Source organism: Paraburkholderia sp. BR14320, assembly GCF_040948665.1.
GTDB lineage: Bacteria > Pseudomonadota > Gammaproteobacteria > Burkholderiales > Burkholderiaceae > Paraburkholderia > Paraburkholderia youngii.
The window spans coordinates 56,697-112,653 of the sequence record NZ_JBFPKG010000009.1 but is presented as its reverse complement, the minus strand read 5'-3'; the positions used below and the strand labels follow the sequence as shown (position 1 = coordinate 112,653).

At 63.8% G+C, this 55,957-nt stretch carries 55 protein-coding genes and 2 pseudogenes (1 of these 57 running past the window's edge); 19 read left to right on the top strand and 38 right to left on the bottom strand.

The genetic code is table 11. The features are described from left to right. Positions 1 to 221: 221 nt before the first annotated feature. A complete protein-coding gene (locus AB3X89_RS11950) occupies positions 222 to 2,516 on the bottom strand; it encodes an ATP-binding protein (RefSeq protein WP_368583453.1) in 2,295 nt (764 codons plus the stop codon). A gap of 605 nt (positions 2,517 to 3,121) precedes the next feature. Here AB3X89_RS11950 and AB3X89_RS11945 point away from each other — a divergent pair. From AB3X89_RS11945 to AB3X89_RS11915, 7 genes are all read left to right on the top strand, one after another. Next, positions 3,122 to 3,487: a response regulator gene (locus AB3X89_RS11945; RefSeq protein ID WP_368583452.1), complete on the top strand. Its 366-nt coding sequence runs from the start codon at positions 3,122 to 3,124 to the stop codon at positions 3,485 to 3,487. Next, a complete protein-coding gene (locus tag AB3X89_RS11940) occupies positions 3,480 to 4,103 on the top strand; it encodes a chemotaxis protein CheC (RefSeq protein WP_368583451.1) in 624 nt (207 codons plus the stop codon). Before AB3X89_RS11945 ends, AB3X89_RS11940 begins: the two co-directional genes overlap by 8 nt. Beyond that, a complete protein-coding gene (locus AB3X89_RS11935; protein WP_368583450.1) occupies positions 4,100 to 5,050 on the top strand; it encodes a diguanylate cyclase in 951 nt (316 codons plus the stop codon). Before AB3X89_RS11940 ends, AB3X89_RS11935 begins: the two co-directional genes overlap by 4 nt. 233 nt (positions 5,051 to 5,283) lie before the next feature. Beyond that, complete coding sequence (hpnD, locus tag AB3X89_RS11930) at positions 5,284 to 6,132, top strand: presqualene diphosphate synthase HpnD (protein ID WP_368583449.1); 849 nt, start codon at positions 5,284 to 5,286, stop codon at positions 6,130 to 6,132. A 4-nt stretch (positions 6,133 to 6,136) separates the two neighbouring features. Beyond that, complete coding sequence (hpnE, locus tag AB3X89_RS11925; RefSeq protein ID WP_368583448.1) at positions 6,137 to 7,405, top strand: hydroxysqualene dehydroxylase HpnE; 1,269 nt, start codon at positions 6,137 to 6,139, stop codon at positions 7,403 to 7,405. Continuing rightward, positions 7,402 to 9,486 (top strand): squalene--hopene cyclase, encoded by a 2,085-nt coding sequence (gene shc / locus AB3X89_RS11920; RefSeq protein WP_368583447.1) that lies wholly within the window; start codon positions 7,402 to 7,404, stop codon positions 9,484 to 9,486. Before hpnE ends, shc begins: the two co-directional genes overlap by 4 nt. 3 nt (positions 9,487 to 9,489) lie before the next feature. Beyond that, positions 9,490 to 10,248 (top strand): phosphorylase, encoded by a 759-nt coding sequence (locus AB3X89_RS11915; RefSeq protein WP_368583446.1) that lies wholly within the window; start codon positions 9,490 to 9,492, stop codon positions 10,246 to 10,248. 23 nt (positions 10,249 to 10,271) lie between these two features. Here AB3X89_RS11915 and AB3X89_RS11910 read toward each other — a convergent pair whose 3' ends face one another. The 3 genes and pseudogenes from AB3X89_RS11910 to AB3X89_RS11900 form a co-directional block, all read right to left on the bottom strand. Continuing rightward, positions 10,272 to 10,493 carry a hypothetical protein gene (locus tag AB3X89_RS11910; RefSeq protein ID WP_368583445.1) on the bottom strand — a complete coding sequence of 74 codons (222 nt, stop codon included), beginning with the start codon at positions 10,491 to 10,493 and terminating at the stop codon, positions 10,272 to 10,274. A 104-nt stretch (positions 10,494 to 10,597) separates the two neighbouring features. Beyond that, positions 10,598 to 10,753, bottom strand: a pseudogene (locus tag AB3X89_RS11905) (acyl carrier protein); the annotation flags it as partial. Then, positions 10,750 to 11,051, bottom strand: a pseudogene (locus tag AB3X89_RS11900) (hypothetical protein). The pseudogenes AB3X89_RS11905 and AB3X89_RS11900, both read right to left, overlap by 4 nt. A 445-nt stretch (positions 11,052 to 11,496) precedes the next feature. Between AB3X89_RS11900 and AB3X89_RS11895 the strand changes: the two are divergent. Both AB3X89_RS11895 and AB3X89_RS11890 read left to right on the top strand, forming a co-directional pair. Beyond that, positions 11,497 to 11,796 (top strand): DUF3828 domain-containing protein, encoded by a 300-nt coding sequence (locus tag AB3X89_RS11895; protein WP_368583444.1) that lies wholly within the window; start codon positions 11,497 to 11,499, stop codon positions 11,794 to 11,796. A gap of 220 nt (positions 11,797 to 12,016) precedes the next feature. Then, the gene (locus AB3X89_RS11890) at positions 12,017 to 12,502 is read left to right on the top strand and encodes an acyl-CoA thioesterase (protein WP_368583443.1); all 486 of its coding nucleotides are present in this window, start codon (positions 12,017 to 12,019) and stop codon (positions 12,500 to 12,502) included. A 95-nt stretch (positions 12,503 to 12,597) separates the two neighbouring features. On the opposite strand, the gene AB3X89_RS11885 is transcribed toward AB3X89_RS11890, so the two are convergent. Next, positions 12,598 to 13,617: a VacJ family lipoprotein gene (locus tag AB3X89_RS11885; RefSeq protein ID WP_368583442.1), complete on the bottom strand. Its 1,020-nt coding sequence runs from the start codon at positions 13,615 to 13,617 to the stop codon at positions 12,598 to 12,600. Between the two features lie 2 nt (positions 13,618 to 13,619). After that, the gene (locus AB3X89_RS11880; RefSeq protein WP_368583441.1) at positions 13,620 to 16,235 is read right to left on the bottom strand and encodes an MMPL family transporter; all 2,616 of its coding nucleotides are present in this window, start codon (positions 16,233 to 16,235) and stop codon (positions 13,620 to 13,622) included. 210 nt (positions 16,236 to 16,445) lie between these two features. On the opposite strand from AB3X89_RS11880, the gene AB3X89_RS11875 reads away from it, so the two are divergent. Beyond that, complete coding sequence (locus AB3X89_RS11875) at positions 16,446 to 17,048, top strand: phospholipid-binding protein MlaC (RefSeq protein ID WP_176120875.1); 603 nt, start codon at positions 16,446 to 16,448, stop codon at positions 17,046 to 17,048. A 115-nt stretch (positions 17,049 to 17,163) separates the two neighbouring features. On the opposite strand, the gene hpnH is transcribed toward AB3X89_RS11875, so the two are convergent. Beyond that, the gene (gene hpnH, locus AB3X89_RS11870; RefSeq protein ID WP_013092815.1) at positions 17,164 to 18,318 is read right to left on the bottom strand and encodes an adenosyl-hopene transferase HpnH; all 1,155 of its coding nucleotides are present in this window, start codon (positions 18,316 to 18,318) and stop codon (positions 17,164 to 17,166) included. 10 nt (positions 18,319 to 18,328) lie between these two features. Beyond that, a complete protein-coding gene (gene ispH, locus AB3X89_RS11865; RefSeq protein ID WP_368583440.1) occupies positions 18,329 to 19,273 on the bottom strand; it encodes a 4-hydroxy-3-methylbut-2-enyl diphosphate reductase in 945 nt (314 codons plus the stop codon). 376 nt (positions 19,274 to 19,649) lie between these two features. Between ispH and hpnC the strand changes: the two genes are divergently transcribed. Next, on the top strand, positions 19,650 to 20,516 hold the full coding sequence (hpnC, locus tag AB3X89_RS11860) for a squalene synthase HpnC (RefSeq protein WP_368583439.1): 867 nt from the start codon (positions 19,650 to 19,652) through the stop codon (positions 20,514 to 20,516). Then, positions 20,516 to 21,688, top strand: a complete 1,173-nt coding sequence (locus AB3X89_RS11855) for a glycosyltransferase (protein ID WP_368583438.1) — start codon at positions 20,516 to 20,518, stop codon at positions 21,686 to 21,688. Before hpnC ends, AB3X89_RS11855 begins: the two co-directional genes overlap by 1 nt. Positions 21,689 to 21,781: 93 nt before the next feature. Here the strand turns inward: AB3X89_RS11855 and AB3X89_RS11850 are convergent, their stop codons facing one another. Beyond that, positions 21,782 to 22,336: a hypothetical protein gene (locus AB3X89_RS11850; RefSeq protein ID WP_368583437.1), complete on the bottom strand. Its 555-nt coding sequence runs from the start codon at positions 22,334 to 22,336 to the stop codon at positions 21,782 to 21,784. Positions 22,337 to 22,435: 99 nt separating this feature from the next. Beyond that, positions 22,436 to 23,446 (bottom strand): hopanoid-associated sugar epimerase, encoded by a 1,011-nt coding sequence (hpnA, locus tag AB3X89_RS11845; RefSeq protein ID WP_184057734.1) that lies wholly within the window; start codon positions 23,444 to 23,446, stop codon positions 22,436 to 22,438. 138 nt (positions 23,447 to 23,584) lie between these two features. On the opposite strand from hpnA, the gene AB3X89_RS11840 reads away from it, so the two are divergent. Beyond that, on the top strand, positions 23,585 to 23,878 hold the full coding sequence (locus AB3X89_RS11840; protein ID WP_368583436.1) for an acylphosphatase: 294 nt from the start codon (positions 23,585 to 23,587) through the stop codon (positions 23,876 to 23,878). A 106-nt stretch (positions 23,879 to 23,984) separates the two neighbouring features. Here AB3X89_RS11840 and egtD read toward each other — a convergent pair whose 3' ends face one another. Then, on the bottom strand, positions 23,985 to 24,968 hold the full coding sequence (egtD, locus tag AB3X89_RS11835; protein WP_368583435.1) for an L-histidine N(alpha)-methyltransferase: 984 nt from the start codon (positions 24,966 to 24,968) through the stop codon (positions 23,985 to 23,987). A 558-nt stretch (positions 24,969 to 25,526) separates the two neighbouring features. Here egtD and rarD point away from each other — a divergent pair. Further along, the gene (gene rarD / locus AB3X89_RS11830; protein ID WP_368583434.1) at positions 25,527 to 26,423 is read left to right on the top strand and encodes an EamA family transporter RarD; all 897 of its coding nucleotides are present in this window, start codon (positions 25,527 to 25,529) and stop codon (positions 26,421 to 26,423) included. 14 nt (positions 26,424 to 26,437) lie between these two features. On the opposite strand, the gene AB3X89_RS11825 is transcribed toward rarD, so the two are convergent. The 18 genes from AB3X89_RS11825 to AB3X89_RS11740 form a co-directional block, all read right to left on the bottom strand. Further along, complete coding sequence (locus tag AB3X89_RS11825; protein ID WP_368583433.1) at positions 26,438 to 26,977, bottom strand: DUF962 domain-containing protein; 540 nt, start codon at positions 26,975 to 26,977, stop codon at positions 26,438 to 26,440. A gap of 129 nt (positions 26,978 to 27,106) precedes the next feature. Further along, on the bottom strand, positions 27,107 to 27,424 hold the full coding sequence (locus AB3X89_RS11820) for a hypothetical protein (RefSeq protein ID WP_368583432.1): 318 nt from the start codon (positions 27,422 to 27,424) through the stop codon (positions 27,107 to 27,109). A gap of 241 nt (positions 27,425 to 27,665) precedes the next feature. Next, on the bottom strand, positions 27,666 to 28,052 hold the full coding sequence (locus AB3X89_RS11815) for a hypothetical protein (RefSeq protein WP_368583431.1): 387 nt from the start codon (positions 28,050 to 28,052) through the stop codon (positions 27,666 to 27,668). Positions 28,053 to 28,200: 148 nt separating this feature from the next. Further along, positions 28,201 to 30,195, bottom strand: a complete 1,995-nt coding sequence (locus AB3X89_RS11810) for a putative bifunctional diguanylate cyclase/phosphodiesterase (RefSeq protein WP_368583430.1) — start codon at positions 30,193 to 30,195, stop codon at positions 28,201 to 28,203. 137 nt (positions 30,196 to 30,332) lie between these two features. Then, a complete protein-coding gene (locus tag AB3X89_RS11805; protein WP_368583429.1) occupies positions 30,333 to 31,058 on the bottom strand; it encodes a GGDEF domain-containing protein in 726 nt (241 codons plus the stop codon). 1 nt (position 31,059) lies between these two features. Next, on the bottom strand, positions 31,060 to 31,455 hold the full coding sequence (locus AB3X89_RS11800) for a DUF1987 domain-containing protein (RefSeq protein ID WP_368583428.1): 396 nt from the start codon (positions 31,453 to 31,455) through the stop codon (positions 31,060 to 31,062). Positions 31,456 to 31,474: 19 nt separating this feature from the next. Beyond that, positions 31,475 to 32,038 (bottom strand): SiaB family protein kinase, encoded by a 564-nt coding sequence (locus AB3X89_RS11795; RefSeq protein WP_368583427.1) that lies wholly within the window; start codon positions 32,036 to 32,038, stop codon positions 31,475 to 31,477. Positions 32,039 to 32,050: 12 nt separating this feature from the next. After that, positions 32,051 to 33,166, bottom strand: a complete 1,116-nt coding sequence (locus AB3X89_RS11790) for a SpoIIE family protein phosphatase (RefSeq protein ID WP_368583426.1) — start codon at positions 33,164 to 33,166, stop codon at positions 32,051 to 32,053. A 309-nt stretch (positions 33,167 to 33,475) separates the two neighbouring features. After that, a complete protein-coding gene (locus tag AB3X89_RS11785; protein WP_368583425.1) occupies positions 33,476 to 33,736 on the bottom strand; it encodes a hypothetical protein in 261 nt (86 codons plus the stop codon). Then, the gene (locus AB3X89_RS11780) at positions 33,729 to 34,478 is read right to left on the bottom strand and encodes a DNA/RNA non-specific endonuclease (protein WP_368583424.1); all 750 of its coding nucleotides are present in this window, start codon (positions 34,476 to 34,478) and stop codon (positions 33,729 to 33,731) included. Before AB3X89_RS11780 ends, AB3X89_RS11785 begins: the two co-directional genes overlap by 8 nt. Before the next feature lie 320 nt (positions 34,479 to 34,798). Next, a complete protein-coding gene (locus AB3X89_RS11775) occupies positions 34,799 to 35,158 on the bottom strand; it encodes a DUF3564 domain-containing protein (protein ID WP_013092796.1) in 360 nt (119 codons plus the stop codon). Positions 35,159 to 35,374: 216 nt separating this feature from the next. Then, on the bottom strand, positions 35,375 to 37,087 hold the full coding sequence (locus tag AB3X89_RS11770) for an acid phosphatase (protein WP_368583423.1): 1,713 nt from the start codon (positions 37,085 to 37,087) through the stop codon (positions 35,375 to 35,377). A gap of 101 nt (positions 37,088 to 37,188) precedes the next feature. Further along, positions 37,189 to 37,485, bottom strand: coding sequence for a hypothetical protein (locus tag AB3X89_RS11765; protein WP_368583422.1), 297 nt, complete (start codon positions 37,483 to 37,485; stop codon positions 37,189 to 37,191). Positions 37,486 to 37,641: 156 nt separating this feature from the next. Then, positions 37,642 to 38,103, bottom strand: a complete 462-nt coding sequence (locus AB3X89_RS11760; protein WP_368583421.1) for an N-acetyltransferase family protein — start codon at positions 38,101 to 38,103, stop codon at positions 37,642 to 37,644. A gap of 142 nt (positions 38,104 to 38,245) precedes the next feature. Further along, positions 38,246 to 38,449, bottom strand: a complete 204-nt coding sequence (locus AB3X89_RS11755; RefSeq protein WP_368583420.1) for a DUF3562 domain-containing protein — start codon at positions 38,447 to 38,449, stop codon at positions 38,246 to 38,248. Between the two features lie 237 nt (positions 38,450 to 38,686). Next, positions 38,687 to 39,985, bottom strand: coding sequence for a TAXI family TRAP transporter solute-binding subunit (locus AB3X89_RS11750; protein ID WP_368583419.1), 1,299 nt, complete (start codon positions 39,983 to 39,985; stop codon positions 38,687 to 38,689). A 501-nt stretch (positions 39,986 to 40,486) separates the two neighbouring features. Then, entirely contained in the window at positions 40,487 to 41,002 is a 516-nt protein-coding gene (locus tag AB3X89_RS11745; protein ID WP_368583517.1) for a BPSL0067 family protein, read from the bottom strand. 136 nt (positions 41,003 to 41,138) lie between these two features. Continuing rightward, positions 41,139 to 42,065: a LysR substrate-binding domain-containing protein gene (locus AB3X89_RS11740; RefSeq protein WP_368583418.1), complete on the bottom strand. Its 927-nt coding sequence runs from the start codon at positions 42,063 to 42,065 to the stop codon at positions 41,139 to 41,141. Positions 42,066 to 42,189: 124 nt separating this feature from the next. Here AB3X89_RS11740 and AB3X89_RS11735 point away from each other — a divergent pair, with 124 nt between their 5' ends. Continuing rightward, on the top strand, positions 42,190 to 43,284 hold the full coding sequence (locus tag AB3X89_RS11735) for a tartrate dehydrogenase (protein ID WP_368583417.1): 1,095 nt from the start codon (positions 42,190 to 42,192) through the stop codon (positions 43,282 to 43,284). Positions 43,285 to 43,462: 178 nt separating this feature from the next. Beyond that, positions 43,463 to 44,773 (top strand): MFS transporter, encoded by a 1,311-nt coding sequence (locus AB3X89_RS11730; protein ID WP_368583416.1) that lies wholly within the window; start codon positions 43,463 to 43,465, stop codon positions 44,771 to 44,773. Between the two features lie 80 nt (positions 44,774 to 44,853). On the opposite strand, the gene AB3X89_RS11725 is transcribed toward AB3X89_RS11730, so the two are convergent. Then, a complete protein-coding gene (locus tag AB3X89_RS11725; protein ID WP_368583516.1) occupies positions 44,854 to 45,444 on the bottom strand; it encodes a hypothetical protein in 591 nt (196 codons plus the stop codon). Between the two features lie 462 nt (positions 45,445 to 45,906). Between AB3X89_RS11725 and AB3X89_RS11720 the strand changes: the two genes are divergently transcribed. Then, on the top strand, positions 45,907 to 46,650 hold the full coding sequence (locus tag AB3X89_RS11720; protein WP_368583415.1) for a hypothetical protein: 744 nt from the start codon (positions 45,907 to 45,909) through the stop codon (positions 46,648 to 46,650). A gap of 97 nt (positions 46,651 to 46,747) precedes the next feature. On the opposite strand, the gene AB3X89_RS11715 is transcribed toward AB3X89_RS11720, so the two are convergent. The 3 genes from AB3X89_RS11715 to AB3X89_RS11705 all read right to left on the bottom strand — a co-directional run bounded on the left by AB3X89_RS11715 (position 46,748) and on the right by AB3X89_RS11705 (position 50,199). Continuing rightward, positions 46,748 to 47,083, bottom strand: a complete 336-nt coding sequence (locus AB3X89_RS11715) for a DUF4148 domain-containing protein (protein WP_368583414.1) — start codon at positions 47,081 to 47,083, stop codon at positions 46,748 to 46,750. A gap of 217 nt (positions 47,084 to 47,300) precedes the next feature. Next, positions 47,301 to 48,836 (bottom strand): M81 family metallopeptidase, encoded by a 1,536-nt coding sequence (locus AB3X89_RS11710; RefSeq protein ID WP_368583413.1) that lies wholly within the window; start codon positions 48,834 to 48,836, stop codon positions 47,301 to 47,303. Between the two features lie 73 nt (positions 48,837 to 48,909). After that, positions 48,910 to 50,199 (bottom strand): MFS transporter, encoded by a 1,290-nt coding sequence (locus AB3X89_RS11705; protein ID WP_368583412.1) that lies wholly within the window; start codon positions 50,197 to 50,199, stop codon positions 48,910 to 48,912. A gap of 184 nt (positions 50,200 to 50,383) precedes the next feature. Here AB3X89_RS11705 and AB3X89_RS11700 point away from each other — a divergent pair, with 184 nt between their 5' ends. Next, positions 50,384 to 51,316, top strand: a complete 933-nt coding sequence (locus AB3X89_RS11700; RefSeq protein WP_368583411.1) for a LysR family transcriptional regulator — start codon at positions 50,384 to 50,386, stop codon at positions 51,314 to 51,316. Position 51,317: 1 nt separating this feature from the next. On the opposite strand, the gene AB3X89_RS11695 is transcribed toward AB3X89_RS11700, so the two are convergent. From AB3X89_RS11695 to AB3X89_RS11685, 3 genes are all read right to left on the bottom strand, one after another. Next, complete coding sequence (locus tag AB3X89_RS11695; RefSeq protein WP_368583410.1) at positions 51,318 to 51,908, bottom strand: hypothetical protein; 591 nt, start codon at positions 51,906 to 51,908, stop codon at positions 51,318 to 51,320. Between the two features lie 27 nt (positions 51,909 to 51,935). Beyond that, positions 51,936 to 52,340 (bottom strand): DUF3224 domain-containing protein, encoded by a 405-nt coding sequence (locus AB3X89_RS11690; RefSeq protein ID WP_368583409.1) that lies wholly within the window; start codon positions 52,338 to 52,340, stop codon positions 51,936 to 51,938. A gap of 93 nt (positions 52,341 to 52,433) precedes the next feature. Continuing rightward, a complete protein-coding gene (locus tag AB3X89_RS11685; RefSeq protein WP_368583408.1) occupies positions 52,434 to 53,384 on the bottom strand; it encodes a LysR family transcriptional regulator in 951 nt (316 codons plus the stop codon). A gap of 82 nt (positions 53,385 to 53,466) precedes the next feature. Between AB3X89_RS11685 and AB3X89_RS11680 the strand changes: the two genes are divergently transcribed. Further along, entirely contained in the window at positions 53,467 to 54,186 is a 720-nt protein-coding gene (locus AB3X89_RS11680; RefSeq protein WP_368583407.1) for an SDR family oxidoreductase, read from the top strand. 32 nt (positions 54,187 to 54,218) lie between these two features. Here the strand turns inward: AB3X89_RS11680 and AB3X89_RS11675 are convergent, their stop codons facing one another. Together AB3X89_RS11675 and AB3X89_RS11670 are read right to left on the bottom strand one after the other, a co-directional pair. Then, complete coding sequence (locus AB3X89_RS11675; protein WP_368583406.1) at positions 54,219 to 55,619, bottom strand: DHA2 family efflux MFS transporter permease subunit; 1,401 nt, start codon at positions 55,617 to 55,619, stop codon at positions 54,219 to 54,221. A gap of 55 nt (positions 55,620 to 55,674) precedes the next feature. Continuing rightward, positions 55,675 to 55,957, bottom strand: the final stretch of a protein-coding gene (locus AB3X89_RS11670) for a multidrug effflux MFS transporter (RefSeq protein WP_368583405.1). The gene runs 980 nt beyond the window's last position; the window shows 283 of its 1,263 coding nt (coding positions 981–1,263); its start codon lies off the right edge, out of view; it ends in the stop codon at positions 55,675 to 55,677.

The following is a 55,957-nucleotide window of genomic DNA, read 5'->3' as shown; positions in this document are numbered from 1 at the left end:
TGTTGTGCTGGAACGGGCGGCACCCGAGGCGCCGTCCCCTTGCCGTCTTCGGGCACGCAACGATCATGCCCCCGCACCGACGCGCGACGGCGCTGCGTCCCGTGCACGGCCGCGATGCCCGCCGCGCTACGCATCGCGCGGACTCGCGACGAACGAGGCGCTGCGTGTGAGCGCCGCGCTTTTTACAAGTTCTGGTAAATGACGCCGGGACGTCGCGGACGTCAGGTATCGGCCGGATCCGTGGCGGTATCGGCGCTCGTCTGCACGGCGTTGCGCTGGATCGTTTCGAGCAGCTGTTCGAGCAGTCCGATATCGAACGGTTTGGACAGCACTTGCACGTTCACGTGCCGCGCGCGGTCGAGCTCTTCCGCGTAGCCGGTGACGAGAATCACCGGCAGCGGCGGGTCGAATCCGAGCACCGCTTCGGCCAGGTCGATGCCGTTCATCTTGCCCGGCATGTGAATGTCCGACAGCAGCAGATCGAACGGCAGCGGCTCGCCGGTGTCCGCACGCTTCGCGCGGGCATCGTCGAGCACGCGCAGCGCCGTGTCGGCGTTGAACACGCAGCTCACCTGGTGGCCCATCATCTGCAGCAGCGCCTCGGTGCCGGCGGCGACTTCTTCGTTGTCCTCGACCAGCAGCACGCGCAGACCGTGCGGCGCGTCGCTCGCGGGCGCGAGCGCTTCGGCGGGTCCAGCCGTCTGCGGCTCGCTCGACGCGCGCGGCAGATAGAGCCGCACCGCGGTCCCCGCGCCGATCGCGCTGTCGATTGCCGCGAGCCCGCCTGAGCCCTCGCAGAACGCAAACACCTGCGGCAACCCGAGCCCCGTGCCCATGCCTTTGGACTTGGTCGTGTAAAGCGGCTCGAACGCGTGCGCGAGCACCTCGGGCGCCATGCCGGCGCCGGTGTCCTCGAGCGACAGCTGCACGAACTCGCCGGTCAGCGGAAAGCCGTCCTCGCGGCGGAACACGACGTTGCTCGCGCGCGCGGTGAAGCGCCCGCCGTTGGGCATCGCATCGCGCGCATTGACGGCGACGTTGATCAGCGCGAGCTCGAGCTCGGCGACGTCCACACGCACCGGCCAGGTATCGACGCCGCTATCGATCACGAGCGACACCTTCGCGCCGAGCGACGCGCGCAGCAGCTCGCGGCAAGACGGCAGCCAGCGTTCGAGCGACAGCGTCTCGGTGCGCAGCGGCTGCTTGCGCGCGACGCCGAGCAGCTGCCGCGTCAGCGACTGCCCGCTCTTCAACGCGCGCTCCATCGCCGACAGTTCGCGCTCCAGTCCGCCGACGCCGCGCCGTCGCACGATCTGCACGTTGGCCGACAGGATCATCAGCAGGTTGTTGAAGTCGTGCGCGACGCTGCCGACCAGCGTGCCAAGCGCTTCCATCTTGCGCGACTGGCGGTACGCGGATTCGATCGAGCGGCGCATCGATGCCTCGGCCTGCCAGCGCTGCCACGCTTCCTCTTCGGCGCCGAGGCGGCGCAGCGACAGCCAGATCACGCACCACAGCACTATCGACGGTGTGAACATCGACAGGATCAGCACGCTCAGGTGCCTGTACCAGGCGGCCCAGATCGCCGACGTGCGATAGCCGCACAGCACGTAGACCGGATACGAGCCGACGTGCCGGAACGCGACGATCAGGTTGCCGTCGGCGAAGCTCGAGTGCATCCGCACGACGCCGGAGCGCTGCCCGCGCGAGACCGCTTCGGCGAACGGCGAATCCGATGCGAGCGCGGTCGGCTCGCGCGGGCCGCGTGGGTAATGCGCGAGGACCGCGCCGTCGGTGCGCACGAGACTCATGATGATCGGCGTGTCGTCGCTGTTGCCGAGCAGCTCGCGATAGAACGCATCGAAATAGCTGGGCCGCAGCGCGATCGACACGACGCCCGCGAACGAGCCGTTGGGTGCCTGACGCTCGACGCCCATGTTGAACACCTGCTCGCCGCTCACGTGTCCCGTCGTCACTTTCGACACATGTTCGAGCGCATTGCCGCCGCGGATGCCGACGAAATCGGCGCGCTGTTCGATCGAGCTCGCAGGCGACGGATAGACGCGGCTGCTCGCCAGCAGCGCGCCCTGTGCGCCGTAGATCGACACTGAGGCCACCTGCGGATAGCCGCCGCCCATCGTGCGCAACTTGTCGTGAATCGTGTGTTCGCGCGCGCGGATGCCGTCGTCGTCGAGGCCCTCGGTCAGATCGACGATGCGCGAGTTCAGCGTCTCGTTCATGTCGAACACCTTCAACGCGTGTTCTTCGGCGACCCGCACCGTGCGCAGCGCCAGCTCGGTCGCGTCGGCCTCGCGCGAGCGCAGATCGCTGAAAGCCATCGCGGCGACGTAGACGAACGGCAGCACGATCGCCACGACCAGCAGCGCGATCAGGGTGATGCGACGTACCTGGAAGTTCTGTTCCGGCACGGCGGGAAACGACGCGTCGTCCTGCTCGCGGGCAGGACGACCCGAAAGGCGGCCCGCTCGCACGGAGTCGACCTGGTCTGATGTCATTGTCGTTGACGCGAAAAGTCGTTCGAATGTGGCAGCCCCGTATCGGGCCATTGCCGGCACCATGCCGCCTTCAGAACAAGCATAGACGCAGCGCGGAAAAACTCGCCGCAAAGCGTCGGGGACGAGCGTCCACCGGACCGGCCGTTCTTTAAGAGCGGCTTTAAAACAGCGACGAATCGGGAAGCGCAAACGTACACAAAAGGATAAAGCTAAAAGAATGCTGGCTCGGACGATAAAACTATTTCTCAAATTAGCCTAGCGTGGAAACAGAACGTTACGGTCAGCGATTTCGGCGAGTTGCTTTTGCGCGGCTTTGCTTCGACAATCCTCGCCACGATAAAAGGCCGTTGCCACCTCTGTGCGCCGGATCGTCGAGGTCCGCCAAAACGCGTCCTGCCGCATTCGCACCCCTCTCGCCATAGGCAATTGCAATTCGACAGGCGCCACTGTACCTGGTCGCGCATCGGTCGGCATCACGCGAAGGCGTGCCGTCCTCCGCTGTCGGGACGAACAAAACGCAAACGACCAGGCGCGGAAAGCGCGCATACGAACGAGCCGATTCCTTTATTCGACCCGCCTAAAAAACCGCCCGACCCGCCGTTGCCATGCTGCCCATTGTGATCGCCGACGATTCGCTGCTCGCCCGCAAGTTGCTCACGAAGGCTCTGCCGCCCGACTGGGCCGTCGACGTGTCCTACGCGACGAACGGGCACGAGGCGCTCGCGCTGTATCGCGACGGCAAGGCCTCGGTGATGTTCCTCGATCTGACGATGCCGGACATGACCGGCTACCAGGTTCTCGAAGCGTTGCAGCACGAGGACCTCAACACCTTCGTGATCGTCGTATCCGCCGACGTGCAGCCGCTCGCCCAGGAGCGCGTGCGCGAGCTCGGCGCGATCGCGTTCATCGCCAAGCCGGTGACGCCGGAGGCGGTCCTGCCCATCCTCAAGGAGTACGGCTTGTATGTCTGAGCCCGCCTTCACCGAAGACCAGCGCGACGCGCTCCAGGAAATCGCCAACCTTGCGATGGGCCGGGCCGCGACGCGGCTCGCGGGACTGCTCGATTCGTTTATCGAGCTGTCGGTGCCGCGCGTGAAGATGGTCGCGGTGAGCGATGCTGCGCGCACGCTGCGCGAGATGACCCACATCGACGACACGGTCAGCGCGGTGCGTCAGGGCTTTCGCTCGGACATCAAGGGCGAGGTGCTGGTGATCTGTCGCAGCGACAGCATCGCGCAGCTGTGTTCGCTGGTCAGCGACCCGTACGCGCGTTCCAGCTACGAGACGATCGGCGAGCGCGAACTGATGCTCGACGTCGCGAACCTGCTGTCGGGTGCTTGCGTGTCGTCGATACTCGACCAGCTTGGCCGCACGCCGGTGTTTTCCGCGCCGGGCGTGCTCGGCGACACGCTGACGCTCGACGAAGTGTTCCAGCCCGGCGTGCTGCAATGGCAGGTGGCGCTGCTCGTCGAAGTGAACTTCGCGCTCGAACATCATAGTTTTCGCGCGCATCTGGTGATGCTGATGGCCGAAGACTCAATCCGTCACATGAACGAAGCGCTCGATGCGCTGCTGTCCAGTCTATGAATGTCCCAGTGGAATCGTTGAGCGACCTCGTAGTCGAGCGGGTCGGTTTTGGCATCTTCGTGCTCGATCGCGAACTGAACGTGCTGATGTGGAATCGCTTCATGCAGGACCATAGCGGCCTGCCGGCGGAGCAGGTGGTCGGCCGCTCGATCTACCAGAACTTTCCGGAGCTGCCGCGCGTGTGGCTGTCGCGCAAGATCGAGAGCGTGTTTCAGCTCGGCAGCTTCGCGTTCAGCTCGTGGGAGCAGCGCCCGTACCTGTTCAAGTTCGATCACGACCGGCCGATCACCGGCGGGGTCGACTTCATGCAGCAGGACTGCACGTTCATGCCGCTGATGCGCGATCGCGAAGTGGTGGCCGTGTGCGTGACGATCTCCGACGTGACGCATGTGAGCATCGTGCAGCGCGAACGCGAGGAGGCGGTTGCGAAGCTGCAGGAGTATGCGAATCGCGACGGGCTGACCGGCATCGCGAACCGGCGTTTTTTCGAAGCGCGGCTGCGCGACGAGTTCACGCGCTGGCAGCGCTATGGCGGCGACATGTCGATGCTGCTGTTCGATCTCGATCATTTCAAGCAGATCAACGACCAGTTCGGTCACGGCGTCGGCGATACGGTGCTGCGCGTGATGGCGCAGCGTGTCGCGGGTGTGGTGCGCGTGCAGGATACCTTCGGGCGCTTCGGCGGCGAGGAGTTCGCGCTGCTGCTGCCGTGCACACCGCTCGACGATGCGATGCTGGTGGCGGAGAAGATCCGTCGCGTGATCGAGGAAACGCCGGTCGAGCTGATCGGCACCAGCGTGCCGGTCACCGCGAGCCTCGGCGGCGCGTCGGCGCGCGAGGGCGTACCCGCGTACGACGTGCTGATCAACGAGGCCGACGCGGCGCTCTACAGAGCAAAGCGCCAGGGCCGCAACTGCGCGGTCGCGTTCCGGCTCGCGGGGGCGTGATTCGCTAGCGGGGGCGGCGCGGTTCCAGCCGGCCGCGCCCGGCGGCCTTTCTTTCCGTCCCCCATTGGCCGCCAAATCTGCGGTCACCGGCAAAGATTGCTATACTTTTCGCCGTTTCCGGCCGCCCAGCCGGATGTTTCGCGCGTGTCCGCGCGCGCGGGCACACTGCCCTGCGGGTCGGCATAAAAACCTCTTTGAACGCCTTTCAGCGGGCGCCTCCAGCGGAGATCGTCTTGGCTGTTTCCAATCTCGTCGTGGACGATACTGAAATCGACGCGGCTGCCGCCACGTCCGGCAGCTCGTTTTATCTCGCGATGCGCATCTTGCCGGCGGCGCAGCGCGATGCGATGTATCAGGTCTACGCGTTCTGCCGCGCCGTCGACGACATCGCCGACAGCAACCTGCCGCCCGCCGAGCGCGCGGCCGGGCTCGAGCAATGGCGCGCCGACATCGACGCCTGCTACGCCGGCCAGCCGCGCGCGTCGCTGCGCGCGCTGACGCGGCACATTCACATGTTTCATCTGCAACGCGAGGATTTTCACGCGATGATCGACGGCATGGCGATGGACGCCGCCGCCGACATCTGCGCGCCCGACGACGCCACGCTCGACCTGTATTGCGACCGCGTCGCGAGCGCGGCCGGCCGTCTGTCGGTGAGGATATTCGGGATGCGGGAGGAGCCGGGCCGGCAGCTCGCGCACCATCTCGGCCGCGCGCTGCAGCTCACCAATATCCTGCGCGATATCGACGAAGACGCCGACATCAACCGCTGCTATCTGCCGCGCGAACTGCTCGCGCGCGAAGGCATCGCTGCCACGAACCCGCGGCAGATCGCCGACGATCCGTCGCTGCCGCGCGTCTGCGCGACGCTCGCCGAGCGCGCGAAGCAGCACTTCGCCGAATCCGATGCGATCATGGATCGCGAGCCGCGCGCTCAGGTGCGTGCGCCGCGCATCATGTCGGGCGTCTATCGCGTGCTGCTCGAGCGTACGCTGGAGCGCGGCTTCGACGTTCCGCGCACGAAGGTCAGCAAGCCGAAGCTGCGCCTGCTGTGGATCGTCGCGCGTTACGCGCTTTTCTGAGCTGATGCCGAAGCTCGTCCACGTGGTCGGCGCGGGCGTGGCCGGGCTCGCCGCCGCTGTGCAGTTGCAGCGGCGCGGCGCGCGGGTCGTGCTGCATGAAGCGCAGGATTACGCGGGCGGCCGCTGCCGTTCGTACTACGACACGCAGCTCGGTGCGACGCTCGACAGCGGCAATCACATCGTGCTGTCGGCCAATGCCGCGACGCTGAACTACGTGCGCGCGATCGGCGCCGCCGACGAACTGGTCGGCCCCGCGCAGCCCGAGTATCCGTTCGTCGATCTGGCCACGCGGTCGCGCTGGAGCGTGCGTCTGTCGCCGGGGCGTTTGCCGTGGTGGATTTTCGACGCGCATGCGCGCGTGCCGAACACGGTGCCGACCGACTACCTGTCGCTCGTGCCGCTGCTGTTCGCGAAGCCGGGCCGCAGCGTCGCGCAGACGATGCGCTGTGACGGTCCGCTGTGGGACCGGCTGCTGCGGCCGCTGCTGCATGTGCTGCTGAATCTGGAGCCGCGCGACGCGTCGGCCGAACTGACCGGCGCGCTCGTGCGCGACACGCTGCTCGCGGGCGGGCTCGCGTGCCGGCCGCTCGTCGCGCGTAACGGTCTTGGCAGTGCGTTCGTCGATCCGGCGCTGCGGCTCCTGCAACATGGCGGCGCGACGATCCGGCTCGGTTCGCGTCTGCGCGACATCGTGTTTGCGGCCGACCCGGCGCGTGTACAGGCGCTGCATTTCGCCGATGAGAGCATCACGCTCGGCGCGAACGAGGCGGTGATTCTGGCGCTGCCGCCCGAAGCCGCGGCTGCGCTGGTGCCGGGGCTACGTGTGCCGACGCGTTTCGCGGCCGCACTGAACGTGCATTTCGCGCTCGAGCCGCCGTTCAATCTGCCGCAGATCACGGCGCTGCTGAACGGAACGGCCGAATGGCTGTTTGCGTTCGACGACCGCCTGTCGGTGACGCTCAACGGTGACGAGCGGCTCATCGACATGCCGCACGACGCGCTCGCGGCGACCGTTTGGGCGGAGGTTGCAGCGGCGGTGAACCTGCCGCTCGCGCCGCTACCGCGCTGGCAGGTCGTGATCGAACCGCGCGCGATGTTCGCCGCGCTGCCCGCGCAGGAGACGCTGCGACCGGGCACGCGCACTCGCTGGAACAATTTGCTGCTCGCAGGCGACTGGACGTCCACCGGCCTGCCCGCGATGCTGGAAGGTGCGATCCGCTCCGGCCAGAAGGCCGCGGATACGCTGCTGAATCAACCGATGGAACGCAGATGAACGACTTATCTCAAACGCAGCCGCTCGACGCGGTGCTGCCCGAAGCCGCCGACGCGGCGCCGAACCTGGCCGAAGCTGCCGTGGTTGCCAACGCGCCCGCCGTGGCGGACGCATTGGCAACCGCAACGCCGTCGCCGATGCAAACTGGCGGCGCGAGCCCGCTCGACGTGTCGATCACGCGCGCAACCGATGCGATCCTGGCCGCGCAGCAGCCGGACGGCCATTGGGTCTACGAACTCGAAGCCGACGCGACGATTCCGGCCGAATACGTGCTGCTGGTTCACTACCTCGGCGAGACGCCGAACCTCGAACTCGAACAGAAGATCGCGCGCTATCTGCGCCGCATCCAGTTGCCGAATGGCGGCTGGCCGCTCTTCACCGATGGCGCGCTCGACATCAGCGCGAGCGTGAAGGCGTACTTTGCGCTGAAGATGATCGGCGACCCGGTCGACGCCGAGCACATGGTGCGCGCGCGCGACGCGATCCTTGCGCACGGCGGCGCGGAACACGCGAATGTGTTCACGCGAATTCTGCTTGCCCTCTTTGGCGTGGTGTCGTGGCGCGCGGTGCCGATGATGCCGGTCGAGATCATGCTGCTGCCGATGTGGTTCCCGTTCCATCTGTCGAAGGTGTCGTACTGGGCGCGCACGGTGATCGTGCCGCTGCTCGTGCTCAATGCGAAGCGGCCGCTCGCTCGCAACCCGCGCAAGGTGCGCATCGACGAGCTGTTCCGCGGCGCGCCGGTGAACACCGCTATGAACGAGCGCGCGCCGCATCAGCACGCGGGCTGGTTCGGCTTTTTCCGCTGTGTCGATACGGTGCTGCGCGCGGTCGACGGCCTGCTGCCGAAGGCGAGCCGCGAACGCGCGATCCGCGCGGCGGTCGCGTTCGTCGACGAACGGCTGAACGGCGAAGACGGCCTCGGCGCGATTTTTCCGGCGATGGCCAACTCGGTGATGATGTACGACGTGCTCGGCTATCCGGCCGATCATCCGAACCGCGCGATCGCTCGCAAGTCGCTGGACAAGCTGCTCGTCATCAAGGACGACGAAGCGTATTGCCAGCCGTGTCTGTCGCCGGTGTGGGATACGTCGCTCGCTGCACACGCTTTGCTCGAAACCGGCGAGGCACGTGCCGAACAGGCGGCCGAACGCGGGCTTGCGTGGCTGCGTCCGCTGCAGATTCTCGACGTGCGCGGCGACTGGATTTCGCGCCGCCCGAACGTGCGGCCGGGCGGCTGGGCGTTCCAGTACAACAACGCGCATTACCCGGACGTCGACGATACCGCGGTGGTCGCGATGGCGATGCATCGTTCGGCTGCGCTCACGAAGTCCGATGTCGATCGCGAAGCGATTGCGCGCGCGCGCGAATGGGTAGTCGGCATGCAAAGCAGCGAAGGCGGTTGGGGCGCATTCGAGCCGGAAAACACGCAGTACTACCTGAACAACATCCCGTTCTCGGACCACGGCGCGCTGCTCGATCCGCCGACCGCGGACGTGTCGGGCCGCTGTCTGTCGATGTTCGCGCAGATCGGTGAGTTGCCGCAAGACAGCGAGCCGGCGCAGCGCGCGTTCGACTACATGCTGCAGGAGCAGGAGTCGGACGGCAGCTGGTACGGCCGCTGGGGCCTGAACTACATCTACGGCACATGGACCGCGCTGTGCTCGCTGAACGCGGCCGGCATGGCGCACGACGACCCGCGTATGCGGCGCGCGGTGCAATGGCTCGTGTCGATCCAGAACGAGGACGGCGGTTGGGGCGAGGGCGGCGAGAGCTACAAGCTCGACTATCGCGGCTACGAGCGCGCGCCGAGCACCGCGTCGCAGACCGCCTGGGCGCTGCTCGGGCTGATGGCGGCGGGCGAGGTCGATCACGATGCGGTGGCGCGCGGGATCGACTATCTGCAGCGTGAGCAGCGCGAGCATGGGCTGTGGGACGAAACGCGCTTTACCGCGACGGGCTTTCCGCGCGTGTTTTATCTGCGCTACCACGGCTATCGCAAGTTCTTCCCGCTGTGGGCGCTCGCGCGCTTCCGTCATCTGAAGCGCAATGGGCTCACGCGCGTCACGGTCGGGATGTGACGGATGTCCGTGTCGATGACGCCGTCCGTCGGGACGGGCGATAGCAGTTTGCCAGTGATCGTCGTGACCGGCATGGCGTTCGAGGCGCGCATCGCACGCGGCGACGGCAGCGAGCGCGTCGAGGTCGTGTACGCGGCGCGGGCCGATCTGCTCGAGCGCGCGCTAAGCGCGGCGGTCGCTCGCGGCGCGGCGGGGATCATCAGTTTCGGCACGGCGGGTGGACTCGCGCCGGAACTGGAGCCAGGGGCGCTGATCGTCGCGGATGCGGTGCATGGACCGTTTGGACGCATCGACACGGATCGACGGTGGTCGGAGCGGATTGCCGCCGCGGTAACCGACGTCAGGACGGCCGAACGGCTCGCGGGACGTGTGCGTCGTGGCGCAACGGCGGCGGTCGCCGCGCCGCTGATCACCGCGGAAGACAAACGCGCGCTGCACGAATCGACCGGCGCGCTAGCGGTGGACATGGAATCGCACATCGCGGGGGCGACCGCTGCCGCGCACGGTCTGCCGTTCGCCGTGTGTCGAGCGGTCGTCGATCCGGCCTGGCGCACGCTGCCGCCGGCCGCGACGGCGGGTTTGCGCGACGACGGCACCACCGCGCTCGGGCCGATTCTGCTCGAATTGCTGCGGCAGCCATCGCAACTGGGTGCGCTGCTGCGGCTCGCCGGCGATGCGCGCGCCGCGCGGACTACGCTGGTCGAGACGCGGGAGGCGTTGGGCGAGGGCGGCGCGCTGCGGTTCACGGGTGTCGCCGGTTGAACGACGGCGATGGCAGCAAGTCGCTAGCGTGTGCGGGAGCCGCACTTGGAGCGGCGACTCGGGTCTTCGCCTAAGTCCCTTAGGCGGTTGCGTAGCCGCTGGTTGTCCGCGAAAAGCCCGGCAAATGCCACTGTGAACAGCAGCAGCGCAAACCACTGGCCGCTGTAGCGAATCAGCGTCCATGCGATCGCCGCACCGGCGATAGCGGCGAGCAGAAGCGCCGCTTTATCGACGATCCAGTTCATACCAGTTCGGTTCGGTGGAGCGCCAGACAGGCGTAGTGTCGGCGCGCCGGCCTATTGCGCCTGTATGGAAAACCGTCCGCCTGCACGTTGAACGTGAGAGCTCACCTGTCGATAAACTCGACACCATCAAGTCCGGTTACCCCCAGGTCCTGTTCAAGCCTGGTAGAGGGCGTCAACTTCAGTGGGCCACCAAAGATTGGCCGTCCTAGTTCTTCGCGAGTGAAAGCCTCAAGGCGTTCCCAGATATCCGTGTCATTCACAGCAGCCTGTCCTCGGGCAGCGCCAGACGGTTATAGGTCGTCACGGTGCGACGCATGATCTGTATCGCATCCGCAGCGAGAAAAATCTCCCCAATGACTAGGACCCGGCCGGCGAATGCACCAAGATTCCGCGTGAAAGCAATCCGAACTGCTACTTGCCCGACACCGGTATATCCGCCTGTCCTAAAAGGACCACTGCGGCAGCTGTGAGGTCGCTTATCCCGAATTGTTTAGCCGTTTCATCAAGCGCTACGGACGTCAACAAATCCACGGCTCGAATATTTTTGTGTATGCCCAACGAATACCGTTATCGCTCACTGCTTTCTCCCGTCTGTAAAACGAGGAAATTCTAGCTGACGAATGCTCTTTTTATTTGAGATAACGTTTTGACTATAGAAATGGTGGATTTAATCGCAAATTATGGTGAAATTAATTTTCACTGATCGACATGATCAGCGCGTCCCGCTAAATTTCAGGCGATGTTGGACGAAAATACACTGCTTATCAGGGGGCCGGCCCTATCGAACCATCAAACCCGCATACAAAATATTCCGGCGCGAATGACTATGATCAATTTATTTTGTGCGTTTTTGCCTCACTGGCGCTTTCGTTGACACTCAAGCCGGGCGTAGCTAGCCCAGCGACTCCGGATACACCAGAAACTGTTGTAAAGGCGTTTTACACACGGTATTTTCAACAGGAGGGCAGCGTTTATCAATTGACGGATAACCACATTTACAACTATGTGGCAAAACCAACGGTCGATAATCTGCGGGATTGACTATCGTCACAAACGCTTGCCAGGCGGCGCGGACTACTTCACGCGGGCGCAAGACCTTGATCCACAGATATGGCTCAAAACGATGACTTTGCACCCGGCAATCGCGCTCGGCGGGACCGGGGTAATTCCAGTGACGTTCGGCTTAGCCGAAAAGCAGAATCTCCTCGTGTTCGTCGCAATGGAAAACGGACACTGGCGGATAACCAAGGTAGAGGACACAACCGGCTACCAAGGATTCCACCGGTATGACCCGATGGACTAGGCAGTACATCCCTGACCTGCCCGCTCGCTCTCGAGCGGGCTTTTTCCGTCGGTCGCAACCATCGCCAGTCCTTTAAGAGAACCGCCGACTATCGGCACGATTAATTATGCAATCGTTGATATACTAGGGAAAACCCTTATCTTTGGTACAATGCTAGCGTTAACCCCTAGGTTCTGGCGCATGACGCGCCTACCCGGGAGCCTCAGACACGGAGTACCAAATGAATTTCCACACAAGAAAATGGGTCAAGCCCGAAGACCTGAATCCCAACGGGACGTTGTTCGGCGGCAGCCTGCTGCGCTGGATCGACGAAGAAGCCGCGATCTACGCGATCTCTCAGCTGGACAACCAGCGTGTGGTGACGAAGTTCATGTCAGAGATCAACTTCGTCAGCTCGGCGCGCCAGGGCGACATCATCGAACTGGGCATGACCGCGACGCATTTCGGCCGCACGTCGATCACGCTGCGCTGCGAAGTGCGCAACAAGATCACTCGCAAGAGCATTCTGACGGTCGAGAAAATGGTGTTCGTCAATCTCGACGAAAACGGCGACCCGGCGCCGCACGGCCGCACGCGTATCCGTTACGCGGACGAGCAGTTCGCTCACTATCGCGCGAACTCCAAGCCGGTGCCGCAACCGGCATCAGTCGCGACGGTGGAGGAAGATCGGGTCGCGGCGCGCAGCGAGGTCGAGAGCCTGCACTGAGCGGGCTGTAGTAAGGCCCGCGGGTTGGTCGGGCGACGGTTGACTTCCACGCGGGGCGCCCATCGAGGGCGCCCCGCTGTGCTTTGGAGCGCGTATTACTGCGGAGACGACGCCGGCGCCGCAGGCGCAGCCGGCATTGCACCCGCGCCACTGTCCCCCGGATCGGCGTAGTTCGGCAGATCCGCGCCAGGCGCTTTGGTCGCGCCGCCGGAAGCCCCATTGGGCGCCGGCGCGGACTCACCCGGATCGTTGTAGTTCGGCAGCGCGCCCGGCGCGCCCTTGGCCGCGCCACCCTCTCCTGAGGCCCCATTCGGCGTCTCGCCCACATCGCCCGGATCGGAGTAATTCGGCACGCCGCCCGCCGGCGCGCCTGCTGCGGGGGCAGCAGCGGGACCGGTATCGCCGTGATCGTCGTACTCCGGCAGCGGCGCCGGGTTATTGCCCGTGCCGCGCAGACGCGCGAGGCGCTGCTGCACATAGGCATCACGCACGAACGAGTATTTGTCGAGTGCAGCCTGCTCCAAAAGGCTGGTCGCGCCGAGCAGATCCGACCGCGTGCTGACGAACTGCAGCACGTACAGCGGATTGCGGGTCGCCGGTTCGACATAGTTCAGCGGATTGAACTTCACATCGACGACGAGCCCCATGCTGTCGCGCACCGTGCTCGGCCCGAACAGCGGCAGCACCAGATACGGACCCGACGGAATGCCCCAATGCCCGAGCGTCAGACCGAAGTCCTGATGATGCTTGGGCAGGCCGGCCGGCGTTGCCCAGTCGAGCAGGCCGCCGATACCAAACACCGAGTTGAACGCGAACCGCATGATGTCTTCGGTCGCGTCGGTGATCTTCAGTTGCAGCAGCGCGTTCGCGGCGTTGGTGAGATCGCCGAGGTTCGAGAAGAAATTGCTGACGGCGGTGCGCAGCGGCTGCGGCGTCACCTTCTGATAGCCCTTCGCGACCGGCACCGCGATATAGCGATCGACTCCGTCGTTGAAAGTGAAGATCGCCCGGTTCACTGGCTCGAACGGATCGCCCGGCTTGCGATCCGGGGCGGTCGCGCAGCCCGAAATGAGACCCGCGGCGGTGAGCGCCAGCGCGGTGTTACGCAGCTTCATGCTTATATTCCTTTTTGCTTCCCGCGACGTTGACGCGGCTTGCCCATCAGCACCGGCTGGAAAACCACCGCGCCGATCAGCGTGCAGAACAACGAAAGCGCGAGCAGCCTCCCCATGCTGGACGTGCCCGGATGGTGCGACAGCCACAGGCTACCAAACGCGGTGGCCGTTGTGGCGGCGCTGAACAGCACCGCATGCGTGAGGCTCGACTGCAACAGGCCGGTCTGGCCGTGGCGCCACGCCATCACGAAGTAGATCTTGAACGCGACACCGACGCCGAGCATCAGCGGCAGCGCGATGATGTTCGCGAAGTTCAGCGGCATCCCGAACACCACACACAGCTCGAGCGTGACCAACGCGGAGACCAGCAGCGGCACCAGCGTGCGCAGCACGTCGCCGATCCGGCGCAACGCGATCCACAGCAGCACGGCGATGGACAGCAGCGCATAGACGGCCGCCTGCAGGAACGCCTTGATGATCGTGTTGGCCGAATGGATGATCGAGATCGGTCCGCCGATCGCGCCCGGCTCGGCCTGCTTCACCGCGCGCGCGAAGCGGGCGAGCATCTGGTCGTCGTTCGGGTCGACGCCGGGCGGCACCTTCGGCGCGATATCGACGAGCGAGTGGCCGCCCTTGCCGATCCACATCGCGGTGATGCCTGGCGGCAGCGTCTCCTGAGTAATTTCGGTCGGCTGCAGAAGGTTCTCCAGCTGCTTCAACGCGATGCGCAGCGTGTCGGACATCGCGACTTCGGCGCGGTCGCGCGTGGCGGCGTCGGCGGCCGCGAGCTTTTGCAAGGTCGTCGACAGATGCTGTGCCTCCGCCGCGCCCGGGCCCGGGTGGTCCTCGGCGGCGAGCGACAACTGATTGGCCGCGCGCTTCAAGGCGGCGACGCGCACCGCGTCGGTGGCTTGCGGCGCAGGCTGCTGTTGCAGCGCCGGCAGCAGTTGCTGCGCGGCGCGTGCGATCAGCATCATCTTCTGCTGCTGCTCGGCCGGCACGAAGGTGCTCAGCGTGTTGACGCGGCCCACTTCCGGCAGCTTGCGCAGCCGCTCGGCCATCGCGTCGGCGTCGGCAAGCGACGGCGCCAGCGCCTGCACGTTGTTGACCGCGGCTTCAGGTGAATCCTTCAAAGACAGCAATGTCGCCATCGACTCCGTATGCGGGTCCTTCAGATGCAGCGGATTGAAGTCGAAACGCAGGTGCGCGAGCAGCGGCGTCGCGCCGATCACGACGATCAGCGTGCCGATCAGCACCGGCTTGCGATTGCGATCGAGGAAGTCGTCGACGGGTTCGAGCTGCTTGAAACCCGGCGATGCGACTTCCCCCGGCGGATTGAAGATCTTCAGCAGCGCCGGCAGCAGCGTCATGTTGGTGAAGTACGCGACGAACATGCCGACGCCCGCGATCTGCCCAAGCTCCGACACGCCGCGATACGCGGTCGGCAGGAACGAGAAGAAGCTTAGCGCCACTGCCACGGCCGCGAGCGTGAGCGGCACGCCGATGCTGTGCGCGGTGTGCATCAGCGCGGCCGATAGCCGGTCGTCGCGGTTGCGCTCCTCGCGATACTTGACGCCGAACTGCACGCCGAAATCGACGCCGAGCCCGACGAACAGCACCATGAACGCGACCGAAATCATGTTCAGCGCGCCGACCATCAACAGGCCGAGCGCGGCCGTGATCGCGAGGCCGACGAACAGCGTGATGAACACGGCCGCGATCATGCGGCCCGAGCGCAGCGCGAGCCACAGAATGATCAGCACGACGATGAAAGTGCCGATGCCGTTCAGCACGGCGCCGTCCTGCACCGACGCGAACTCCTCGTCTGCGAGCGGCTGTTCGCCGGTCAGGCGGATCGTCGCGCCGTAGCGCTCCTGAAGATGCAGCGACACCGCGGTCGCGCGAATTGCCCTCGATGCGCTTGCACCCGGCTCCAGCGCGTCGTAGTTGACGACCGGCTGCACGACCACGAACGAACGCGCCGGATCGGTGGCGGCGCTCTTATCGACGAGCGCGCGCCATGAAAACGCGGCGGGCTGGCCGGCCAGCACGCGATCGAGCGTGTTCGCGCTTTGCGCAAGCAGCCGGCTCATGTCGGAGAGTTTGACCTGGCCCAGTTGCAGCGGCAGCAGCAAGCTCGTGGTCAGCGTGCCGGCGAGACCGGTCAGGCTCGGATCATGCGCAAGCTGATTGACGAGCGGGCGCGACTGTACGAGTTGCGAGGTGGTGGACATCACCTCGTCGGTGGACGGAAACAGCAGGCCGTTGTGTTCGAAGAACGGGCCCCCGGAGGGTTGCGAGACCGACGTGAACTCTTTGGGATCGGCTCTGAGCGCGGCGGTCAGAGCGTTGGCCGCGGCGTCGGCGAATTCGGGCGCGCGCGCCTCGACCACCACCAGCATGGTGCCGCCGCGGTCGGGGAAGGCTGAGTCGATCGCATTCTGGGCTGCCGCCCATTGCTTGTCGGTCTCGACGAGACGGCTGATGTCCGTGTTGATCCTGAAGTTATGCGCGACGTATATGCCGCTCAGGACAGCGAGCACGATCGACAGCGCGATGATCCTGAGCGGATGACGCACCGAGTACGCGACGAGACGGACGATGTATGGCTTCAGCATGTAGGCGGACGTGGCCTTATCACGGGTGTTGTTTTTGACGAAGGTGCATAAGTATACAGAGCCCGGGCAAGCAAGCCCGACTTCGGTAGCAAGTACGACTCCTGACAGCTTCGCCAGGATGGGAACGTAATCCCCGCTATACTGGTCTACCCTCTTTAGCCGCGGGGCTGCGGCCCGCCGGCGCTACTTCTTTCGAGTCATGACAAGCGTATGAAACGATATCTGACTGCTTTTGTGGCTGCGGCCGTGGTATCCACGGCGGCGTTTGCGCAGAGCGCACCCGACGCGGTGGTAAAAAGTGCAGTCCAGGGCACGGTGACTGCAATGAAGGCTGACCCGCAGGCGCGCGGCGGCGACATGGCGAAGATCACCCAGGTCGTCCAGACGCACTTCCTGCCCGCCACCGACTTCCAGCGCACCACGCGTATCGCGGTCGGCAAGCCGTGGGCGACCGCGACGCCGGAACAGCAGAAGCAACTGTACGAGCAGTTTACGCTGCTGCTCACGCGTACCTACGCCGCATCGCTATCGCAATTGCGCGACCAGGAAGTGAAGTTCCAGTTTGCACCGGTCAGCGCGCCCGCCGGCGCGACCGACATCGTCGTGCAATCGCACGTAATCAGCACCGGCGGCGACGATGCGATCGACTACCGGCTCACCAAGGGCCCGTCGGGCTGGAAGATCTACGACATCAACATGATGGGCGCGTGGCTCATCCAGGTGTATCAGACGCAGTTCGCCGATCAGATCGCCAAAGGCGGCATCGACGGGCTGATCAAATTCCTGACCGAGCATAATGCGCGCGGCGCGTAAGCGGGTCGGTCGACAGAAGCGTTAGTCGCTAAAAGAAAAGCGCGGTGGCCTTGATTGGCCACTGCGCTTTTTTCATCCTTCATAGGCGGCGCCCGGCCGCCTCCTGTGGAACGCGTTAGTGCGTCGCCGTCGCGGTCTCCACCTTCTTGCCCTTGCCGGCGCGCGTGATTTCTTCGAGCTTGATCTCGACGTGACGCGAGAACACGTACTCGGCGGGACGCTGCTTGTCGAGCGGGATGTCCTGCGCGAACGCGCCCGTGGTCTTAGGACCGCGCATGCTGACCTTCAGCGCCTTCAGCGGATGCGCAACCGTGTCCATCACGGCCGTGGCTTCGAAACCACAGTGGACCATACAGTCGGCGCACTTCTCGTAGTTGCCGGTGCCGTACTTGTCCCAGTCCGTGGTTTCCATCAGTTCCTTGAAGGTCTTCACGTAGCCTTCGCCGACCAGGTAGCAAGGCTTTTGCCAGCCGAACACGGTACGCGCCGGGTTGCCCCACGGCGTGCATTCGTAGGTCTGGTTGCCCGCGAGGAAGTCGAGGAACATCGCCGACTGGCTGAACGACCAGTTCTTGCCGTTGTTGCCGCGCTTGAAGATTTCGCGGAACAGCTGCTTGGTCTTGTCGCGGTTCAGGAAGTGCTGCTGATCCGGCGCGCGCTCATACGCATAACCCGGCGACACCGTGATACCGTCGACGCCCATCGGGCCAAGCGTGTCGAAGAACTTCGCCACACGTTCCGGCTGCGCGTCGTTGAACAGCGTGCAGTTGATGTTCACGCGGAAGCCGCGGCGCTTCGCTTCGCGAATTGCGGCGACGGCCTTCTCGTAGACGCCTTCCTGCGACACCGAGTGATCGTGCGCTTCCTTGTCGCCGTCGAGGTGAACCGACCACACGAAGTACGGATTCGGCTCGTAGTCGTCCATCTTCTTTTCCATCAGCAGCGCGTTCGTGCACAGGTATACGAACTTCTTGCGCGCCATGATGCCCTTGACGATCTGCGGCATTTCCTTGTGCAGCAGCGGCTCGCCACCGGCGATCGACACGACCGGCGCGCCGCATTCGTCGACTGCCTGAAGGCATTCTTCGAGCGACAGACGCTGGTTCAGGATCGGATCCGGATAGTCGATCTTGCCGCAGCCATTGCAGGCGAGATTGCAGCGGAACAGCGGCTCCAGCATCAGGGCGAGCGGATAGCGTTTGTTGCCGGAGAGATGCTGGCGCATGATGTATGCGCCGACGCGGACTTTCTGTAGCAGCGGAATAGACAAGGCGTCCTCCTTAAACTTCGCGTGCAGCGAGTGGTTGCATCAGTTTCGATGGCAACTTGAATTCGACTTTTTCTTCACGGCCCGCCATCGTCGTGACATCGACGGGCCCCAATGCGCGCAGCGCATCGATTACGTTTTCGACCATTTCTTCGGGTGCCGACGCGCCGGCCGTGATGCCGACCGTGTGCACGTTAGCGAACCATTCCGGCTTCACTTCGGAGCCGTCGGCGACGAGGTAGCTCGCCACGCCACTCTCACTGCCGATTTCGCGCAACCGGTTCGAGTTCGAGCTGTTGGTTGCGCCGACCACCAGCAGCACGTCGACCTGTTTGCTCAGCTCGCGCACTGCAGCCTGGCGGTTCTGCGTTGCATAGCAGATGTCGCGCGTGTCGGGACCGACGATGTCGCTAAAGCGGCGCAGCAGCGCGTCGATGATGCCGCGCGTGTCGTCGACCGACAGCGTGGTTTGCGTCACGTAGGCGAGCGGCGCATCGACCGGCAACTGGAGCTTCGCGACCTCTGCCTCGCTCTGCACCAGCAGCACCGTGCCGGGAATCTGGCCGATCGTGCCTTCCACTTCGGGATGGCCGGCGTGGCCGATCAGGATCAGCGTGCGGCCGGCGGCCACGTACTGGCGACCCTGCACATGCACCTTGGTCACGAGCGGGCAGGTGGCATCGAGCACGTCGAGGCCGCGCGCTTCGGCATCGCGTTCGACGGTTTGCGCAACCCCATGCGCGCTGAATATCGCGACGGCACCTTGCGGCACTTCATCGAGCTCCTCGACGAAACGCGCGCCCTTCTGGCGCAGATTGTCGACCACATGACGGTTATGGACAATCTCGTGACGGACATACACGGGAGCGCCGTGTTGCTGTAACGCACGATCGACGATTTCGATCGCGCGGACAACGCCCGCACAAAAGCCGCGCGGCTGGGCAAGGATGACTCGCATAAGTTGGCGAACTCCGACTAACGCGGGTTTCGAAGAAGTCGTGAAACTGACTTTATCGCCGCGCTCATCTTGATTAGTTGACGTCTTGAGCCCCGGCGACCGGCCGGTACAGCAAAACCAAACGCGCATTCTAACGCTATCGGGGCCGCTTTGCTTTCTGGTGCGGCCCGTGTGTTGGGCGCTTGCCGCATCTGCCGGGCCTTGCGGAGGACCGGGGCTACGAGCGTTACCACGATGTAAGGAGCCAGCGCCAGATCGCCTCGTAACGCGCCCGGCCATGACCGCCCACTGCACCGTCACGGCGGAACCCTTAAACTACCGATCCTTGCTGCGCGGACATCGCGCTGTATTACAGAATGGTTTCGAGGCTCGCTGGATGGACGTCGATCAACACGAAAACTTTCCGATCGCGAGCGTGTTGCTGCCGAAGGCGCTACGCGCGCCTGTCGGTATTATCTATCAGGTCGTGCGCACCGCGGCCGATATCTCCGCCGAAGGTCAGTGGAACGCTGCCGAGCGGCACGCCCGTCTGGCCGATTTCCGCGCCGGGCTCGACGCGATCGCGCAACGGCGCGCAGCGCCCGTGCATGCGCTGCTGTTCGGCAAGCTGGCTGGCGTGATCGCGCAATACGAGCTGCCGCTCGAACCGTTCTACGATCTGCTCGACGGCTGCGCACAGGACATCGATACGAATCGCTATGCGGATCGCGCCGCGCTCGTCGACTATTGCCGCCGTTCGGCGCATCCGGTCGGGCATCTGCTGCTGCATCTGGTCGGCGCGGCGACGCCGGACAACCTCGCCGACGCCGACGCGATCTGCACGGCCTCGCAGCTGATCAGCTTCTGGCTCGACGTCGCTGCGGATTGGCAACGACAGCACGTATACCTGCCGCAAGCCGATCTGCTGCGCTTCGGCGTGACCGAGGCGCAGATTGCCGAGGGGGTCGTCGATGACGCGTGGCGCGCGCTGATGGCACACGAAATCGCGTTCGTGCGTGCCACGCTGATCAGCGGCGCGCCGCTCGCGCTGCGCACGCCGGGGCGGCTCGGCATCGAGCTGAGCGGCGCGGTGCATGCCGGACTGCGGTATCTCGAGCGCATCGAACGCGCGGACTACGATGTGTTCCGCAAGCGCCCGGTGCTCAATCTGTTCGACTGGTGCGTGGTGGCGGTACGCACCCTGACAATGCAACTATCCAGGCGCGTCGGCATGGCGGCGCGCTCAATCGAGGGAAATGCTTAATGGCGGCGGTCCTGTTCATTCTTTCGTGTGTTTCCCTGCTGATCTGGTGCGTGCTGCTGTTCGCGCGCGGCGGCTTCTGGCGTGCGCGTCCCGCCGCGCCGCTGACCATCGCGGCGCGCGAAGCATGGCCGGCCGTCGCGGCTGTCGTACCGGCGCGCAATGAAGTCGACGTGATCGCCGAGGCGGTGACGTCGCTGCTCAAGCAGGACTATCCGGGCGCGTTCCACGTGATCGTCGTCGACGATCACAGCACCGACGGCACCGCCGACGCCGCGCGGGCCGCCGCGCTGCAGCTGCAATGTCCGGAGCGCCTCACCGTGCTGGGCGCGAAGCCGTTGCCGCCGGGCTGGTCCGGCAAGGTGTGGGCGCAGTCGCAGGGCATCGAGGCGGTGCGCACGCTCGATTTGCCAGCCGAGTTCCTGCTGTTGACCGATGCCGACATCGGCCATCCCGCCGACGCGTTGACGCAGCTCGTCGCGCGCGCGGATGCCGAAAAGCGCGACCTCGTCTCGCTGATGGTCAGGCTACGCTGCGATTCGTTCTGGGAAAAGGCGCTGATTCCGGCCTTCGTGTTCTTCTTCGCGAAGCTGTATCCGTTCGCGTGGGTCAACAATCCGCGCAACCGTACCGCGGCCGCGGCGGGCGGCTGCATGCTGGTGCGCCGCGCGGCGCTCGAGGAGGCGGGCGGCATCGAGTCGATCCGCGCCGAGCTGATCGACGATTGCAGTCTCGCGGCGCGCATCAAGCATCGCGGCAGCGGGCGTCATCCGATCCGGCTCGACGTGGCGGCGAAGAGCGTGTCGCTGCGTCCGTACGATAGCTGGCGCGACATCTGGAACATGATCGCCCGTACCGCGTTCACGCAGTTGCGCTACTCGCCGCTGCTGCTCGCGGGCACGCTCGTCGGAATGGCGATCATCTATCTGTTGCCGCCGGTCGCGGCGTTGATTCTCGGGCCGCTCGGCTGGCCGGCCTGGATCGCGTGGGCCGCGATGTGCTGCGCGTATGCGCCGATGCTCGTCTATTACCGGCGCGCGCCACTGTGGGCGCCGTTTCTGCCGCTCGTGGCACTGTTCTATGTCGGCGCAACGTTCGCATCTGCGGTGCGTTACTGGCGTGGCAAGGGTGGACAGTGGAAGGCGCGCGTGCAGGCGCCGGTGCAGGAGAGGTGAATTCGTTTGGCGATGGCCAATGATGCTGCCGGCAGAATGCAGACGAAAAAAAAGCGGCTCCTGGCCGCTTTTTTTTTCGTCACGCGCTTCTCGTCACGCGTTCGTCAGCATCATGTACATCTGGATCACGACGTCCGGCGAGAACGTGAACGGCACCCAGCCGTGGCCGGTGTGGCGCATCACGAGCAAACGGTCGCCGCTCGACTGCTTCTGCACGGCCATCATCGGATTCTTCGTCGACACGAATTGCCAGCCCGGCGGGATGCCCTGCGGCTGCTCCGGCGTCATCGACGCGCGCGCGTTCGACAGTTCCTCGATCAGCCGGCTGATCTGCTCGGGGCGCAGCGCGACGGTCTGGTTGCCGATCGTCATCGTGATTTCGTCACGGGCGGGGCGGTTGATCTCGAGCGTCGGCTGCAATTGCGGGGCGGCCGGCTTATCGATCGCTGCGGCGGTTGCTGCGGGGCTCGCGGGCTGTTCCGCTGCCGCTTCCGCCGCTATGTCGTGCGCGGCGTGCTCCGCCGCCGCGGGCGATGCCGCCGCGTCAGCGTTTGTCTGGGGAGTGTTCTCGGCCTGCGTGGCCACGACAGCCTGAATGAGCTGATCGACGCCCATTTCCAGCGCGCCGAGCTGTTCGTGAAGATTCATGCGAGGTTTCTCAGGTAGGACCCGCGATTTTACCTGCTGCGCGCGGGCTTGGACCCGTCGCCGGCGCGGGACTTGTAACAAATTGCTTGCGGCTGTCGCTTACCGCTTCAGATACCCCGCCTGCCGGAACCATTCGAGCGCATCGGCGAGACCCTCGCGATATGGCCGCGCGCGATACCCCAGTTCACGTTCCGCCTTCGCCGACGTGAAATACATCTTGTTCTTCGACATCTTCAGTCCGTCGACGGTGACGAACGGTTCGCGCTTCGTGAACTTGGCGACCGCTTCCGCGCCCATCGCGAGCGGATACAAAGGCCAGCGCGGCAGGCTCAGTGTCGGTGCCTTGCGACCGGTCAACGCCGCGATGTCGGCCAACATCTGCTGCAGCGGCAAATTTTCGCCGCCGAGAATATAGCGCTCGCCGATCTTCCCGCGTTCGAGCGCAAGGAAGTGGCCGGCGGCGACATCGTCGACGTGCACGAGGTTCAGCCCGGTATCGACGAATGCGGGAATCTTGCCGAGCGCCGCCTCCAGAATGATGCGGCCGGTCGGCGTCGGCTTTACGTCGCGCGGGCCGATCGGCGTCGACGGATTGACGATCACCGCGGGCAGACCGTCCTCGGCGATCATGCGCTCGACAGCGCGCTCGGCGAGCACCTTGCTGCGCTTGTAGACGCCGATCGCCTGATCGGCGCGCAGCGGCGAGGTTTCGTCGGCGGACTGGCCGGAGCTCGTCACCTTCAGAGTCGCAACGCTGCTCGTGTATACGATGCGCTCGACGCCTTCCTTCAACGCCGCGCGCATCGTCGCCTCGGTGCCTTCGAGGTTCGCGCGTTCGATCTCGCCGGGGTCCGGTGCCCACAGCCGATAATCGGCGGCCACGTGCAGCAGATAGCGCACGCCGCGCAGCGCGTTGCGCATCGATGCTTCGTCGCGCATGTCGCCGACGACGATTTCCGCATCGAGCGATTCGACGTTCTTGCGCGGACTCGTCGCGCGCACCAGCACGCGTACACGAAAGCCCTTGCTTTGCGCGATGCGCGCCACCGACGAGCCGACGAAGCCGGACGCGCCGGTCACGAGCACGAGATCGCGATTCTGTTCGGTCATTCTGTTTCCATTTCCTGCGTGACGGTCGACGGATTGTACGTGGCGCGCGCGATGGATGGGTGTTGTCGAGCACGCTCGCCGGGACACGACTAGAATGCCGGCTTGAAAGACTGTCAGGCATTAAAAGGAGGTAGCGGCATGGCCCCGGATCTGGATGAGCGGATCGAAACGTATTACGCGCGGGTGCGCGGCACCGTGCAGGGCGTTGGCTTTCGCCTCGCGACGGTGCGCCAGGCGCACGCCCTCGGCATCAAGGGATGGGTCGCGAATCTCGACGACGGTTCGGTCGAGGCGATGTTGCAGGGACCGGCCAATCAGATCGACCGGATGCTGTCGTGGCTGCGTCACGGACTGCCGGCGGCGCGTGTGACCGAGGTGAGCGGCGAGGAGCGCGCGACCGACAAGCGGTACGAGCGCTTCGAGCAGCATTGAGTTCGAGCTACGGGGGTTAAAAAAAAGCGGCGCGCCGTCCAGAGGAGGGCGCGCCGCTTTTTCGTTGATGGCCTTTATCGGCGGTGATTCGCCGCGAGGTCAGCGCTTAGCGCGCCAACAGCAAACTCTCCGCGAATCCCCACTCATCCTCGATCCATTGATGGCTGCACACGAAGCCGGCGTCATCGGCAATCGCGGGCAATTCTTCCGCGCGATACTTGTGGCTGCTTTCGGTCCAGATCGTCTCACCTTCCTTCAGCGACACCGTCAGCTTTGCGGCGCGCACGTGAGCGGTGATATCGCGCTTTGCGCGCAGATGCATCTCGATGCTGCGCGCGTCCGGATTGAAGCGCGCCACGTGCTCGAACTCATCGAGCGGAAAGTCGCCGTCGAGTTCGCGGTTGATGCGCGCGAGCAGGTTCAGATTGAACGACGCGGTCACGCCGACCGCGTCGTCGTACGCGGCGATCAGCACGGGGGTCGGTTTGATCAGATCGGTGCCGAGCAGCAGCGCGTCGCCGGGCGCGAGCATGTTGCGGATGTCTCGCAGAAAACGCGTTGCCGCGAGCCGGCCGAAGTTGCCGATCGTGCTGCCGAGAAACAGCACGAGCAAGCGGTCGCCGGGTGCGCGCTGCCGGCTCACCTCGGCGAGACCGGCCAGATAGTCACGCTCATAACCGACGATCGAAATCCGCTCGATGTCGCCGAGTTCGCGCCGGCACAACTGCAAAGCACTGCGCGATATTTCAATCGGGCAGTAAGAAGTGGGGCGCTTTTTACACAGCGCCTCGAGAATGCGCCGCGTTTTGCGCCCGCTGCCGCTGCCGAGTTCGGCGACCGTCACGTCATGCGGCAAATGCTCGACGATATCGGCCGCGTGCTTCGTCAGCAGCCGTTCTTCGGCGCGCGTGACGCCGTATTCGGGCAATACGGTAATCACTTCAAAAAGTGCGGAGCCGACTTCGTCGTACAGATACTTCGACGGCAGCTCTTTTTGCGGCGTGTGGGTGAGGCCGGCGTATACGTCGGCGGCGAAGGCGCGGCGCAGTTCGGAAGGCGAGTTGCTAAGCGATAGGGCTGGCTGGGTCATGCTGGCTCCAGTAGTCACATTCGATGAGCGGGATTGCTGCCGGGTGGTGGCATGCGCGATGAAAAGCGGTTGACGCGTGCCGTGGGCGAGATGCGCGGACGTCGGTTGGTGACGGGCTCCGAGACTACGCTCGGAGTTGCATTCGCCGACCCGGCTCGTGGGTGCTGCTCGTTTCGTGCCACTGTGGCTGTCGTTGTCGCGGGCGACGGGGCCACAGCGTGCAAAACCTGGTAGCAAGATTCGCGCACGACGATGACGAACCGGAAATGAGTTCGCCGGCCGCGCACATGAAGTTATGTTCTAGTGCATTGACGGGCAATGCGCACGACTAATTGCAGCCGATTGACGAAAAAGCGCAGGCCCGTCGGCGACCAACCCGTCTAGAATGCCCGTTTTCTGACTTTTTTGCAGCGCCGCTTCAGAACAACAATGCAGGGTCGGCCGCTTTGCACCCATGCCCGCCTGCTCACGAGACATCATATTCATGACGACAACGAACGCCGCGAGCCTGCGTCGCGCGCCACAACGCCAAGCGTCACACCGATTCCGGACCGCGCAATGAACCCCAACGACTTCAGGCGCGGGATCGCATTGTCGGTCGGGGCGTCGGCGATGTTCGCATTGCTCTCCGCTTACGCGACGCTGCTGAAACCGCTTTCGGGCCTCGACATCTTCGCGTGGCGCATCGTATGGACCGTGCCCGGCGCGGTCCTGCTCGTCGCGGTGCGCAAGCGTCTGCCGATTCTGCGCGCGCTCGTTGTCCGAATGATGAAGCAGCCGAAGCTCGGGATCGCGATGAGCGTGGCCGCGGGCTTGCTCGGCGTGCAGCTATGGCTGTTTCTGTGGGCGCCGCTGCATGGGCGCATGCTCGAAGTGTCGCTCGGTTATTTCCTGCTGCCGCTCGTGATGGTGCTGGTCGGGCGCTTCCACTATCACGAGCGGCTCGACGCGTTGCAGTGGCTCGCGGTCGCCTGCGCTGCGGTTGGCGTCGCGCACGAGCTGTGGGTGACCGGCGCGTTTTCGTGGCCGACACTCGTCGTCGCGCTCGGCTATCCGCCTTATTTCATGCTGCGCCGCCAGATCAATCAGGATTCGCTCGCGATGTTCACCGTCGAAATGACCTTGCTGCTGCCGGTGGCGATCGTGTCCATTCTCGTCGGCGGTTCGCTGCAAGCGATCGCCGGACGCGCGGAAATGTGGTTTCTGCTGTTGCCGGGCCTCGGCGCGTTGAGCACGCTCGCGCTCGCTTCGTATCTGAAGGCGAGCCGCCTGTTGCCGGTCGCGTTGTTCGGCATCCTCGGCTACGTCGAGCCGGTGCTGCTCGTGTTCGTATCGATCACGCTGCTGCGCGAAACGCTGAGCGTCGCGCAACTCGCGACCTATGTGCCGATCTGGATCGCCGTTGCGCTGACCGCACTGCACAGCGTGCGCTTCGTTCGGTTTGCGTCGAGCTGAACGGCGACGCGCGCTCAGCGATGCGCTTCGGTCCGCTGTGGATTGATGCGAGTCGGGCCTACCTGCGCCTCTATCGCGTCGCGCAGTTCGGGACGCCAGCCGACCCCGAACAGCGCTTCGGCGAGCACGAATAGCGGGCCGATCAACAGGCCGATCACGTCGTCGACGAAGGCCGGCTTGCGATGTTCGTACGCGACGTGACCGACGAATTGGAACAACCAGCCGATCACGAAGAGTCCAATGCCGGTCGCGAGCCACACGAGCGTCGTTTGGGCGGCCAACCACTCGCCGAACCTCAGGCAGAGCGCCGAGATGCACGCCATCAGCACGCCGAGCGGCACGTCGAGCGCGAGGTAATAGACGGTCGCCGCGACGAACAACAGCCGCGCTGGCGACATCGTGACCGGGAACATCCCGGCACCGAACGACGGGCGGCTCAGCAACACCGCGAGCGCGAGCACGATCGTCGGAATGCCGACGAAGTGCGTGGCGATATTGCGCCGGTCGCGATGGTAGGCCGCGTATTGCGTCAGTTGCTGCGTCAGCGTTCTCATGAATGCCGCTCCTGTGTCAACGTCAGCATAATCGCGCGGAGCGGATTTTCAAACCATAGGGTAGCCGACGATCAGCGACTATCGCCCCCTGATGCTGTCCATGGTTCGTACTGTGCTCGTCGAGCGCGTTTAACGCGCACTCGGGTGACCGGCGCGACGTTTCAATGGGCCGATCGTCGCGGCGGGCAACGAGGTGAGCAGCATGTGCAGCGTGAAGTCGAGATCTTCGCGAGCGATGTCGAGTTGCACGCGGACTTCTCCGCGCACCGGCTCCGTGTTGATGACATAGACGCCGAGCGGCGAATGAAGCAGTGCGCGCAAGTGAGGCTGCGGCAGCGTCACGAGCAGAAGCGAACGCGCCGACGGAAAAGGAATGACGTTGCTGGGTTGAACCTGCTTGCTGGCAGGTTGCGCAGAGAGCGTGTCGAGCGATTGCGTGAGAGCCATGTGATGCGGCGTTCGTGTAACGCGAGGGTGAATTGGAACAATTCGAGAGTAATCGCCCGCGAGTAAAGACGGTGCAAAAATTCGCGCGTCTGTCGACAAAAAGATACGACACGGCATCGCGCGCGGAATAAAAAAAGGCGAGTCACAAGACTCGCCCTCCCTGAACGGCACGGTCCGGCTTCGATCAGCTTCTATTTGAACAGCACCTGCATGGCCGGTCAGCGCCGAAACCGATCACGTGTTATTGCGTTTTGGTCGTGTCGGCTTGTGCGCCGTCGGCTTTCGCCGGGGCAGTGCTGGCCTCTTTCGCACTCTCCGTTTTAGTCTTCGCGGCGCTCGTTTCGACGGCATGCTTGCTCGTGGACTTGTGGACCTTCTTCGTATGGGCGGAAGTCTTTTTCACGTGCTTTTGCGCGGCGGCTTCGGCGGGCGCTTTCGCTGCGGTCGCGCTGTCGTCCGTCGCGCCGGCTTGTACCGCGGTGCTTGCTTTCAGATTCGCGTGGCCGGCAGTCGGCAGCTGCGTGGCTTGCGCGGGTTGTGCGGGTTGTGCGGCGGACGGTGCGGCCGTTTGAGCAAATGCGGTCGACACGAGCAGTGCGGAAGCAACAGCGGCGAAAAGCGTCTTCATGATGTGACTCCTGGTTGAATCGGTGGATTCGTTTGTCGCGGCTGAATCATTTCAGCGCTGCCGGTTTAACGTAGGGCGGAATACAGGAGTTGACGCTGCGCTGGTGACAAAACGTAAGTAGTGCGTCAGCGCGGATACATGTTGCGGCTCAGAAAGTGAATCCACGGAAAGTCGCCACGCTCAATGAAGACGCGACCGGGGATTTGCCGAGCAATTGCGCTAAAGCTTCCGGCGAGACCGCTCGGCTAAACAGGAAACCCTGGGCCACCGTGCATCCGTGGCGGACCAGAAACTCGCGCTGGACCTCGAGCTCGACCCCTTCAGCGATCACATCGAAGCTCAGCGTTTCAGCAATCGCGATGATCGCAAGCGATAGCGCTTCGAGCTCCTTGTCTCTGCCGATCTCGCAAACGAAGGCGCGATCGATCTTGATGCGATCGACGCTAAAGCGTTTCAGATAGCTGAGGCTCGAATAGCCGGTGCCGAAGTCGTCGATGGCGATGGACACACCGAGTTCGCGCAGCTCGCGAAAAGCCCGCTGCGCTTCTTCGGCGTTGCGCATCAGCGTGCCCTCGGTGACTTCGAGTTCCAGCAGTTCGGCGGGCCAGTTGGCCTCCTCGAGTGCCGAGCGCACTACGCCGGGAAGGTCCGCCCGTTCGAGTTGAAGTGGCGAAACATTGACCGAGATGCGCACGGGCGGAAGCCCCGAGCGTACCCACGCGCTCGCCTGCAGGCACGCCTGCCGCAATACCCATGTGCCGATGCTCTGAATCAGACCGGTTTCTTCGGCAAGCGGAATGAAGACGGCCGGCGACACCTCACCGAGTTCGTCATCGTGCCAGCGCAACAGCGCCTCGGCACCGACGATGCATCCGGTTTTCATATCGATCTGCGGCTGATACGCGAGATACAACTCATTGGCTTTCGCCGCGCGCCGCAGTCGCGTCGTGAGCCGCAACTTCTCGGCGGCCGCCCGGCTCAGCTCCGGTTCGTAGAATTGATAGCCGTTTCGCCCGCGCGATTTCGCCACGTACAACGCGGCATCGGCATTGCGCGTGAGCAGTTCAGGCTGCGCGCCGTCTTGTGGAAACGTACTGACGCCGATGCTTGCTTCGAGATAAAGCTCGTGCTCGCCGATGCTATACGGCTCGCTCATCTCGTGAATCAGCGTCTCCAGCATTTCGGTGAGTTGCGTCGCGTCGGCCCGTTCCGCGACGATGACGAATTCATCGCCCCCGTAGCGCGCGACGAAATCCGTCGCGCGCAGCAGGCGCTGAAGCCTTCGCGCCACGGCTTGCAGCAGCAAATCGCCAACGCGGTGTCCGAGCGAATCGTTGACGTCCTTGAAACGGTCGAGATCGAGAAAAAGGACGGAAACGTTCTGGCCAGTCGCTTGCGCGCGCACCAGCGACTCCGAAAGGTGTTCGCCGAGCAGCACCCGGTTCGGCAGCTCGGTCAGGGCATCGTATCTGGCTTGATGTTCGAGGCTTTTGAGCGAGCGGCGCAGATGCGCTCCGATGCGGCCGTTCCAGTGAATCAGCGAAAGCAGCAGCAAGGCCGAAGCGACGCCGCAGCCCAACAGCACGCGCGTAAACCACTTCCCGTCGAGCGAGGATTTGCTGACGACTGAAGCGACCTTGGCATCGGCCGCGAGTCGTACGTCGACTACCCGTTCGAGGACGCTATAGAAATACGCGTCGATTTCCTCGAGTCTGGGGTCGCCCACTGCCACGCTGCCGGGATGCTCCGCGATCGTGCGCGCGAGACCGAAGCTCAGCTCGCTGAGTCTGCCGATCATGTCGTCCAGGTCCGACAGCCGCGATACGCATTCCTGATTCTCGCTGCAGCTCTCGCGCGCGTCGCGCGTCAACGCGAGCAGTTCCAGCATCGGAAAGGTATAGGCCGCGCGGTTGTAGAGCGGCACCGTGGCTATCGAGGTGTAGAGCGTCGCATGCTCATCGAGCATGGCATGCTGAACCTGGTCGAGGTCGTGGCGCAGCCGCCCGGAAGCCTGGATCGTCCGAAGCGAACTGTCCTGCTCGCTGCTCTGGCGGATTGCGAGGAAGGTACTCGTCGCAATGACAGCGAGGATGGCAAGCACGGCGATGACAGTACCGGCTTTGCGCGTTGCTTCCTGTCCCAAGGCGCTTCCTTTGCGTCAACCCAGCGCGGGCGAAAACCGGCCCGCCCGGATAGTGAATGTTCAGGTGGCTGCATGACTTGCCTTAGGGCGCTGGGGATCTACCCCGGTAATGGCGCGCTAGGGCTCTGCTTATCCGCCTATTGATCAGCAAATTCCACGCGGTTGCGTCCGCTTCGCTTGGCGCGGTACAGAGCCGCATCCGCGAGACCGTATGCGGTGTCGAAACAGGTTCCGACTGCGTTGATGCTGACGCCAAAGCTGGCCGTGATGCGGCGCTCGACCGGTGGAACGACCAGTGAGTCACCGATGGCTTCCCGCATGCGCTCGGCAAGAATGGCGCCACTGGCCGGTTCATGACCGGGCAGCAGCACGGTGAACTCCTCACCGCCCACTCGCCCGATGAAGCCTTGTTCCCCGACGATTCCGCGCAGACAGTCTACGACCCCCGAAATGACCGCGTCTCCAGTGGGGTGGCCGTAGTCGTCGTTGATCCGCTTGAATTCGTCGATGTCGAGGATGATCATCACCGCGCTGCTGGTGCGCAAAACCTTGGTGGTCCGCTCGATTACGGCGCTGCGGTTCAGTACGCCCGTCAACGCGTCGTGCGAGGCGCGATACGCCAACTGCTGGGCCAGCACCTGCATCTCGCGTTCGGCCCGGTCGCTGCGGCCGATCAGGCGCCGTGTTTCGCGCATCAGGCGCTGGAAGTGCTCGATCAGTTCGCCCAGCGACTGGCGATATTCCGCGGCATCCGCATCGATGATCGAATGCATTGCGCGGGCCTTTGCCAGCGCCGTGCTCTCGTTCTGGAACAGATCGGGTGCGCCGCCCGAGGACACGTCACGGGAAGAGGTCGAACGCACCTTATTTTCCCTGCTGCGCGATGGGACGATCGGTGAACTCGATCGAGCGGAAATCGGCCTTCAGTTCTTCGCCGAATTCGGCGATGGTCTCGTCTTCCTCGTCGCGATACCAGTTCATCGACACGCGGCTTCCCGATTCCGCCGCCTGATCGAGCGCGTCGAAGATGCTGAACAGCATCTTGGTGCTCGAGCTGTTGAAGTACGTTAGCGCGACGTCGATGGTGATTTCGGCCCCGGTGTTCGCGGCGAGGTACTTACGCATCTGGTCGATGATCGGCGCGTAAAAAGCGGCTGCGTTTTCCGGGTAGGACTCACCCTTGATCGACAACGCGTGTTGGTCGAAGCGAAAGTCGACTTCGGGCGACGTCGTCGTCGCGGGGATGTGTAGGTTTTCCATTGTTCTTGTGCCTTCCTGCTCAGATGATGGCCATGAGGCAAAACAGCGTGGTGCCGGGTTCGTCGGCACGCGGATGAAAAGCGAATTCGAGGGGCGCGCTCGCGTCGCGCGCCATCGTCAGGAAGCCGAGGCCGGCGCCCTTGCTGTCCTTCGGAGCGTCGGCACGCAATGTCACCCTGTACGCCTGCTTGATTTCTTCGAGCGACATGTTGCGCAGAGGCTCCAACCGGTTGCGCAGGCCCTCGACCTCGGCGGTCGCGATGGGATTGACGCAAAGCATCACATGATGCTCGCCGTGCCTGGAGATGCACACCGCGCCCTCGCGTATCGCGCCTGCCCGTTCGCCGCCGGGCTCCAGCGCGTTCGACGAGTAATGAACGATGTTCTGTGCCAGCTCGATAAAAGACGAGAAAAGTTTGCGGCGGGTAGGACCGCTGACGCCGGCGACTTCGAGTTGCAGTTTCACGACTTCGCCCATCGACGCGACGATGTTATGGGAGAAGTAGCCCTTGTGATAGAAGAGCACGTTGCGCCGCTGCGCGAGTTCGAAAAAAGCGCTGTCTTGTTCTAGTAGTTGAGACATTCTGGGAATTCACTAAATGCGGGCACAGAAAAGCGTGACGTCGTCACGGCGCGGTTGATTGCCTTGCCACTCCGCGAGCGCGAGCCGGACGCGCTCGCAAATCGTCGCTGGGGTTTCGGCGCGGTTATCGAGGATCAGGTCGAGCGCACGGCGCCGGCCGAAAGAAATGTTGCGCGGGCCGCCGATCTGATCGGCGAGGCCGTCGGTATAGACGAACAGCAGGCTGCCCGCCGTCACCGGAACCGAGCGCAAGCTCCACGCATAGTCGGCGCGACTGTCCACGTAGCCGACACCCATGCGGTCGGCGCTGATCGTTTCGAACGCCCCGGCATCGGGTGACAGGATGTGCAGCGCGATCCTCGCGCCAGCAAAATGCAGCACGCTCTCGGTGGCATCGAACCAGAAGAGTGCCGTGTCCAGGCCGTCGTTGGATTGGGTTCCTTCGTCGGCACCGTTCACTTGCCCCAGCAAGGCCTTGACGTTGCGATTGACGGCAGCCAGCAGCGCGGCGGGGTCGCGCGGACCGATCTGTTCGAGCGCCTTCGACAATGACGCCGAAGCAAGCAAGGTCATGAAGGCGCCGGGCACGCCATGTCCGGTGCAATCGGCAACGGCGCCGAACCAGCCGTTCGGAAAGGCCGCGAAATGATAGAAGTCGCCGCCGACCACGTCGCGAGGTTCCCAGACCATCGCCGCGTCGCGCAGCTTCATCGACAGCGTCTCGCTGGAAGCGCGCAACATGGCGCGCTGGATCACGCTGGCGTACTCGATACTCTGCATGATCTGGCGGTTCTTCTCCGCCTGCATTTCAGCGACCGCGCTGATCAGCTGCAAACCGCTGCCGAGACCTGAGAAGAGTCCGTCGCGCGTCACGATGAAACCATCGACCAGTGCTTTTTCTCCGGCCTCGACGGTCCTGAACGTCAGTGCCTCGATGCTCACGCCGGCATCGACGATGAGCGGGTCCTTGTCCATGAACGCGATGCAACTCTTCTTGTCGTAAAGCTCGCGATGGAACGGCTTGCTCATCTGCGACATGAAGATATCGCGATTGATCAGGCCGATGGGACGCTGGTGATTGATGACAGCGAGACTCTGCATGTCGCGGCGCGCCGAGAAGATCTCCATGACCACGGAGTTGGGATCTTCAACGTCTACGGATGGAACTTCCTGGCACAAGTCTCCGGCTGTGCGCGGATTCCCCTGTGCGGAAGAACGGCGAAACCTCGAGAACGCTGGATGCATGGCGACGCCAGTCGATGTATGAAGAAACCTCGCACGCTAAGGTTTCTCTATGTACTTTATGTGACAGAGCGGAGGCGCTCCGCCCGATTGGCGCGAGATTGGAAAACGCGTGGTCACGCAAAGGTTTGCGTGACCGACATCAGTAAAACTTGCGAGTTGCGAGGTTGCGCAAATGCAACGTCGACGGTCCAGTTATTCAAACGGATTCTGCACGACACCCGGCTTGGCATCTGGCTCGTCCTGCACCTTCGCCGGCAGATCCTTCTGCGCCTCCAGACTCGCGACGATCGCATCGAGCGCTTCCTTCAGTACGAGCGCCGCCTTCAATCCGCGTTGATCGCGCGTCAATTCGAGCGTGCCGTTCAGCACGACACGCGTCGTGCCGTTGCTGAGCGTGAGCGCATCGCCCTGAATGTTGAGCACATCGTCATCGTTCGAGTAGGGCTTAAACACCTTTTAGTCCTCCTGGCCGCTGGTCTTTCAGGTTATCCGGAATGCCCGGAAAGCGGATGCCCGACATCGCTTCGAGTTCGTGAATCGTGCGCATGTCGTAGCGGTTGGTCGCTACATTATCAACCACGACTGCGAATGCCAGTTGACGCGACGGCACATAGACGACCTTGTACAACTGGGTCGGCACGAACACGCGGGTCGGTCCGATCGTCTGCAATTGCTGACCGGTGAATAGCGGTCCGGTGACGACGTACGTGTCGTCGTAGGCGAGTGCGATCTTACGCACTGCGGTTTCGATGCGCGCCCACAATCGTTGGTTGTTCTGACGGTCTTGCGGCACGATGTTCGCGAGCGAGAACGATTGCGCCATCGCCTCATTGTTCCAGCGATTGCCCGCCGGACTCATATGACCGCGATCGAAGCCGCTGCGTTTGTAGTCGGCGAGTGTCGCGCCTTCGCCTTCGGGCAGACGCGCGTCTTCGAAGAACTTGTTGGTACGCACCATGTCCTTCGCTTCTTCGATGTGCTCGCGTGTCAGATGTTCGGCCGACCACAGCGGACCGTGCGTGATACCCGAATGCAGCACCGCGAAATCGCTATAACAAAGCATGCGCGTTTTGGGCGCCATCTTCTGGTTGGTGAGGACGGGCCATTGCGCATTCGGCGTGAAACTGGTGCAGGGGGGCGCCGCGCCCGCATGAGCGGCGACGGCGAGGAACAGACAGGCAAGCCACTTCTTCATGTGTCGGTGGTTCGATGAAAGGGGACGCAAGTATAGCGTCGCGGCCCGCATCGAGCGACCGCACCATGCGAATCAAAGAAAGGGGATGGGAAACAGAAGAGGCGGCGTGCGCCGCACAAAAAAGTGGGCCGCTTTGCAGCGACCCGAATGCGTGGACTTCCGACTCTACTCACGCAAGCTTAAGAAGGTCTTAAGGCTCGCGATATGGCGGTACGTTATGTTCGTTTGCGCACGAACAGATTTACGAGTTCGAGCAGTGCTCGCGCAACGAGCCGGAAGTTTCGACCGGAAAAGAGAAGCGCGGCGAAGCGCGCCAGAGATTAATTACCGAACACGCTGTTTTCAGCGCGAGTTTTTTGACGATCCACCGCCTGCAAACGCCAGAAGCCGCTAGTCGCCTTGCGGGTTCGCAGCGCGGTCCATGCTGCGGCGCCCTGTGCGGCGCTCACTCGTTCCTTGCGATCGACGTGCAGACCGCGCAACGTACAGAGCGGCGCGTCGGCGCTCGGTGCGCACAGCGTGGTCACGCCGTTCTCGTCGCGCAGCTCACCCCAAGGGGGCAAGTCGATCCCTTGATGCGCTTCTCTCGACCACCGATGTTCATCGGTATCGAGCCAGAGCACAGCGTAATCATGGCTTACGGTGGGATCGGAACCGTTGATCAGGATGGTCAGTCGCATAGCAGTTCCGTTCATAAATTGCGAAGGGCTTTATCAGTCTAGGCGGCGCGGCGCTTTATGCAAGACAAAGGCATGATTTGCGAATGGAAAAATAATTCTCCAAACCGTGGGGAAGGAACGGTGCATGCTCACCGCGGCGCGGCGGACGCGATATGCATGCTGTAACGACCACATGCACATCGCGAGCCGCGGCAAATCAACGCAGCCGACAGGCGTTCAAGCGAGATCGAGCGAAGCGGTCAGATCGCCGAGCGGCGCGAGTCCGTTGCTGGCGAATGCCTTGTCGCGCGCGACCACGCCATCGAGCGGAGCGAGTCCATGCACACGACTAATGAAACGCAGGATTGAGTTCGTGTCGTACACCGTGTGATCGACGTAACCCTTCTTCGCGAGCGGCGAGATCACCAGCGCGGGAACGCGCGAACCCGGCCCCCAGCGATCGCCGACCGGTGGCGCGACGTGGTCCCACCAACCGCCGTTCTCGTCGACGGTGACGATCACGACCGTGTTCTGCCATTGCGGGCCACGCTGAATATGCTCGATCAGCGTCGCGATGTGACGGTCGCCCGAGGCGACGTCGGCATAGCCCGCGTGCATGTTCAGGTCGCCCTGCGGTTTGTAGAACGTGACGGTCGGCAAACGTCCCGCGTCGATTTCGGCGATCAGGCGATTGGTCGACGCGTCGTTGCCCATCCCGCCGTCGCGCAGATAGCGGCGGCGCGCGGCCGTGCCCGGCGCGTAATTGGCGAAGTAGTTAAACGGCTGATGGTGATACTGAAAGTCGGGCATCGATCCCGTATCGCGATGATCGAGCGCGAATTGCCATGCGCCGCTGTACCACGCCCAGTCGATGCCCTTGGCCGTCAGCCGGTCGCCGATGGTTGCGTAGTTCTGCGGCGGCATAACGCGCGGGTCGGACGGATCAGCCAAGGCCGGGTCGCCGCCTTCGGCCGGACGCACGCTGCTCGGCTGATACGGCGGCGCCATCGTGTTGACTGCATAGCCGTCGGCGGTGAAAGCGCCGTCATTGACGAACTTTGGCGGACCGTCGAGCGCCGACGCAGGTGAATTGGGCGCGAGCTTCAAACGGGTGCCGGTCGGATCGTCGCCTTCCACGACCGACACCATCTTCCTGGCCGGGCTGTTGTGGATGTCCGGGTAGTACGGCGCTTGCGCCGAGATCAGGAAGATGTGGTTCAGCCACGAGCCGCCGAAAGCGGCCATGAAGAAGTTGTCGCACAGCGTGTACTGCTGCGCCAGATTCCAGAGACGCAGTGAGTCGGCGGAATTGCGGTAGTGCCCCATCACGAGGCCGCCCGAATCGCCCCACGCGGCGAACTGGTTGTTGCGCCCCGCGTTGATCTGCATCTGATTCTGATAGAAGCGATGGATCAGATCGCGGGTGATCACGCCGGTCGGCAACGGTGCGCCGTGAGCATCGACGATCTGGAACGGCCGGTTGCGCAGATGATCGAGATCTTTTTCGCCGATCATGTAGCGCTTGCCGTCGACTTCCTGCGCCTGCGGCACGAGCCCGCCCCAAATCGCAGGCAGCCGCGGCAACGGCGTCTTGCCATCGCGGTCGAGCTGGACGTACTGCTCGGCGGTGACCGCGTCGAGCGGATGCTGGACACCCGGGTAGTTGCCGTACAGGTTCGCGAAGCTGCGGTTCTCCGCGAAAATCACCACGATGTTCTTCACCTGATCGTGCAGCGCAGCGTCGAGCCGCAAGTCGGCGGCGCTGCGCGGCGGGCCGTTGCCCGCGAGTTCCTCGCCCGTTTTGCAGCCGGGCAGCGCGAGGCCGAGCCCGACTGCCGCGAGACCGGTCAGGACGCGCCGGCGTTCGGGATCGTCGGGGGCGTCGTTGGTGTTGTCGATTGAATCGGGGTTGTCCAGTTTCGGCGGCAGGTGAGGATCGTGGTCGGTCATCGGTGAGTTCCGAAGGAGACGTGACGGTCGCTTCGGCGCCGCTGCAGGCGGCGCGCGCGACACCGGTTATGGAACCGCCGAGGCCGGCAGGCCTCGCGGCTTTACGGCAGCCGACGCTTCACGCGCCAGCTGTGATGCGTGGCATCGACAGCCAATAGTAGCCAGTGCCGTGCGTCGATCGGATGACGCTTTTGCGTCGCGTAACGGTCGACGGTCAATTCGAGTTCGTCATGCGCGCGCCGATGACAAATGGCGTGCGCCCCGGAGCCATCCGCGAACTCGACGCGCGCCTCGGCGAGGTTCGGCGCGCCGGCCGGTTCGGGAAGATCGGCGATGCGCACCGCGCAGCCCGGATAAAGATGCGAGTCGGCAACCTGAATCTGGATCGCGTTGGGCATGGCGTGGCCTCCTACGCTTGGGCGGCGCGAGCGCGCGGCTGGGACACACCGCGCCGCTAGGACCGGATCAAAGCATAGCACCGCGTGGCCGAGTTGCCGCATGCTTCGCGCTATAGGCGGGACGCAAGCCGATGGGCCTGGATGAAGCGCTGTGCGTTAGAGCGTCTTGCGATAAACCACGAAGCCGGATTTGTCCGCGACCTTGTCGTAGAGCTGCATCGCGGTGTGATTCGTCTCGTGCGTCTGCCAGTAGACGCGTTGCGCGCCGTCGGCTTTTGCCCGCTCATAGACGGCCTCGATCAGCGCACGGCCGACACCCTTGCCGCGCTCGCTATCGAGCGTGTATAGGTCCTGCAGATAGCAGATCGGTCCCGCCATCGTCGTATGACGGTGATACAGAAAATGCACGATGCCCTGCAATTGGCCGGCGCGTTCGGCGACGAACGCATGCATCGGCTCGTAGCCATCGAAAAAGCGATTCCACGTGATCTGCGTGATCTCGCGCGGCAACGCGGTCTCGCCCGAGCGGCCATAAAACGCGTTGTAGGCGTTCCACAGCGGCAGCCATGCATCGAAATCGTCACGGGTGACGGCGCGAATCTGCAGCGGGGCGGACATGTGGGCGGCTCCTTTGGAAAGCTATGGAACCGCCAGCATAGAAAATTTGCGACGTGATTGTTAGCTCCACCATGATCGCCAAATCTGGAGCCACGACGCGTGCGACAGTGCGGTGAACCGATGCATCCCCGCCTACAGCGTGTCAGTGCTTGCGAGAATGCTTCTGGCGAAGCTCGTTGCGGACCTTCTTCGCGGCGAACAGCGGAACGTAGTCGAACACGCGCGCCTCGCTCCGGAATTCGGCGAGCGTATCGGCGTACATGCGGGACACCGTTTCGGTCGGCGTGTCGGTTTCTTCGGCGATGCTGCGGACTACTTCGTCTACATTCGGCTCAGGCTGCGACATGGGCGCTCTCCGGGTAGTGCGCGGCAGACTGGATGGACGCTACGCGCACGGCAGGAGTCCATTACAGGATGCGATTCGCGAGCACGCCAATTAAATCGTCCTATCGTTCGACCGGTTTCACAGAGATTTTCTTCTTGCGCTGCGGCAAGCGACCCTGCGGTGAGGGCGCGCGAAAAATCAACCGGTTCGGCGGTGGTGAATACCCGGGAAACGCGCAGGGATAAGCGAACAGCGTTTTTACTTCTCCATCTTCTGCGCCACATGCGCGATCCGGTCGCGCACGACGCCGATCGCCTGCTTCAGCGCGTAAACGTCCTGAAAGTAGCGGTACGGAATCCGAATCTGGCTAGCGTTCGCGTCGATGTTTTCAATCTCGTCCCTCCATTGCGCGATCTGCGCGCGAGACGGCTCGGCGTTCTTCCACACTTCGTCCTCCAGCGCCTTGATCGCGCGGTACCACACGAACAGGCGTTTCTTCATACGCGCTTCGAGCATGCGCGGCAGCGCCTGCGCGAGGCCGATCAGCAGCGCGAGGAACGGCACCAGAATCAGCAGCCGCCGTTCGATCAGACTCGCGAGCCAGAACGGCAGGTAGCGATACAGAAACGGCCGGCCCGATTTGAAGTAGCGCACGCTTTCGTCAGAGATCGGGAATTCTTCGGTGTTCAGATTCGGAAACGTGCCGAGGGGCGTGAAGTAGTCCTCGCCGCCGTGCACCGTGCGCGCCGCGTCGAGCAGCAGATAGACGAGCGCCGGATGCAGCGCGTCCTTCGACACCAGCAGCGCCGTCGCCGCGAGCAGCGTGACGTCGCTGCGCGGCAGATCGTCGGCGACGCTCGTCGAGGCGCGCGGTAATACGATCTTCGAAAGCGACGGGAATTTTTGCGCCAGTGCATCGGCCTGCGCGAAGCTCATCAGCTTCAGGTTGCTGGTCAGCAGCGTGTGCTGCATGTCGGCGTCGGGCCGGCCGATGAAGAACGCCGCGTCGATCTGACCGCTTTCCAGCCCTTCGTATGCGGCGTTCGCGTCCATCTGCAGCAGCGTCGAGTTCTGACTCGTGACGCCGCTGTAGCCGAGCAGCACCTGCGAGACGTTGAGCAGCCCGCTGCCCGGCACGCCGATCGAAATGCGCTTGCCGCGCAGTTGCGACAGCCGGTCGATCGTCGCGTCGCCGCGATAGAACACCCAGATCGGCTCGTACGACACGGCGGCGATGGTTTGCAGATTGTCCGTGTCTTTCGGACTGGTCGTGCCCGACTGGATGAAGCCGACCTGATAGGCGCTGTCCGGGTCCGCGAGGCGCTGGTAGTTTTCGACCGAACCCGACGAACTGCGGATGTCGAGCTTGATGCCTTCACGCTTGAGCAGCGGCGCGTAGCGATCGGCAAAGCCGCGGTAAATGCCGCCGTCCGCGCCGGAGGTGATGACGATCGTGCGCTGGAACGCGGGCTCGAGAATCAACGCGAGCATCCAGCCGAGCGCGGCGACGAGCACGATCGAGCCGATGATCAGAAGACGCCGGCGCCGCCGTGTCATCGGGGTTCTCGGGCTGCGGTACGGCGCAGGGTCTGGTCTCGGCATCGTTACCCGGGTTGGTCAGGTCCGGCCTTGGTGAGTCAAGGAGTGGGATCGGGGTTTGGTTCCTGAACTTTACGATATCGGGGAGTTTTATTCGATAGCCAGTGATGTGCAGTGAAAACAGGCGGGGTCTGTTTACAGACTCTGGCGACCGCGATATTCGTGCTACAGATTCCGGTCGTACAGGCCATTCCGGCGTACGAACACGCGCGTTGTTTGTTCAGTCAGAGGGAGTTGCGGTGTCGGAGGCTCAAGGTCGTCAGTATCAAGTGTTGAGTTAATGTGATGCAAACTTTGCCGTGTGCCAACGGCATCTAGGCAGCAACCGCAGCGACTATAAGCCGGGTCGCCATTTTGCGGTTATCCCAGTCCATTTAACGAGAGGTGCAGTGAACCGCAAAGGGTTTGCTGGTGGCTTCACAGGTCCGAGCACCAACAGCATGAATCACAAGAGTGCTGTTAGTGCCGTGGTAGCGGCATACCAGATAGGGGTCGACGCCCGTTAAATCTCATTCCCGGCCTCAGGAATAAGGTCCGCCGCCTATTCTGGAGGGCCATCGAACAGGGATGCGTTATCCAGAACATGATGTTGCCCTCCCGCAGAAAGAACGCTTGGGCATTCGAACCGGACCCGTGTTGGCGACGCACCCGCGGCGCTCTTTGCCACGAGGCAAACTGCCAGGAAGAGCGCCTTATTCGACAACATAATATCGGATTAACAGGCGTTCCATGGCCGCGACGGAAATGGATAGTACGCCGATGCGGAGGTTGTTTGGTATGTCCATTCCACTGGTCAATTACAGTGATTCCATCCAGTGTTTGCCCGAGATAAATTGCCGCGTGGCTGGTTCCGTTCGTGTGATTTCCATAGCGTCCATTGCTGTCGAATTTAGCTATTACGGTTCCTTTGGCGATGAGGACATTGCCTTGGACCCGGTCTCCCCTTTTCCATAAGGAAGACCGCGAAATACTCACAACAGCATGAACGCGTGTAACGCACTCGCCATTCCCGATCAGATGCGCTTGGTTGCTAGCGAGCAAGAAACAGCCTCCCGATCAATGTGTCGCAATATGTCGAGTAGCTCGACCTCGAGTCACCCGCTCCGCAGCACTACACAACCATCCCCACCTCACCCCCCAACTCCCGCGCAATAAACTCGACAAACGCGCGAATCCGATTCGACATCTGATGCCGTGGTGAATACACCGCGAAGATATCCGCATTCGGCGTGTCGTGATCGGGCAGCAACTGAACCAGCGACCCCTCCGCCAGATACTGCCGGATGTCCCATTCCGCGCGCAGCAGAATGCCGTGTCCTTCGAGCGCCCATTTGACGGCGATCTCGCCGTCGTTGGTGGTCAGCGTTCCCTTGATGCGCACCGCCTCGGTCTTGCGCGCGGCGCCGCGCCCAGAAGTCAGCCGCCACACGCCATACGCTTCGTCGCCTTGCCGAATGCCGATGCAGTTGTGGCGCGTCAGATCGTGCGCCGTGAGAGGCGTACCGTGCGCCGCGAGATACGACGGCGCCGCGCACAGCAGACGCCGGTTCGGCGCAAGCCGGCGTGCGACCACGCGCGTATCGGGCGGCTCGCCGAAGCGGATGCAGACGTCGAAGCTGTCGTCGGTGAGCGGCGGGGGCGTGACCGACAACTGCAGTTGAACCGACACCTGCGGATACCGCGCGACGAAGCGCGAAATCGCCGGCCCGATATGGCTGCGCCCGAAGCCGAGCGTCGCGTTCACGCGCAGCAAACCCTTAGGTGTCTTCTTCGCCGAGCCGAGCAATTCGGCCAGCTCGTCGAGCTCGTCGAGAATCCGCCGCGCGCGTTCGAGGTATAGCTCGCCTTCGGGCGTCAGCATCATGCGGCGCGTCGTGCGGTTCACTAGCGCAACGCCCGCGCGCTGCTCCATCTGCGTGAGGCGCTTGCTGACCGCGGCCGCGGTCAGCCCCAGCTCGCGCGCGGCCGCGCTGAGACTGCCGCTCGCGGCGAGCGTCGAGAAAAAGCTCAGATCCGCTGGCTGCACGGTGTCGCGCATCGTCTTTTCCACGCCTTCGCATTTGTGAATGCAAGTTAAAGATGCTTTGAGTTTAGCACCGGTTTTTACCCGTGCGAGCGCGCTAGAGTCCACTCACGCCATTCACCAAGCACAGGACGCAGACATGAAGACCTATCGCATCGCAACCATTCCCGGCGACGGCATCGGCAAGGAGGTCGTGCCGGCCGGCGCACAGGTGCTCGAAGCGCTCGCGAAAACCACCCGCGCCTTCACGTTCGAGTTCGAGAACTTCGACTGGGGCGGCGACTACTATCGCCAGCACGGTGTGATGATGCCGGGCAACGGGCTCGACGCGATCCGTAACAAGGATGCGATCCTGTTCGGCTCGGCGGGCGACAAGGACATTCCCGACCACATCACGCTATGGGGTCTGCGTCTGAAGATCTGCCAGGGCTTCGATCAATACGCGAACGTGCGCCCGACGCGCATCCTGCCCGGCATCGACGCGCCGCTGAAGTACTGCAAGCCCGAGGACCTGAACTGGGTCATCGTTCGCGAAAACTCCGAGGGAGAATATTCGGGCGTCGGCGGCCGCGTGCATCAGGGCCATCCGATCGAAGCCGCGACCGACGTGTCGATCATGACGCGCGCCGGCGTCGAGCGCATCATGCGCTTCGCGTTCCGCCTCGCGCAGTCGCGTCCGCGCAAGCTGTTGACCGTGATCACGAAGAGCAACGCGCAGCGTCATGCGATGGTGATGTGGGACGAGATCGCGCTCGAAATCTCGAAGGAGTTTCCGGACGTCACGTGGGATAAGGAACTCGTCGATGCGGCGACCGCGCGCATGGTCAATCGTCCCGCCACGCTCGACACGATCGTCGCCACCAATCTGCACGCCGATATTCTCAGCGACCTCGCAGCCGCGCTCGCGGGCAGCCTCGGCATCGCGCCGACCGGCAACATCGATCCGGAGCGCCGCTATCCGTCGATGTTCGAGCCGATCCACGGCTCCGCGTTCGACATCATGGGCAAGGGGCTCGCGAATCCGGTCGGCACGTTCTGGTCGGTCGTGATGCTGCTCGAACACCTCGGCGAATTCGACGCGGCCACGCGCGTAATGCAGGCCGTCGAAGCGGTCACCGCGAACAAGTCGCTGCATACCCGCGACCTCGGCGGCACGGCTACGACCGCGCAGGTCACGGCGGCCGTATGCGCGTTCATCGAGCAGGCGGCGACGCCCGCGGCGAACGCGGCTTGAGCGGTGACTTCGCTTGAATTGACCAGTACCGAGCGGGAACCGCGCGCAACCCAGGCGCGCGGTCTACGCCCCGGCCACCACGTGGCCGGCACCCAACCTTGACTCGACTAGCTCGGCCCAACGTCGGCCGGCGCGAGGCTCGCGCGCGGTCCACTGCCGCGCGCAGAAGGAGGAGACAATGACTTCGGAACTCGAAAGCCGGGTGTCCCGCAAGCTGATGCTGCGGATCATCCCGTTCGTCATGCTGTTGTACTTCGTGAGCTTTCTCGATCGCGTGAATGTGGGCTTCGCCGCGTTGTCGATGAACAAGGCGATCGGCCTTTCGCCGACCGCGTTCGGACTCGGCGGCGGCCTCTTCTTTATCGGCTATTTTCTGTTCGAAGTGCCGTCGAACCTGATCCTGCACAAGGTCGGCGCGCGCCGCTGGATTGCTCGTGTGATGGTGTCGTGGGGGCTCGTGTCGCTCGCGTCGGCGTTCGTCGTCGGGCCGAACAGCTTCTACGCGCTGCGCTTCATTCTCGGCGTCGCCGAAGCGGGCTTCTTTCCCGGCATCATCCTGTATCTGAGCCTGTGGTTTCCGACCCGGCAGCGTGCGGTCGCGGCGGCGTGGTTCATGGCCGCCGCGCCGATTTCGACCGCGATCGGCTCGCCGATTTCCGGCGCGATCATGAAACTGCCGCCGATCGCCGGACTCGCCGACTGGCAGATGCTCTACATACTCGAAGCCTTGCCGGCGATCATCCTCGGCTTCTGCGTGCTCAAGTATCTGACCGACAAGCCCGCGCAAGCCGAATGGCTGCAGCCCGAAGAGCGCGACTGGCTGATCGCGAAACTGAAGCTCGAAGCCGACGCGCGACACGCGCAGGCAGGCCACACGGCCGGCGCGCTCACCGCGTTGCGCGATCCGCGCGTGCTCGCGCTCGCGCTGATCTACTTCGGCACCTCGGCGGGACTGTATACGCTCGGCTTGTGGGCGCCGCTGATCATCCGCCAATATGGTTTCGGCACGTTCGAAACCGGGCTGCTTGCCGGTGTGCCGAGCGTGCTCGCGGTGATCGCGATGGTGCTATGGGCGAAGCACTCGGATCGTACCGACGAACGTACATGGCACGTCGTGATTCCGTGCGCGCTTGCGTGCGTAGGCTTCGTGTTCGCCGGCAATGCGAGCACGGCGTTGATGATCGTGCTTGCGCTCGTCGTCGTGAACGTCGGCATCAGCGCCGCGAAGGCGCCACTGTGGGCGATGCCGAGTATGTTCCTGTCGGGCGCCGGGGCGGCGGCGGGGATTGCGATGATCAACTCGATCGGCAACCTCGGCGGCTTCGTCGGGCCGTTTGCGATCGGCTGGCTCAAGAACGTGACGGGTGGCTATACGGCGGGGCTCTATGTGGTCGGCGCGACGTTGGCGGTGTCGGCGGTCGTGACGCTGATGCTAAGCCGCCAGACCAGGCATGCGCCGGTCGCGGTGGGCGAGCGGCAAGGGCACTGAGCGAAGCATCGACGAAGCGCGCGTGCCGCCGGTTGAAAAGCCGGCGGCACGCTTGAATCCATCCGGTCCTCGGTACCCGGCTACCGGAAGCCGTAGACCAGAACCTTCTTCCCTTCGAACGCCTCCTGCACCCCTTGCACGCAATCCATCGAACAGCTGAAGCCGTCCGGGGCCGACGCGGCTGACGGGATGCTCGCCCGATAGACGACGGATTCGACCTGGGTCCCGTCCGAAGTGACCACGATGTTCAGATCGGTCTCGACGCCGGCAGGCACGGCTCCTCCCGCGATATAGACGATCGACATCGTGCCGGTGCAATCGGCATTCACCTTATAAGTGCCTTTCTGAAACGGATTGAAGGTGGTCTGCCCGCCTTTCGGCACGCCGTTGATGCTGCCGAAATCGGTGCGGGTGAATTTGCCGTTGCCGTCGAATGTCACGAGGGCGACGTCATCGAGGATCGACTGGGTCGCGAACGGATGCAGCACGTTGTTCGAATCCAGCAAGCCGAGGATGACTCCGTGACCGATGAACCCATAGGGTCCTCTTAGCGTCGCGTTCGAGCAAAGCCCGCCACCGCCACGATTGTCACCACCGGCCTGCGCGGTGCCGCTCAGCGAGAGAAGTACAACGGCCATAGCTGACCAAATGCTCAAATGCCGGGTGTTCATCGTCATCTCCTTGTCAACGACGAATCGGACGCGTGAAATCCTGGCGTGCAAGGGCCTACGAGCGGCCTGGATCACAGGCGCCTGATTGAATCAAACAAAAATAGTCGATTAACAAATGGCCGCAGTAATGCGTGGTCGCTGTCGTTTGAAGGGACCAGGTGTGGGCCAAAGTAGTGAACTGCGAAAGGCTTTCACCAAGCAGTCGTGATTCGCTCGGCGTCGGCGGGTACGTGCGGAAGGGATGCACGAAAGTCCGCGCAATGGTGACTTCGTGGGTCGGCCATGCTCTAAAGTCGCATAGCGAAAACCAGTGTAATCCACGCTATTTGCGGCGACCTGATGAATATCGGACAAAAGGAAGGCACAATCAGATCGCTCGCTGCGAAACGCGATGACGCCACGTGCCGTCTATGCTGAAGAGCGTGATGACTTGCACCGTGATTCACGACATGCGGAGGTGAGATGGCAACGCACGATTCGTCGCAGGCGCTCGATCCCGCGGACTATATCGCTCACCATCTGCAGAACTTTTCGACGACGTCGTCGGCTTCGGGTGCGGCCTCGATGGAACACGGTGTGGGCGCCTTCATTTGGAGCCCTCATGCGCTGGTTTTCGCTGCGGTGCTGTTCGTCGTGCTGGTGTGCTTTGCGGCGCTGAGGGATAGAGGCGCAATGTTCAGCGTCGGGCGCGCGATCGGTTTCGGGCGTCGTCTGTATGTGTGGTGGTCGTGCGCCTGGCGTCAGGGGCTCGCGAGTACGCTGCTTTTCATCGTCGCCGTGGTGGCGTTTCACTTTCTGATGCCGCGCACGGCGGTGCCGCTGATGCAATTTTCCGAGCACGTGATTCCGTCTGAAGTCGCGAAGAGTTCACCGGCATGGTCGACGGTGATTGCGGCGATGCCGGCGATCGTCGCGCTTGCGATCTACCTGCTGGTGAGTCTGCCGATCGCCGGATACATGGTGCGCAGCGGCCTGGCCGCGCATGCTTTCGCCGGCTCGGAGCGTTTCGGCTTCTGGCGCGCGGTGTCGCTCGGGCTCACCACGTATCTCTGGTCGGTGCCTGGAAGCGTCGCGATTGCCGATGTCGGAATTTCATCGCCCGGTCATGCCGCGGATGCGCTGCGCGCGATTCTTGTCGTGGCGTGGGGGATGTATATCGTTTTGCCGAGGCAGGTGAAAAGGGTAGAAAGGTTTGCGGCGGGGTGAATATCCTCGAAGCGATTCGATGGTGCATGCGCGACGGCCCGCTCGAAGCGGGCCGTCGCGCATTGCCGCCGCCCACATGGGCAGCGCTCGCCCCACCTCAATGATGCGCGTAGACCGTGGCGAGGCCGGCAACGTCCTGTTGCTGTGACAGAGCCGGGACCTTGACCGCGCCGGCTCCGGCCGCCGACGACCCGTTCGCCGCCCCGCCATATGCCGACGCCGCCGCGCCGTTCAGCGCGCTCACGCGCGCCTCGGCGGCCTGGATATCCTGCGGATAGGTGTTGTAATCCGCGGCCGGGTTGTAACCTGCCTTTTCGAGTTGGACCAGTTCCGCGCGAACCTGGGCACGCGTAAGCGGCGCGTTGGACTGCGCGAACGAAACGACGGGGACAGCGACAACAGCGGCAACGACCAGCGACTTGATGAGTTTCATGGTATCCACCTGAGAGCAATTGAGTTGGTTCAGACCACGGTTGCGTGGCACGAGCGTCCAGTCACGTCGACGTCCGCTTTGCTTTGCGGCACCGCCGACTGGCATGGACGTATTTGAACCCCCTCATGTATCCCGCCTGTTTCCGCGAACCCCGACTTTTGCAACCGTGTATGTCGGGTTGCCCGGTGGATACACAACGATACGAAACTCGTCGAAATCACCGTGCACCATTACTGGCCGCGCGCTCGGCACTACCGCGCAGCTCCCCCAACGACGCGCCGTTCGGCCGCAGCCGCAGGCGCGGATCAAGCCGCTGCCACGGCAGATCGGCGGGGTCGGCGGCCATCGGGCCGGGCGCTTTCGCCACCAGATGGGCGGCGGCAATCGCGTCGAAGTCGGCGCGATAGTGAACCGAACTCTTGTTGACGAGAATCTTCATCCGTTCGGGTTCGATGCCGGCCGCGCGATAGAGATTGCGGTCGAAGATCTGCATCTTGACCGAGCTGACCGCAATCCTGACGCCGTCGATGCGCAGGCACGCCACCGGCCCGATATCGGTCCACATGCCGTTCATCATCGGCCCATCGAAGCGCACCCGCCCGTGGGAGAGGTGCTCGACAACGAAGCGCCCGGCGAGCGGCGCGTCCCCAGGCACGCCGGAGCCGCCCCCGAGTTCTAGCTTGATCGTCGCGCCGAGCCCCGCTTCGTGCGCCTTCGCCGCCGCTCGCGGATCCCAGATCAGGCCGACGGCGGCATCGCTCGCACCGTGACGCAGCAGCGCGCGCACGAGACCCATCGTGTTCGAATCGCCGCCCACGCCCGGGTTGTCCTGCGTATCGGCGATCACGACCGGTCCAGTCGCATGTTCGGCAAGCCGCATCGCTTCGCGCACGGCGGCGTCCGGGTCGAGGAAGCGCACTTCCCAGTCGCGCTCCTGCGCGACGATGGTCGAGGCCAGCGCATCGACGGCGGCGGTCACGGCGGCCTCGTCGAAGCCGTAGCCCCAGACCGCCGCGCCACATTCGGGGAAATCGGACGCCGGAAATCCTGGCGCGAACGACAGCGAGACGACGCCGTCGCGTTCCAGTGCCGCGAGACGATCGTACGTGCCGCGTGCCGGTTCGGCGAGCGTGCACATACCGTTGACTGGGATCAGGAACGGAATGCGGCGCACCGCGCGCTTGAGGCCACGCTCCGGCTCTGTTGCGAGGCGCATCAGGATTTGCGCGGCGCGAGCGCCGGTGTCGGCCATGTCGACATGGGGATAGGTGCGATACGCGACCATCGCATCCGCGTGCGTGAACATCTGCTCGGTCACGTTGGCGTGCAGATCGAGCGAGACCACCAGCGGGATTTCGCGGCCGACGATCGCCCGCACGCGCGCGAGCAGTTCGCCTTCGCCGTCGTCGAGATGCTCGGTGACCATCGCGCCGTGCAGGTCGAGATAGATGGCGTCGAAACCGCCGCGCTGCACGGCCTCGAGGATTTCACGTGCGATGCGCTCGTAGGCATCTTCTGTCACGTGCGCGGAGGCGCTCGCGCCTGCCCAGATCACCGGCACGAGCGTATGGCCCGCCGCTTCCACCGCCTGAATGAAGCCGCCAGCGGGGACGTTCACGTCACGCAGCGCGAGCACGCCGGAGCCGCGCGCGAGCGGCGGAAAGCCCTCGCCCTGAACGAAGCTCTGCCAGCTTGCCTTGGTCGGGGCGAACGTGTTGGTTTCGTGCTGGAAGCCTGCGATGAGAATCTTCATTTCCCGTTAACTCGTTGATAAAGGATGGCTAATCGAATGGTTCCGTGGCGCGCCTTGAAAGCGCGGCACAAGGTCAGGGCTTCGTGGCAGCGAGCCGGAGCGGGAGGATCAGCAGCGCGGCAAGCAGCGACACGCCAGCCATTGCCAGCAGCGCAGGTTGCAGGCTGCCGGCCGCCGTCTTGATCCAGCCGATGGCCGCGGGCCCCCAGAAGCCGCCAGAAAGTCCGATGGTGTTGATGAGTGCGATGCCGCCCGCGGCGGCAGGCCCCTTGACGTACTCGGGCGGAATCGCCCAGAAGACCGTGTAGGCCATCCACAGCGCCATCGTCACGAGCGTGAGCAGCGTCAGCGTGAGCGCGAGATGATTGCCCGCGGCCGCGCAGGCGGCCAGCAGCAACGCGGCGGCGGCCGCAGGCGCCGCGCAATGCAGGCGCCGCTCGCCGAGCCGGTCCGAACGCGAGCCCATATAGAGCATGCCCACCGCCGCGGCAACGTACGGAATCGACGTGTACCAGCCGAGCGTGATCAGGTCGCTCACGCCCTGAGCCTTCAGGATGGCGGGCAGCCAGAAGCTGATCGCATAGATCGAGGCAATGATGCAGAAGTAGGCGAACGCCAGCACATAGACCTTGCGATCGCGCAGCACGTGTCGAAATGAAGTGCCATGAGCCTGCGCCACGCCGACTTCGGCTTCCAGCTGACGCTTGTCGGCGTCGCTGAGCCACGAGGCGTCGGCCGGGCGGTCAGGCAGATAGAGGAAGGTCGCGATGCCGAGCACGATGCACGGCAAGCCTTCGACGAGAAACATCCATTGCCAGCCGGCGAGCCCGGCCTTACCTGCGAGCGTGCTCATGATCGCCGCCGAAACCGGGCCGCCGACAATCCCGCCGATCGGCCCGGCCAGAAACACCATCGCAATCGCGCGCGCCATGCGCGACGGCCCGTACCAGCGTGACAGATAGAAGATCATGCCCGGCGCGAAGCCGGCCTCGAACACGCCAAGCAGGAAGCGCATCGCGTAGAACGCCGGCACGCTGCGCACGAACAGCATGCAGGCCGATGTGATGCCCCAGAGAACGAGAATGCGGCCGAAAGTCTTGCGCGCGCCAATGCGCGGCAGCAGCAGATTGCTCGGCAGCTCGAACAGCACATAGCCGATGAAGAAGATGCCCGCGCCCACACCGTAAGCGGCATCGGAGAAGCCGAGATCGGTCTGCATCTGCAGCTTCGCGAAGCCGACGTTCACGCGATCGAGGTAAGCAAACAGATAGCAGATGAGAAGAAACGGCAGCAAACGCGCGTTGATCTTGCTGTAGAGCGCCGAAGCGTCGCCGCTTCGCGCGGTGGGAAGAATGGCCGCCATGTCTGTCTCCGAATGTGTGTCGACCGGGGGCAGCGCTTTGGCGCCTGCTCTGGTCGCATGCAATAGATGTGATGCGCATCGTGCGCAACACCATCCTGACCAGGGCAATCCTTGCTAGCAATAGCAACAAAGTTCACATATCGTTCCTCCCAGGGCAACGAAGCTATAGGCAAACGGGGGTGCGATGCGCGAAATCAATCAGCAGCGGCTGCGCTATTTCCACGAGGTGCTCGGGCACGGCACGATCCGCGGCGCCGCGGACAGCCTCAACACGTCGCCCTCGGTGATCACGCGGCAGATCAAGCTGCTCGAAGACGAACTGGGCGTGCAGCTGTTCGAGCGCCAGGCGCGCGGCGTCCGGCCCACCGAGGCGGCGGCGCATCTGCTGGAGTTCTGGCGCGGCTATCGCGCGCAGCAGGAGAAGTTCGAGGATCAGCTGCACGCGTTGCGCGGCTTGCAGCAAGGCCGCGTCGATCTGGCCGTCAGCGAGGGTTACGTGGATGCGCTGATTGCCGAGGTCATCACGCCGTTCTGTGTGCAATACCCGAAGGTCGATATCGGCCTGACCGTGCTGCCGGTCGACGACGTGCTCGACGCAGTTGCGGAAAGCCGCGCGCATATCGGGCTCGCGTTCAATCCGCCGCCGCATCCGCGCGTCGAATATCGCGCGAGTTCCGCCCAGCCCGTGGTGTTGCTGGTGCGCCGCGACCATCCGCTCGCGCGGCGCGGCAAGCCCGCCACGATCGACGATCTGCTCGCGTGGCCGCTGGCGTTGATGCCGAGCACGTTCGGCATCGGGCACCTCGCAACGATGCTCGCGTTCGTCGAACACGTTGAGATCCGCGCGACGCTCACCACCAATTCCCTGACGGCACTCAAGCGGTTTGTCGCCGATGAAAACTTCGCGACGCTGATCGGAGAATTCGCGGCCTCGCGCGAGATTCAGGCTGGCGAACTGGTGACCGTGCCGATCGACCACGCGCTATTTCTAGGCACGAAGGCGCGCGTGCTGGTGAAAGCCGGGCGGCCGCTCGTCGCGGCCGCGCACGAACTGCTCGCGTGGATCTTGCAGCGCATGACGATGTTCGCGGCGACGCGCACAGGCGAATCGGGGTGATTCACTGCGACCGCGCGGAATAGGCCCCTACCTGCCGCCTGCGCACCACCATCAACGAACAGATCCCGATGGACGCCACGATATTCACGGCCGGATAAAACGCCACGGCCACACTCCATTTCGGCACCGCAAGAATCGCGAGCCCGTATTTAAGAACACATAGCGCAAAGTACAAAAGACTCTCACTCCACGGATCAAGAATGGTCTTGCGCACCGTCGGCCCGAGGCCGACGAGTTCGATCAGCGTGACAAGACAGATCGACAACGTCGGATCATTGGTGAGTATCCAGAGCGGAATAGCCGACAACGCCGCGACGAGGCAAAGCCAATCAAAAGCGGTCCGCTGCCGCTCGCCCCGAAAGACGCTCGCCACGAGAACGAAGAAGCAAGTGGCCGCGATCGCCGCCGTGGACCACGCCGAAGGGCCTGCACCGGCGACGAATTGCCCGACAGCCGCAATTGCCGTGACGACCGACCAGACCAGCCACGTGAACAGATGAGGACGTACGCTGCCGCGCCAGATCGCAAGTCCATAAGGCAGAAACGCGACCAGCGAAACGATCGCGCCCATGACGCCGAACAGTCGGGTCATGTCTGCTCGCGAATCATGTTCGGCATCTCAGTCGCCGGGCAGCCGATAAGTGAACTCGTACGAATGCGCGCCATCGACGATGTCGATCTTGAACTCGCCTTCAATGCCGCTCAGCTCGCCCGTGCCCGAATCGGGCACGACCGTCACCGCGAGCGACGCAACACCGCGATTCATCACGCCGATATGCTGCAGCACGAACGTGCCCTGCTTGCCCGCCAGCGTGCCCGTGACCTGTTCGAGCGCGACATAGCCGGCCGAGCCTTTGACGTTCGTCATCGCGCTGAGCATTTGCCCTTGCGTGGTCGCGGCGAGATCGCCGGAGATCTGCTTGTCGATCGACATGCGGCCTAGCTTCGATTCGGTCTCCGCGTTTTCGAACGGCATCGGTTGAAGGGAGACGATGAAAGTGCCTTTTGCGATGTGCTGAGTCATCGGGATTTCCTCCTGGCTTGAACGGGCGATGGTAAAGCGGCGGAACGAAACGCAACGCAATGTGACGCTTATGAAACGTAGCACACGTCGCTGTCAGTTAGCCGCACGCGCAGCGCTGTCAGCCGTGCCGAACGCGTCAGCGAACTCCCGCTTCAACCATGCGAGCGCCGGGTCCTGATCGTGCGCCGCGGCCCACATCAACGAAACTTCGTAGCCCGGCACCTCGAATGGCAATGGACTGAGCGCGAGACCGAGCGTATCGCGCCACACGCGGCCGATGAACTCCGGCACGGTCGCGATCGCCGCCGTGCGTTGCACGATGAACGGACTGGTCGCGAAGTTCGAACTTGAAAATACGACCCCGCGCTTCACTCCCTGCAGCTCCAGTCGTTCATCGATGAAGCCGCGCAGTTCGGCGCTGAACGAAGTCAGCACATGGCGGTGGCGCAGAAATTCGTCCATCGACAAATGCTTGCGACGCGTCCTGACGAGCTTCGGGTTGTAGACGCTCACGAAGCGCCATGAAAACAGCGGCATGAGTCGCTGCCACGGCACGCACTCGCGAAACACGCCGACTGCGAGTTCGATCGCGCCGTCGTCGAGCATCGCGGCGGCGCGCGTCGAATCGGTGGAGCGCGCGATCAGCTTCACGCCGGGCGCCGCCACGGCGAGGCGCGCCATGATCTCCGGCATCAGCAGCAGTTCGAGCGAATCGCTGAGGCCGATGCGGAACACCCGCTGCGCGCGGGCCGGATCGAACACGGACGGCTGCGTGAGCGCCTGATGCAGAGATTGCAGGAACGGCTCGATCTGCCGCGCGAGTTCGAGCGCGCGCGGCGTCGGCGTCATGCCTTGGGGTGTGCGCACGAACAGCTCGTCGCCGAAGGTCTCGCGCAAGCGTTTCAGCGCGCCGCTGACCGCCGGTTGCCCAAGAAACAGCCGCTGCGCGGCACGCGTGACGCTGCGCTCTTCCAGCAACGCGCGGAAGGTCAGCAGCAGGTTCAGGTCGAAGCGCCGAAAATCATTTTCAATGATGTTGGCCATGACGTTAAACGATTTGAATGATGGGCCCGCACCGCGCATTCTACTGCCACGGGGTCTTCCGTTCACTCTCAGGAGCAATGAAATGAACTGGCAAAATCAGAAGGTCGTGGTGCTGGGTGGCTCGTCGGGTGTTGGGCTCGCGACGGTGAAGCGGCTCGCGGCGGCTGGTGCGAGCGTCGTCGCGGTGGGGCGCGACCGCGCCAAGCTGGACGATGCGCTGAGCGGCATCGGCGGACAGGTGACGGGCGACGCGCTCGATTGCACCGATCGCGCGGCGCTCGAACGCTTCTTCGGCGGCCTCGGCCGGATCGATCATCTGGTGATGACGCTGTCGGGCGGCGAAGGCGCGGGGCCGTTTGCCGAGCTGGATCTGGCCGCGCTGCGGCGCGGCTTCGAGGCCAAGTTCTGGCCGCAGCTCGAAGCGGCGCAGAGCGCGCTGCCCACCCTGCGTCGCGACGGCAGCATCACGTTTCTGACCGCGATTTCGGCGCGCATCGCGAATCCGGGCACGGCGGGTCTGGGCGCGATCAACGGCGCGCTCGAAAGCATGATCGGCACGCTCGCGCGCGAGCTGGCGCCGCTGCGCGTGAACGCGGTGTCGCCGGGGGTGATCGATACGCCGTGGTGGGACAGATTTCCGGCGAGCGTGAAAAGCGAGGTATTCCGGCAGCAAAGCGAAACGCTACCGGTGCGGCGCGTCGGCCAGGCCGACGATGTCGCTCACGCGCTGCAGTTTCTGCTGGAGAACACGTTTATGACGGGGGCGGTGATCGAGTGTGACGGGGGCTTGCGACTACTCTGACGCACGGGCGCGGGAATGTGCGCTCGGGCGTCCTACGCCCTGCGAACCCGAACCGGCAGACACATCGTCGCCGCAAAGCACAGCAAATGCAGCGCGGCTAGCAGCACGAACATCGGCAGAAATCGGCTGGGCTGTACATCCGAAGCACCATGCAGCGTCAACGCGATCGCCATCGAAAGCAGCGTCGTGGCGAACGGGCCGCCCACTCTCTGCGCGATGTTCAACGCCGTATTCGCGACCGCGAGCCGTTCTCTCGCGATCGACGAATACGCGGCCGAGATCGACGGCACGCTGATCGTTCCCTGACCGACGCCCGCAAGGAACAGACTGACAGCGGCCCATCCGGTGGAGAACGAAGCGATGCTCATCCAGAGAAACACCAGCGTGCTCAGAAACGCCAGCAATGCGCCGCCCGCCGCGAGCGGTCGGCAACCGAGCCGCTCGGTCAACCAGCCGATCGGCGGGAACGAGCACATCATGCCGACGCCGGTCGCCGCGAGCAGTCCGCCCGCGTGCGCGGCCGACAAACCGCAGCCCGCGATCAGAAACAGCGGCACTGCCAGCTGTCGTCCATACATGATCCCGTTCGCGGAGAACTGCGCGAGTGCCGCGACCGAGAACGTACGTCTTGCAAACATGCGCACGTCGATCAGCGCGGCATCGCCTTTGCGCAACGCGTACAGCACGAAGCCGGCGAGAAACACGGCGCCCGCAAGCAGCCACGCGAGGCCCACCGCGCGCAACGCGTTCTGAAGTCCATAGACGAGTGCGACCAGCCCGGGGGAGATCAGCGCGAAGCCGGTGAAATCGAACGGCCGCTTCTGCGACGCAGGGGCATCGCGCGGCAGCAGCAACACCGCCATCGCAATGCCGACAGCGCCCACCGGCGCATTGATGAAGAACAGCCACGGCCAACTCGCGTGCGCGAGGACGAGCCCGGCCAGCACCGGGCCGAGAATCGGACCGAGCAGAATGGGCAGCGCGGTGAAGCCCATCACGCGCTCGAGGTTCCTGCCGGCCACTCGTCCGATCATCATCTGCGCCATCGGTACGAGCACACCGGCGACGAGGCCCTGGAAGATGCGCGCGCCGATCAGCTCGCCGATCGTCTGCGCCGCGCCGCACAGCATCGACGCTATCGTGAACGTCGAAAAGCAGAACAGGTACAGCCGCCTCGCGCCGATGCGGTCGACCAGCCAGCCGTTGAGCGGCAACATCAACGCCATCGCGAGCAGGTAGCCGCTGACGATCCACTGCGCGGTGGCGATCGACGCATCGAGCGTATGGCCGATCGTCGACAGCGACACGTTGACGAGCGTCGAGTCCATCTGCGACATGAACGAACCGATCGACACGACCGCCGCGACCTTCCACACGGTCGGATCGATCCGCTCGGAAGCGGACGCGCAGACGCGCTCGCGCATGCCGCTCATCGGTGCTCGCGTGTACAGATAAAGGTCTGGCGTTCGCTCAGGCTCATGTGCCGGCTCACGCTGCCTTACCGCTCGCGGTCGCCGCGGCCGCGGGCTGTACCTGCTCGAGATGGCGCAGCAGCTTCGTCACCATTATCACGACGACGAACGCGAGGACCACGAAGAACAGCGCGAGCGGTGTGAGCACCTGCACCGACACGAAGCCGGCCAGCCCCATCATCGCCGAGGACACCAGCAACAGCGCGCAGCCGAGAATCGCGCTCGTCAGCCCAGCGATGTGCGGAAACAGCGAGTTGCCCTTCGCCATCAGCGTCGGATACATCGCGCCGGCGCAGAAG

Coding starts and splice junctions, on each gene's coding strand:
- AB3X89_RS11895 (WP_368583444.1), top strand. CDS start 11,497: ATGTGGCAAAACCAACGGTCGATAATCTGCGGGATTGACTATCGTCAC.
- AB3X89_RS11945 (WP_368583452.1), top strand. CDS start 3,122: ATGCTGCCCATTGTGATCGCCGACGATTCGCTGCTCGCCCGCAAGTTG.
- AB3X89_RS11775 (WP_013092796.1), bottom strand. CDS start 35,158: ATGCGACTGACCATCCTGATCAACGGTTCCGATCCCACCGTAAGCCAT.
- AB3X89_RS11915 (WP_368583446.1), top strand. CDS start 9,490: ATGTCCGTGTCGATGACGCCGTCCGTCGGGACGGGCGATAGCAGTTTG.
- AB3X89_RS11700 (WP_368583411.1), top strand. CDS start 50,384: ATGCGCGAAATCAATCAGCAGCGGCTGCGCTATTTCCACGAGGTGCTC.
- AB3X89_RS11790 (WP_368583426.1), bottom strand. CDS start 33,166: ATGGAGATCTTCTCGGCGCGCCGCGACATGCAGAGTCTCGCTGTCATC.
- AB3X89_RS11695 (WP_368583410.1), bottom strand. CDS start 51,908: ATGACCCGACTGTTCGGCGTCATGGGCGCGATCGTTTCGCTGGTCGCG.
- AB3X89_RS11950 (WP_368583453.1), bottom strand. CDS start 2,516: ATGACATCAGACCAGGTCGACTCCGTGCGAGCGGGCCGCCTTTCGGGT.
- AB3X89_RS11685 (WP_368583408.1), bottom strand. CDS start 53,384: ATGGCCAACATCATTGAAAATGATTTTCGGCGCTTCGACCTGAACCTG.
- AB3X89_RS11735 (WP_368583417.1), top strand. CDS start 42,190: ATGAAGACCTATCGCATCGCAACCATTCCCGGCGACGGCATCGGCAAG.
- AB3X89_RS11815 (WP_368583431.1), bottom strand. CDS start 28,052: ATGAAGACGCTTTTCGCCGCTGTTGCTTCCGCACTGCTCGTGTCGACC.
- AB3X89_RS11940 (WP_368583451.1), top strand. CDS start 3,480: ATGTCTGAGCCCGCCTTCACCGAAGACCAGCGCGACGCGCTCCAGGAA.
- AB3X89_RS11760 (WP_368583421.1), bottom strand. CDS start 38,103: ATGTCCGCCCCGCTGCAGATTCGCGCCGTCACCCGTGACGATTTCGAT.
- shc (WP_368583447.1), top strand. CDS start 7,402: ATGAACGACTTATCTCAAACGCAGCCGCTCGACGCGGTGCTGCCCGAA.
- AB3X89_RS11675 (WP_368583406.1), bottom strand. CDS start 55,619: ATGAGCGGCATGCGCGAGCGCGTCTGCGCGTCCGCTTCCGAGCGGATC.
- AB3X89_RS11880 (WP_368583441.1), bottom strand. CDS start 16,235: ATGCTGAAGCCATACATCGTCCGTCTCGTCGCGTACTCGGTGCGTCAT.
- AB3X89_RS11885 (WP_368583442.1), bottom strand. CDS start 13,617: ATGAAGCTGCGTAACACCGCGCTGGCGCTCACCGCCGCGGGTCTCATT.
- AB3X89_RS11795 (WP_368583427.1), bottom strand. CDS start 32,038: ATGTCTCAACTACTAGAACAAGACAGCGCTTTTTTCGAACTCGCGCAG.
- AB3X89_RS11850 (WP_368583437.1), bottom strand. CDS start 22,336: ATGAATCTTCACGAACAGCTCGGCGCGCTGGAAATGGGCGTCGATCAG.
- AB3X89_RS11750 (WP_368583419.1), bottom strand. CDS start 39,985: ATGACACGGCGGCGCCGGCGTCTTCTGATCATCGGCTCGATCGTGCTC.
- AB3X89_RS11820 (WP_368583432.1), bottom strand. CDS start 27,424: ATGGCTCTCACGCAATCGCTCGACACGCTCTCTGCGCAACCTGCCAGC.
- AB3X89_RS11910 (WP_368583445.1), bottom strand. CDS start 10,493: ATGAACTGGATCGTCGATAAAGCGGCGCTTCTGCTCGCCGCTATCGCC.
- AB3X89_RS11705 (WP_368583412.1), bottom strand. CDS start 50,199: ATGGCGGCCATTCTTCCCACCGCGCGAAGCGGCGACGCTTCGGCGCTC.
- AB3X89_RS11890 (WP_368583443.1), top strand. CDS start 12,017: ATGAATTTCCACACAAGAAAATGGGTCAAGCCCGAAGACCTGAATCCC.
- AB3X89_RS11690 (WP_368583409.1), bottom strand. CDS start 52,340: ATGACTCAGCACATCGCAAAAGGCACTTTCATCGTCTCCCTTCAACCG.
- AB3X89_RS11755 (WP_368583420.1), bottom strand. CDS start 38,449: ATGTCGCAGCCTGAGCCGAATGTAGACGAAGTAGTCCGCAGCATCGCC.
- AB3X89_RS11875 (WP_176120875.1), top strand. CDS start 16,446: ATGAAACGATATCTGACTGCTTTTGTGGCTGCGGCCGTGGTATCCACG.
- rarD (WP_368583434.1), top strand. CDS start 25,527: ATGAACCCCAACGACTTCAGGCGCGGGATCGCATTGTCGGTCGGGGCG.
- AB3X89_RS11720 (WP_368583415.1), top strand. CDS start 45,907: ATGGCAACGCACGATTCGTCGCAGGCGCTCGATCCCGCGGACTATATC.
- AB3X89_RS11855 (WP_368583438.1), top strand. CDS start 20,516: ATGGCGGCGGTCCTGTTCATTCTTTCGTGTGTTTCCCTGCTGATCTGG.
- AB3X89_RS11710 (WP_368583413.1), bottom strand. CDS start 48,836: ATGAAGATTCTCATCGCAGGCTTCCAGCACGAAACCAACACGTTCGCC.
- hpnE (WP_368583448.1), top strand. CDS start 6,137: ATGCCGAAGCTCGTCCACGTGGTCGGCGCGGGCGTGGCCGGGCTCGCC.
- AB3X89_RS11840 (WP_368583436.1), top strand. CDS start 23,585: ATGGCCCCGGATCTGGATGAGCGGATCGAAACGTATTACGCGCGGGTG.
- egtD (WP_368583435.1), bottom strand. CDS start 24,968: ATGACCCAGCCAGCCCTATCGCTTAGCAACTCGCCTTCCGAACTGCGC.
- AB3X89_RS11680 (WP_368583407.1), top strand. CDS start 53,467: ATGAACTGGCAAAATCAGAAGGTCGTGGTGCTGGGTGGCTCGTCGGGT.
- AB3X89_RS11780 (WP_368583424.1), bottom strand. CDS start 34,478: ATGAAGAAGTGGCTTGCCTGTCTGTTCCTCGCCGTCGCCGCTCATGCG.
- AB3X89_RS11740 (WP_368583418.1), bottom strand. CDS start 42,065: ATGCGCGACACCGTGCAGCCAGCGGATCTGAGCTTTTTCTCGACGCTC.
- AB3X89_RS11725 (WP_368583516.1), bottom strand. CDS start 45,444: ATGAACACCCGGCATTTGAGCATTTGGTCAGCTATGGCCGTTGTACTT.
- AB3X89_RS11825 (WP_368583433.1), bottom strand. CDS start 26,977: ATGAGAACGCTGACGCAGCAACTGACGCAATACGCGGCCTACCATCGC.
- ispH (WP_368583440.1), bottom strand. CDS start 19,273: ATGCGAGTCATCCTTGCCCAGCCGCGCGGCTTTTGTGCGGGCGTTGTC.
- AB3X89_RS11770 (WP_368583423.1), bottom strand. CDS start 37,087: ATGACCGACCACGATCCTCACCTGCCGCCGAAACTGGACAACCCCGAT.
- AB3X89_RS11800 (WP_368583428.1), bottom strand. CDS start 31,455: ATGGAAAACCTACACATCCCCGCGACGACGACGTCGCCCGAAGTCGAC.
- hpnA (WP_184057734.1), bottom strand. CDS start 23,446: ATGACCGAACAGAATCGCGATCTCGTGCTCGTGACCGGCGCGTCCGGC.
- AB3X89_RS11765 (WP_368583422.1), bottom strand. CDS start 37,485: ATGCCCAACGCGATCCAGATTCAGGTTGCCGACTCGCATCTTTATCCG.
- hpnC (WP_368583439.1), top strand. CDS start 19,650: ATGGACGTCGATCAACACGAAAACTTTCCGATCGCGAGCGTGTTGCTG.
- AB3X89_RS11730 (WP_368583416.1), top strand. CDS start 43,463: ATGACTTCGGAACTCGAAAGCCGGGTGTCCCGCAAGCTGATGCTGCGG.
- AB3X89_RS11935 (WP_368583450.1), top strand. CDS start 4,100: ATGAATGTCCCAGTGGAATCGTTGAGCGACCTCGTAGTCGAGCGGGTC.
- AB3X89_RS11715 (WP_368583414.1), bottom strand. CDS start 47,083: ATGAAACTCATCAAGTCGCTGGTCGTTGCCGCTGTTGTCGCTGTCCCC.